This is a genomic window from Streptococcus parasanguinis (assembly GCF_023109675.1).
Taxonomy (GTDB): Bacteria; Bacillota; Bacilli; order Lactobacillales; family Streptococcaceae; genus Streptococcus; species Streptococcus parasanguinis_I.
Genome location: NZ_JALDUR010000005.1, coordinates 57,672 through 115,342, shown reverse-complemented (window position 1 = coordinate 115,342; position 57,671 = coordinate 57,672). Strand labels below are relative to the sequence as shown.

Annotated in this window: 50 protein-coding genes, 1 pseudogene and 2 riboswitches (3 of these 53 running past the window's edge); of the genes and pseudogenes, 26 read left to right on the top strand and 25 right to left on the bottom strand. The window is 43.7% G+C overall.

From position 1 onward, the window contains the following. On the bottom strand, window positions 1–461 hold the 5' portion of the coding sequence (locus M1G14_RS05610) for a DeoR/GlpR family DNA-binding transcription regulator (RefSeq protein WP_061590671.1). It extends 283 nt beyond the left edge of the window; only the first 461 of its 744 coding nucleotides appear in the window; the start codon lies at window positions 459–461; the stop codon falls past the left edge of the window. 177 nt (window positions 462–638) lie between these two features. On the opposite strand from M1G14_RS05610, the gene M1G14_RS05605 reads away from it, so the two are divergent. The 10 genes from M1G14_RS05605 (at window position 639) to M1G14_RS05560 (ending at window position 16,052) form a co-directional block, all read left to right on the top strand. After that, window positions 639–1,208 (top strand): sugar O-acetyltransferase, encoded by a 570-nt coding sequence (locus M1G14_RS05605; protein WP_061590672.1) that lies wholly within the window; start codon window positions 639–641, stop codon window positions 1,206–1,208. Beyond that, window positions 1,205–1,969 (top strand): nucleoside phosphorylase, encoded by a 765-nt coding sequence (locus M1G14_RS05600; RefSeq protein WP_247926379.1) that lies wholly within the window; start codon window positions 1,205–1,207, stop codon window positions 1,967–1,969. The genes M1G14_RS05605 and M1G14_RS05600 overlap by 4 nt, the downstream gene beginning before the upstream one ends. A 31-nt stretch (window positions 1,970–2,000) precedes the next feature. Beyond that, the gene (locus M1G14_RS05595) at window positions 2,001–3,383 is read left to right on the top strand and encodes a TrkH family potassium uptake protein (protein ID WP_024055059.1); all 1,383 of its coding nucleotides are present in this window, start codon (window positions 2,001–2,003) and stop codon (window positions 3,381–3,383) included. Between the two features lie 9 nt (window positions 3,384–3,392). After that, a complete protein-coding gene (locus M1G14_RS05590; protein WP_003008667.1) occupies window positions 3,393–4,058 on the top strand; it encodes a potassium channel family protein in 666 nt (221 codons plus the stop codon). Between the two features lie 122 nt (window positions 4,059–4,180). Beyond that, window positions 4,181–4,939: a CPBP family intramembrane glutamic endopeptidase gene (locus M1G14_RS05585; protein ID WP_024055058.1), complete on the top strand. Its 759-nt coding sequence runs from the start codon at window positions 4,181–4,183 to the stop codon at window positions 4,937–4,939. Between the two features lie 146 nt (window positions 4,940–5,085). Continuing rightward, a complete protein-coding gene (locus M1G14_RS05580; RefSeq protein WP_024055057.1) occupies window positions 5,086–7,317 on the top strand; it encodes a glycoside hydrolase family 31 protein in 2,232 nt (743 codons plus the stop codon). A gap of 68 nt (window positions 7,318–7,385) precedes the next feature. Next, entirely contained in the window at window positions 7,386–8,993 is a 1,608-nt protein-coding gene (locus M1G14_RS05575) for an alpha-glucosidase (protein WP_247926378.1), read from the top strand. A 752-nt stretch (window positions 8,994–9,745) separates the two neighbouring features. Then, the gene (metE, locus tag M1G14_RS05570; protein ID WP_021153812.1) at window positions 9,746–11,995 is read left to right on the top strand and encodes a 5-methyltetrahydropteroyltriglutamate--homocysteine S-methyltransferase; all 2,250 of its coding nucleotides are present in this window, start codon (window positions 9,746–9,748) and stop codon (window positions 11,993–11,995) included. 112 nt (window positions 11,996–12,107) lie between these two features. Beyond that, a complete protein-coding gene (gene metF / locus M1G14_RS05565) occupies window positions 12,108–12,983 on the top strand; it encodes a methylenetetrahydrofolate reductase [NAD(P)H] (protein WP_021153811.1) in 876 nt (291 codons plus the stop codon). Window positions 12,984–13,115: 132 nt separating this feature from the next. Beyond that, entirely contained in the window at window positions 13,116–16,052 is a 2,937-nt protein-coding gene (locus tag M1G14_RS05560; RefSeq protein WP_042766335.1) for an ATP-binding protein, read from the top strand. Window positions 16,053–16,195: 143 nt separating this feature from the next. Here the strand turns inward: M1G14_RS05560 and hutG are convergent, their stop codons facing one another. The 8 genes from hutG to hutU form a co-directional block, all read right to left on the bottom strand. Beyond that, on the bottom strand, window positions 16,196–17,188 hold the full coding sequence (gene hutG / locus M1G14_RS05555; protein WP_003008653.1) for a formimidoylglutamase: 993 nt from the start codon (window positions 17,186–17,188) through the stop codon (window positions 16,196–16,198). Between the two features lie 82 nt (window positions 17,189–17,270). Then, on the bottom strand, window positions 17,271–18,812 hold the full coding sequence (gene hutH, locus M1G14_RS05550; RefSeq protein WP_003008651.1) for a histidine ammonia-lyase: 1,542 nt from the start codon (window positions 18,810–18,812) through the stop codon (window positions 17,271–17,273). 215 nt (window positions 18,813–19,027) lie between these two features. Then, window positions 19,028–20,371 (bottom strand): APC family permease, encoded by a 1,344-nt coding sequence (locus tag M1G14_RS05545; protein WP_021153808.1) that lies wholly within the window; start codon window positions 20,369–20,371, stop codon window positions 19,028–19,030. A 21-nt stretch (window positions 20,372–20,392) separates the two neighbouring features. Further along, entirely contained in the window at window positions 20,393–20,971 is a 579-nt protein-coding gene (locus M1G14_RS05540; RefSeq protein WP_049483794.1) for a HutD/Ves family protein, read from the bottom strand. A gap of 15 nt (window positions 20,972–20,986) precedes the next feature. After that, window positions 20,987–22,660: a formate--tetrahydrofolate ligase gene (locus M1G14_RS05535; RefSeq protein ID WP_049483795.1), complete on the bottom strand. Its 1,674-nt coding sequence runs from the start codon at window positions 22,658–22,660 to the stop codon at window positions 20,987–20,989. A 35-nt stretch (window positions 22,661–22,695) separates the two neighbouring features. Further along, on the bottom strand, window positions 22,696–23,325 hold the full coding sequence (locus tag M1G14_RS05530) for a cyclodeaminase/cyclohydrolase family protein (RefSeq protein ID WP_049471848.1): 630 nt from the start codon (window positions 23,323–23,325) through the stop codon (window positions 22,696–22,698). A gap of 12 nt (window positions 23,326–23,337) precedes the next feature. Beyond that, the gene (gene ftcD, locus M1G14_RS05525) at window positions 23,338–24,237 is read right to left on the bottom strand and encodes a glutamate formimidoyltransferase (protein ID WP_049523350.1); all 900 of its coding nucleotides are present in this window, start codon (window positions 24,235–24,237) and stop codon (window positions 23,338–23,340) included. Between the two features lie 82 nt (window positions 24,238–24,319). Further along, the gene (gene hutU, locus M1G14_RS05520) at window positions 24,320–26,350 is read right to left on the bottom strand and encodes a urocanate hydratase (protein WP_049490357.1); all 2,031 of its coding nucleotides are present in this window, start codon (window positions 26,348–26,350) and stop codon (window positions 24,320–24,322) included. Window positions 26,351–26,549: 199 nt separating this feature from the next. On the opposite strand from hutU, the gene hutI reads away from it, so the two are divergent. The 3 genes from hutI (at window position 26,550) to M1G14_RS05505 (ending at window position 31,400) form a co-directional block, all read left to right on the top strand. Next, a complete protein-coding gene (hutI, locus tag M1G14_RS05515; RefSeq protein WP_070466503.1) occupies window positions 26,550–27,797 on the top strand; it encodes an imidazolonepropionase in 1,248 nt (415 codons plus the stop codon). 291 nt (window positions 27,798–28,088) lie between these two features. After that, window positions 28,089–30,473: a phosphoketolase family protein gene (locus M1G14_RS05510; RefSeq protein WP_049474088.1), complete on the top strand. Its 2,385-nt coding sequence runs from the start codon at window positions 28,089–28,091 to the stop codon at window positions 30,471–30,473. A 387-nt stretch (window positions 30,474–30,860) separates the two neighbouring features. Continuing rightward, complete coding sequence (locus M1G14_RS05505) at window positions 30,861–31,400, top strand: biotin transporter BioY (RefSeq protein ID WP_024054847.1); 540 nt, start codon at window positions 30,861–30,863, stop codon at window positions 31,398–31,400. A gap of 46 nt (window positions 31,401–31,446) precedes the next feature. Here M1G14_RS05505 and M1G14_RS05500 read toward each other — a convergent pair whose 3' ends face one another. Continuing rightward, window positions 31,447–31,785 (bottom strand): CHY zinc finger protein, encoded by a 339-nt coding sequence (locus M1G14_RS05500; RefSeq protein ID WP_080934958.1) that lies wholly within the window; start codon window positions 31,783–31,785, stop codon window positions 31,447–31,449. Window positions 31,786–32,208: 423 nt separating this feature from the next. Between M1G14_RS05500 and M1G14_RS05495 the strand changes: the two genes are divergently transcribed. Continuing rightward, on the top strand, window positions 32,209–34,317 hold the full coding sequence (locus tag M1G14_RS05495) for a surface-anchored 5'-nucleotidase (RefSeq protein ID WP_247926377.1): 2,109 nt from the start codon (window positions 32,209–32,211) through the stop codon (window positions 34,315–34,317). 66 nt (window positions 34,318–34,383) lie between these two features. Here the strand turns inward: M1G14_RS05495 and M1G14_RS05490 are convergent, their stop codons facing one another. The 3 genes and pseudogenes from M1G14_RS05490 to M1G14_RS05480 all read right to left on the bottom strand — a co-directional run bounded on the left by M1G14_RS05490 (window position 34,384) and on the right by M1G14_RS05480 (window position 36,713). Beyond that, the gene (locus M1G14_RS05490; protein ID WP_049490889.1) at window positions 34,384–34,791 is read right to left on the bottom strand and encodes a hypothetical protein; all 408 of its coding nucleotides are present in this window, start codon (window positions 34,789–34,791) and stop codon (window positions 34,384–34,386) included. After that, window positions 34,772–35,674: pseudogene (locus M1G14_RS05485) on the bottom strand (phosphodiester glycosidase family protein). Before M1G14_RS05485 ends, M1G14_RS05490 begins: the two are co-directional and overlap by 20 nt. Further along, window positions 35,661–36,713: a bifunctional glycosyltransferase family 2/GtrA family protein gene (locus M1G14_RS05480; protein WP_049506468.1), complete on the bottom strand. Its 1,053-nt coding sequence runs from the start codon at window positions 36,711–36,713 to the stop codon at window positions 35,661–35,663. Before M1G14_RS05480 ends, M1G14_RS05485 begins: the two are co-directional and overlap by 14 nt. A 303-nt stretch (window positions 36,714–37,016) precedes the next feature. Here M1G14_RS05480 and rpsF point away from each other — a divergent pair, with 303 nt between their 5' ends. The 4 genes from rpsF to M1G14_RS05460 all read left to right on the top strand — a co-directional run bounded on the left by rpsF (window position 37,017) and on the right by M1G14_RS05460 (window position 38,885). Further along, a complete protein-coding gene (gene rpsF / locus M1G14_RS05475) occupies window positions 37,017–37,307 on the top strand; it encodes a 30S ribosomal protein S6 (RefSeq protein WP_003005040.1) in 291 nt (96 codons plus the stop codon). Between the two features lie 20 nt (window positions 37,308–37,327). Continuing rightward, the gene (locus M1G14_RS05470) at window positions 37,328–37,825 is read left to right on the top strand and encodes a single-stranded DNA-binding protein (protein WP_003008622.1); all 498 of its coding nucleotides are present in this window, start codon (window positions 37,328–37,330) and stop codon (window positions 37,823–37,825) included. Window positions 37,826–37,866: 41 nt separating this feature from the next. Further along, window positions 37,867–38,106 (top strand): 30S ribosomal protein S18, encoded by a 240-nt coding sequence (gene rpsR / locus M1G14_RS05465; protein WP_000068664.1) that lies wholly within the window; start codon window positions 37,867–37,869, stop codon window positions 38,104–38,106. A 257-nt stretch (window positions 38,107–38,363) separates the two neighbouring features. After that, window positions 38,364–38,885, top strand: a complete 522-nt coding sequence (locus tag M1G14_RS05460; RefSeq protein WP_070466495.1) for a GNAT family N-acetyltransferase — start codon at window positions 38,364–38,366, stop codon at window positions 38,883–38,885. 34 nt (window positions 38,886–38,919) lie between these two features. On the opposite strand, the gene M1G14_RS05455 is transcribed toward M1G14_RS05460, so the two are convergent. Both M1G14_RS05455 and M1G14_RS05450 read right to left on the bottom strand, forming a co-directional pair. Then, window positions 38,920–39,597: a DUF1129 domain-containing protein gene (locus tag M1G14_RS05455; protein ID WP_013904094.1), complete on the bottom strand. Its 678-nt coding sequence runs from the start codon at window positions 39,595–39,597 to the stop codon at window positions 38,920–38,922. A gap of 28 nt (window positions 39,598–39,625) precedes the next feature. After that, window positions 39,626–40,570, bottom strand: coding sequence for a magnesium transporter CorA family protein (locus M1G14_RS05450; protein ID WP_070466493.1), 945 nt, complete (start codon window positions 40,568–40,570; stop codon window positions 39,626–39,628). Window positions 40,571–40,691: 121 nt separating this feature from the next. Here M1G14_RS05450 and uvrA point away from each other — a divergent pair, with 121 nt between their 5' ends. The 8 genes from uvrA (at window position 40,692) to thiD (ending at window position 49,371) form a co-directional block, all read left to right on the top strand. Further along, window positions 40,692–43,517 (top strand): excinuclease ABC subunit UvrA, encoded by a 2,826-nt coding sequence (uvrA, locus tag M1G14_RS05445; RefSeq protein ID WP_247919924.1) that lies wholly within the window; start codon window positions 40,692–40,694, stop codon window positions 43,515–43,517. Next, on the top strand, window positions 43,514–44,581 hold the full coding sequence (locus M1G14_RS05440) for a M24 family metallopeptidase (RefSeq protein ID WP_070466490.1): 1,068 nt from the start codon (window positions 43,514–43,516) through the stop codon (window positions 44,579–44,581). The genes uvrA and M1G14_RS05440 overlap by 4 nt, the downstream gene beginning before the upstream one ends. Window positions 44,582–44,637: 56 nt before the next feature. Then, window positions 44,638–45,606, top strand: coding sequence for a TIM44-like domain-containing protein (locus tag M1G14_RS05435; RefSeq protein WP_049474082.1), 969 nt, complete (start codon window positions 44,638–44,640; stop codon window positions 45,604–45,606). An 8-nt stretch (window positions 45,607–45,614) separates the two neighbouring features. Further along, window positions 45,615–46,721 carry an SPFH domain-containing protein gene (locus M1G14_RS05430; protein ID WP_049474081.1) on the top strand — a complete coding sequence of 369 codons (1,107 nt, stop codon included), beginning with the start codon at window positions 45,615–45,617 and terminating at the stop codon, window positions 46,719–46,721. 148 nt (window positions 46,722–46,869) lie between these two features. Further along, window positions 46,870–47,430: an elongation factor P gene (gene efp / locus M1G14_RS05425; protein ID WP_049474080.1), complete on the top strand. Its 561-nt coding sequence runs from the start codon at window positions 46,870–46,872 to the stop codon at window positions 47,428–47,430. 36 nt (window positions 47,431–47,466) lie between these two features. After that, a complete protein-coding gene (locus tag M1G14_RS05420; RefSeq protein ID WP_003005404.1) occupies window positions 47,467–47,856 on the top strand; it encodes an Asp23/Gls24 family envelope stress response protein in 390 nt (129 codons plus the stop codon). Next, window positions 47,849–48,280 carry a transcription antitermination factor NusB gene (gene nusB, locus M1G14_RS05415; protein WP_049474079.1) on the top strand — a complete coding sequence of 144 codons (432 nt, stop codon included), beginning with the start codon at window positions 47,849–47,851 and terminating at the stop codon, window positions 48,278–48,280. Before M1G14_RS05420 ends, nusB begins: the two co-directional genes overlap by 8 nt. A 115-nt stretch (window positions 48,281–48,395) precedes the next feature. Next, a riboswitch (TPP riboswitch) is annotated at window positions 48,396–48,493 on the top strand. An 86-nt stretch (window positions 48,494–48,579) separates the two neighbouring features. Continuing rightward, window positions 48,580–49,371, top strand: a complete 792-nt coding sequence (gene thiD, locus M1G14_RS05410) for a bifunctional hydroxymethylpyrimidine kinase/phosphomethylpyrimidine kinase (protein ID WP_049474078.1) — start codon at window positions 48,580–48,582, stop codon at window positions 49,369–49,371. A 42-nt stretch (window positions 49,372–49,413) separates the two neighbouring features. On the opposite strand, the gene thiE is transcribed toward thiD, so the two are convergent. Then, window positions 49,414–50,049 carry a thiamine phosphate synthase gene (gene thiE / locus M1G14_RS05405; protein ID WP_049474077.1) on the bottom strand — a complete coding sequence of 212 codons (636 nt, stop codon included), beginning with the start codon at window positions 50,047–50,049 and terminating at the stop codon, window positions 49,414–49,416. Next, window positions 50,042–50,845, bottom strand: coding sequence for a hydroxyethylthiazole kinase (gene thiM, locus M1G14_RS05400; RefSeq protein ID WP_049474076.1), 804 nt, complete (start codon window positions 50,843–50,845; stop codon window positions 50,042–50,044). The genes thiE and thiM overlap by 8 nt, the downstream gene beginning before the upstream one ends. Further along, on the bottom strand, window positions 50,845–51,369 hold the full coding sequence (thiW, locus tag M1G14_RS05395; protein WP_049474075.1) for an energy coupling factor transporter S component ThiW: 525 nt from the start codon (window positions 51,367–51,369) through the stop codon (window positions 50,845–50,847). Before thiW ends, thiM begins: the two co-directional genes overlap by 1 nt. Window positions 51,370–51,375: 6 nt before the next feature. Next, on the bottom strand, window positions 51,376–52,065 hold the full coding sequence (tenA, locus tag M1G14_RS05390; protein WP_049506470.1) for a thiaminase II: 690 nt from the start codon (window positions 52,063–52,065) through the stop codon (window positions 51,376–51,378). 10 nt (window positions 52,066–52,075) lie between these two features. After that, window positions 52,076–52,726 carry an energy-coupling factor transporter transmembrane component T gene (locus M1G14_RS05385; RefSeq protein ID WP_049474073.1) on the bottom strand — a complete coding sequence of 217 codons (651 nt, stop codon included), beginning with the start codon at window positions 52,724–52,726 and terminating at the stop codon, window positions 52,076–52,078. 1 nt (window position 52,727) lies between these two features. Further along, window positions 52,728–54,113 carry an ATP-binding cassette domain-containing protein gene (locus tag M1G14_RS05380; protein WP_049474072.1) on the bottom strand — a complete coding sequence of 462 codons (1,386 nt, stop codon included), beginning with the start codon at window positions 54,111–54,113 and terminating at the stop codon, window positions 52,728–52,730. Continuing rightward, complete coding sequence (locus M1G14_RS05375; protein WP_049486253.1) at window positions 54,114–54,674, bottom strand: ECF transporter S component; 561 nt, start codon at window positions 54,672–54,674, stop codon at window positions 54,114–54,116. A 151-nt stretch (window positions 54,675–54,825) separates the two neighbouring features. Then, window positions 54,826–54,914, bottom strand: a riboswitch (TPP riboswitch). Window positions 54,915–55,104: 190 nt separating this feature from the next. After that, entirely contained in the window at window positions 55,105–56,241 is a 1,137-nt protein-coding gene (lctO, locus tag M1G14_RS05370) for an L-lactate oxidase (protein WP_049474070.1), read from the bottom strand. 470 nt (window positions 56,242–56,711) lie between these two features. Beyond that, window positions 56,712–57,671, bottom strand: partial view of a LacI family DNA-binding transcriptional regulator gene (locus M1G14_RS05365; RefSeq protein ID WP_049486254.1) — the 3' portion only. It continues 6 nt past the right edge of the window; only the last 960 of its 966 coding nucleotides appear in the window; its start codon lies beyond the right edge, outside the window; it ends in the stop codon at window positions 56,712–56,714. Next, window positions 57,658–57,671, bottom strand: the 3' portion of a protein-coding gene (locus tag M1G14_RS05360) for a sucrose-6-phosphate hydrolase (RefSeq protein WP_247926376.1). It continues 1,441 nt past the right edge of the window; only the last 14 of its 1,455 coding nucleotides appear in the window; its start codon lies off the right edge, out of view; its stop codon occupies window positions 57,658–57,660. Before M1G14_RS05360 ends, M1G14_RS05365 begins: the two co-directional genes overlap by 20 nt.

The window sequence follows — 57,671 nt, the reverse complement described above, 5'->3', positions numbered from 1 at the left end:
TGATTCGCGTCATAGTAGAAGCGGTTTTTAGGGTAGAATTTCCCGCCTAAGAGATGAACGTCAACCTGGGAATGGCTACTGAGCTGGATGGCATTGTCAAGGGAATGCGAATAGACCGTGACTTCCTTATTCAGCATGCCAGCAAGCAGGGTCATCGAGGTGGAAACGTCGAGAAAGATCACTTGTCCATCTTGGATCAATTGCAGGGCCTTTTGAGCCATGGCAGTCTTTTCCTTGTTGGCTCTCTGGCTACGGTCTAGGTAAGAAGGTCCGGGTTCTTTGTTTAAGGGGAGAAGTCCACCATGGGTCCTACGGACTAGCTGGCGTTGGCTCAGAAGGGCAAAGTCTCTGCGGATAGTATCTTTTGAGACCTTGAAATAATCGACCATTTCTTTAGCGGATAGCTGTTTTCGCTCTTCTAAAAGTTCTAGGATTTTTTCGAGCCGTTGTTCCTGGTACATGAATTCGCTCCTTATTGCTGTTCTTGTCTTTATTGTACATCATTTTATAAGCAAGTGCAAGTTTTCTTAAGCGTGTTTAAGTATTTATGATCTTTTTCTTAGAAAACCTTATTACTGACGTTTGTTTTAAAGGGGGAATTCTGCTATAATATGTCAAAATAACGTGGAGGTTTCCTTATGGCCAGTGAATATGAAAAAATGATTGCAGGTGACTATTATAGACCTGCGGACCCTGAATTACGGGCTTTGGCAAAAGCTTCTCGGGAGAAACAAGAAGCCTTTAACCAAGAAGTAGACCCTAAAAAAGGGGCCACCATCATCAAAAAGTGGTTTGGCTCTACCGGTGAAAACCTCTATCTCAACCGTCAGGTTCTTGTGGATTATGGGATCAACATCCATCTGGGAGAGCATTTCTATGCCAATTACAATTTGACTATGTTGGATATATGTCCCATTACGATTGGAAAGAATGCCATGATTGGTCCTAATTGCCAATTTTTGACCCCCTTGCACCCACTGGATCCAGATGAACGCAATTCTGGTCTGGAGTATGGGGCTCCGATTACGATTGGGGACAATTTCTGGGCAGGAGGAGGCGTCACCATCCTTCCTGGTGTCACGCTGGGTGATAATGTGGTCGCTGGCGCTGGGGCAGTCGTGACCAAGTCTTTTGGAAACAATGTAGTCCTTGCAGGAAACCCAGCCCGTGTCATTAAAGAAATACCCGTTAAAAAGGAGAAGGGATGATCCATAAACATGAAATTCCTATTTTAGAGTTTGACGACAATCCGCAGGCAGTCATTATGCCGACCCATGAGGGACTTGATCTGCACCTACCTGAAAAATGTGTGTATGCTTTCTTGGAGGATGAGATTGATCGCTTTGCCAAAACTGTTGGAGCTGAGCAAGTGGCTACCTTTGTCTCAGCTACCAAGGCTTATCCAGTCTATGTTCTGGAGCACCAAGGGGAGAAAGTCTGCTTGGCACAAGCGCCAGTTGGATCTGCACCTGCTGCCCAATTCATGGATTGGTTGATTGGCTATGGGGTGAGGAAAATCATTTCCTCAGGAAGCTGTGGCGTCTTGGTGGACATGGAAGAAAATGCCTTCTTGATCCCGACCAAGGCCTTGCGAGATGAGGGAGCTAGTTACCATTATGTAGCGCCTTCTCGTTATATCGAAGTGGACAGTCGTGCACTGACCGCCATTGAAACTGTCTTGAAAGGAAAAGAAATTCCTTATCAAGAGGTCATGACCTGGTCGACGGACGGTTTTTATAGAGAAACACCTGACAAGGTGGCCTATCGCATTGAAGAAGGGTGTCGTGTTGTGGAGATGGAGTGTGCCTCACTTGCAGCAGTCGCCCAGCTTCGTGATGTAGTTTGGGGCTTGCTCCTATTTACCGCAGATTCTCTTGCAGACCTGGAAAATTATGACCAGCGTGACTGGGGTGCTGAAGCTTTTGAGAAGGCCCTAGAATTGTGCCTAGAGATGGTTCATCACTTGTAGGTCTTTTCACTTTTTATGATACAATGAAGCTATGTTAGTCAAATTATTTTTTAAACAATGGCGGGCCAAGCTGACTCGTCTGTCTCCGGCAAGGCGAATCTTTCTCAGCTTTGCCTTGCTTATCCTGGTGGGCTCGCTCTTATTGAGTCTGCCTTTTGTCCAGCAAGCGAGCTCGAAAGCAGGCTATATCGACCACCTCTTTACAGCGGTCTCCATGGTCTGTGTGACGGGGCTCTTTACCCAGTCGGTGGCTTCGACCTATAATGGTTTGGGGCAATTGATCTGTATGCTCTTGATCCAGATCGGAGGCCTAGGGATCTTGACCTTTATTGGGCTCTTCTTTATGGAAGGTCGCCAAAAACTTAGTTACAAGGACCGGCAGACCATTCGGGACAGTTTTAGTTTTAGCAATAACCAGAGCTTGGCCCGTTTTGTCCGCTCCATCTTTATTACCACCTTTACCATCGAAGGGCTGGGGGCCCTGCTCCTCATGACCCGCTTTATCCCTCGCTTTGGCTGGGGGCATGGGATCTTTAACTCCATCTTTGTTGCGGTCTCGGCCTTTTGTAATGCGGGCTTTGATAATTTTGGAGGCGATAGTATGATGAGCTTCCAGACCGATTGGTTGGTCAATCTGACCTTGTCTGCCCTTATTATTACAGGGGGTTTGGGCTTTATGGTTTGGTTTGACCTGGTCACCAAGGCCCGTAACCAATCCGGACGACGGACTCTTCGCTTTCACACCAAGGTGGTTCTCTGGTTAACAGCTGCGATTCTCCTCTTTGGGACAGTAACCAGCCTCTTGACCGAGTTTAATAATCCGGCAACCATTGGGTCCCTGCCATTGGGAGAGAAGGTCTTGGTCAGCTTTTTCCAAACTGTCAGCATGCGGACGGCCGGTTTTGCCTCCTTAGATTATACAGCAGTTCGGCCAGTGACACTTTTTATCTATCTCTTGCAGATGTTTCTAGGTGGCGCACCTGGTGGGACAGCAGGGGGCATGAAAATTACGACATTCCTGGTCTTAGTTCTTTTGGCTCGCAAGGAATTACTTGGATTACCACATACCAATTTGGGTAAGCGTACCATCGCACCAGACTTGGTGCAACGCTCTTTGGGGACAGCGGTAATCTTCCAGTTGACCTTTCTTCTTGGTCTCTTTGGCCTTTGTCTCGTGACTCCGGATGGCCAACGATTTCTGTATCTGGTCTTTGAGGTGGTGTCGGCTCTAGCGACAGTAGGTGTGACGGCTAATGTGACCTCAACCTTAAATGGAGCGGGACTTGGCATCATCATGGTCCTCATGTTTATCGGTCGGATAGGTCCCCTGACCCTCATGGTCAGCTTGAACAATTACAAAGCCAAGAAGGCAGACGCCTTGCAGTATGCCAAGGCAGACATCATTATCGGATAGGAGAGACTTATGGCAAATCGAACCATTGGAATTCTGGGCTTAGGGATTTTTGGACAGAGTGTCTTAAAAACCCTGCAGGACCAGGATGTGGATATCATTGCAATTGACGATCATGAAGATGTGATCAACCAGTATGAATCTATGATTACAACTGGGATTGTTGGAGACATTACGGAAATGGACCTCTTGGATGCGGCAGATATTGGGAACTGTGACACAGTCGTCATTGCGACGGGAGAAAACTTGGAATCAAGTGTCCTGGCGGTCATGCACTGTAAGGCACTTGGCGTCGAGCACGTCATTGCCAAGGTCAAGAATGAAGTGACCAAGGAAGTCCTTGAGAAGATTGGAGCTGATTTGGTCATCCTACCAGAGGTAGAAGCGGGGATGTCCCTCGCTAAGATGATCCTCTTCCAACACGGGATTGAAGTCTTCCAGTTGGATGAAGCAGTGGTGGTGGCTGAGTTTACGGTTCCAGCTAGCTGGGTAGGAAAAAGCCTTCAGGACTTGGCTGTCAGAGAGGAGTACCATCTCAATATTATCGGCTATCGAGATGCGGAAGACCAACCGCTTCATATTCAGATTGGTCCCGACTTTATCTGGCCTGAAGGGGTGCGCGTGATGGCAGTGACAGACAACCAATATTTAGATAGAATCCAAGATTTGTTAGACTAATAGTGTAATGGAAACGGCCCAAAGGTCGTTTTTTTCTTCTCTAGGTTAACTCTTCTTTAAGCATTGATTGCTAAAGTAAGAGAAACAAAAATACTTCCATTGTGGGAATAGAAGGATGAAAGATGACATTTTTTAACAGAATACGACCCAAACAGCCCTTAAAAGAGCTCAAATGGTTTGATATTGGCATTGTGACGGTCATTCTCTTTGGGCAATTCATTGTCCGCTCGACCCAGCTGTTTTTAGCCAGTTTTCAGCCAGTTGCGCAGACTGCAGTAGCCACAAGCAGTAGCAGTACTGCAAGTGAAGGAGCTGCTTATTCCAGCAATATGACCCTGCAATTGATCTTGCTGGCTCTAGCCCTTCTTTACTTGCTGCTCCGTCGCTTTGATTTTAAACAATTGCCGATCCGCTTCAAGTGGTCCACCTTGATCTGGGTGCCCCTGCTCTTTGCAGCGATGGGACTTTTTGGAGATGTGATCTCAACGGTTTCGGGTGAATACAATTACCTAAGTCCGAGTCTTTGGCCTTTTATCGATCCTATGCAGATCCTCCATAAGTTCATGGCTTTGAGTCCCATGGCAATTGCTTATGGTTTGCTCAATGGATTTTATGAAGAATTTTTCTTTTTGGGCTTAATGACTTCGGTAAGTGAGAAGAACAAATGGAAGGCGCTGGCCTTTTCAACTCTGATCCGTTTTTCTTTCCACACCTATCAGGGGCTTCTCTGGGCCCTTGTGATTGGCGTCATTTATGGACTCTTTTATTACTTCATGTACAAGAAGGTCGTCAAGAATCTCTTGCCATTTTTCCTCATGCATGCCTTGGGAGATATGTTTGGCTCGAGTCTTATGTATCTCTTGATCAATTGGGGAAGTTGATCTTATAAAATTTTAGGAAAGACTCTGTCAAGTGTTGACAGGCCTTTTTTTGAGTGCTATAGTAAAATCGTAAGCGCTTACCTAGTGAAGCGGAGCAGATAAAAAGCGGGCAGTCAGATGCCCTATAAAAAGAGGAGGAAAGACAAATGGCAGGATCAGTGATACAGGGAGATAACTACCGAATCTCCGTATTAACGGAATCTTTGGTTCGCTTAGAATACTCAGAGGATGGTGTTTTTGAAGATGGTCAGACGCAAGTTGTGCAAAATCGTGATTTTGGACCTGTTGCTTATGAGGTCGTAGAGACAGAAGAGGTCCTCGATCTGCATACGGAGCATCTCCACCTTCATTTTGAAAAGGGACCTTTTACACCGGATCGGCTTTTTATTGAGCTCAAGGGTCAGTATGCAGTCTATGGTAGCCGGTGGCACTATGGAGATCAGCCTGAGACCTTGAAAGGTACCAGTCGGACGCTTGACGAGGTCGATGGAGCTATGGAGTTGGAAGATGGGATCTTGAGCAAGGCCGGTTATGCTCTTTTGGACGATTCCAGTTCCTACTTGTATGATGTCGAAAGCGGATTTAGAGCACGGTCATGTTCAGAAGTGGATCTGTATTTCTTCGGTTATGGGCGCGATTATCTAGGGGCCTTGAAAGATTTTTACCATCTGACGGGACAACCACCCCTCTTGCCACGTTATGCTCTGGGAAACTGGTGGAGTCGGTATTGGCCTTATACCAGTCAGGAGTACACAGATTTAATGGATCGTTTCAAAGCTGAAGGGGTGCCTTTGGCTGTCAGTGTGATCGATATGGACTGGCACAAGACAGCAATTCCTGCTCGCTTTGGAAGTGGTTGGACGGGCTATAGTTGGAACCGGGACTTGATTCCTGATCCAGCTGCCTTCTTACATGGTCTGCATGAGCGTGGTTTAAAGGTGACCTTAAATGTCCATCCAGCAGATGGCATTCGCGCCTTCGAAGATGCTTACCCCAAGGTCGCAAAACGCTTGGGATTAGATGCGGAAAAAGAAGAAGCGGCTAGCTTTGACTTTTACAGTCCAGCCTTTCGCGAAGCTTATTTCGAAGATGTCCACCATCCCTTGGAAAATCAAGGAGTCGACTTTTGGTGGATTGATTGGCAACAGGGAAGTCATGGCAAGATGGATCCCCTTTGGTTGTTAAATCACTATCATTATCTAGACAATTGCCGAAAAGGCCAAGCTGGTCTCATCTTATCGCGTTATGGGGGTCCTGGCAGCCACCGGTATCCGATCGGTTTTTCAGGGGATACCATTGTGACTTGGGAATCCCTAGCCTTTCAACCCTATTTTACCAGCACAGCTTCAAATATCGGCTATACGTGGTGGAGTCACGATATTGGTGGCCATATGCGGGGTTACTATGATGAAGACTTGGCTCTTCGCTGGTTGCAGTTTGGGGTCTTTAGTCCGATCAATCGTCTCCATAGTTCTTGTAATGCCTTTAACAGCAAGGAACCGTGGTTTTACTCGCCTGAGACCTGTCGCTGGATGAAGCAGTATTTGCGCCTGCGTCACAGCTTACTGCCTTATCTTTACACCATGAATGTGGCGACGCATGAAGAAGGACTGCCTTTGGTTCAGCCCCTCTATTACCATTACCCAAACGAAGAAGAGGCTTATGAGGCTAAAAATCAATATTTCTTTGGTAGTGAACTCATGGTGGCCCCAATTACCGAATCGCTGGATCCGGTCTTTCATAGTGCTTCTGTGAGTGTTTGGTTCCCAGACGGAGTTTGGTATGATTTCTTCCATGATTGGAAGTACGAAGGAAAAGGCAAGCTTACAGTCTTTAGAGCTAGCCAGGATATTCCGGTCTTTGCGCGTGCAGGAGCCATCATCCCTATGGATGCACAACCGCAGACAGGGGTAGAGCTACCAGAAATGCTGGACTGGCATCTTTTCCCAGGTGACAATCGTTCCTTCGTACTCGTTGAAGGAGAAGGAGATAACAGGGTTGAAACCCGCCTAACTGTCAATTGGGATGAAAGAAAGATTAGGCTGGATTTAACAGGTGATCTAACGCTGCTTCCTGAAAAGAGACAGCACCGGTTCTTCCTCCATACCTTAAAGACAGCCCCTATCTTAGTAGACAATCAAAGTCAAGAAATTGCGATGGGTGAGCTGCAATCGCGTCCTACTGCAAAAGAAGATCGGATGTTTGAGCTCTTGAAATCTGCCAACCTGGCCTACGATAGGAAGAATGAATTATTTGCGGCTTGTTCAACAGCCAAGGATTGGAAACAGTTGATGAAGATCATTACACCTTTAGAGGAAGGTTTGCGTCAACGTCTCTTTGAAGTGATTTATTCCAGTGAAGAGAATGAAGACTTGTAAATTCTTGCAATTTTACCCCTATTTTTGTATGATGAAAGTGATTTCACAATCATAAAGGAGAAGAAAAAATGGAACAAAAATGGTGGCATAATGCCGTAATTTACCAAGTTTATCCAAAGAGTTTCAAGGATAGTAATGGCGATGGCATCGGAGATCTCAAGGGGATCACGAGCAAGCTAGACTACTTGGAAAAATTAGGGGTTACAGCGATCTGGCTCTCACCAGTCTACAAGAGTCCCATGGACGATAACGGCTATGACATCTCGGATTACGAGGATATTGCCTCCATCTTTGGTAGCATGGAAGATATGGAAGAATTGATCGCAGAAGGCCATAAACGCAAGATCAAAATCATCATGGATTTGGTGGTCAACCATACCTCTGATGAGCATGCTTGGTTTATCGAGGCGCGTGAAAACCCAGACAGTCCAAAGCGGGATTTCTATATTTGGCGCGATGAGCCCAATGGCATCATTTCTGCTTTTAGTGGCTCTGCTTGGGAATTTGATGAAGCATCAGTCCAATACTACCTGCATAACTTCAGTAAGAAGCAACCAGACCTCAACTGGGAAAACGAGGAGCTTCGTCATCAGATCTATGACATGATGAATTTCTGGATTGACAAGGGAATTGGTGGCTTCCGTATGGATGTCATCGATATGATCGGTAAGATCCCAGATCAGGAAATCATCAGCAATGGTCCCATGCTCCATCCTTATTTGAAGGAAATGAATCAAGCTACCTTTGGCGATAAGGATCTGCTCACCGTGGGAGAAACTTGGGGAGCGACTCCAGAGATTGCTAAGCAATATTCCAATCCAAAAAATCAAGAATTGTCCATGGTCTTCCAATTTGAACACATTGGTCTTCAATACCAACCGGGTCAACCAAAATGGCACTACGCCAAGGAATTGGATGTGCCAAAATTGAAAGAAATTTTCACCAAGTGGCAGACGGAATTAGGAAAAGACGAAGGCTGGAATTCCCTCTTTTGGAACAACCACGATCTCCCACGGATTGTGTCAACTTGGGGGGATGATGGCGACTACCGTGTCAAATCTGCCAAGGCTTTAGCTATTCTGCTTCACTTGATGAAGGGAACTCCGTATATCTATCAAGGGGAAGAAATTGGGATGACCAATTATCCATTTAAGACCCTCGAGGATGTGGAAGATATCGAGTCAATCAACTATGCCCATGAAGCCTTAGAAAAAGGAGTGCCACTCGAAGTGATCATGGATCAGATCCGCCATATTGGTCGGGACAATGCACGGACACCGATGCAGTGGAATGATGAAGCAGAAGCTGGCTTTACGACAGGTCAACCATGGCTTGCTGTCAACCCAAACTACAAAGAGATCAATGTTGAGGCTGCTCTAGCAGATCCAGACTCCATTTTCTATACCTACCAAGCTCTGGTGGCCTTGAGAAAAGAGCATCCTTGGCTTGTGACGGCTGATTATGAATTGGTGGACGCGGCAGATAAGATTTTTGCTTACAAGCGGGTAGAAAGAGAGCAAGCCTACCTCGTCGTTGTCAATCTCTCAAGTCAAGAGCAAGACTTACCGCTTGTCAATGGAGTTGAAGAGGTTCTCATTGCCAATACCAAGGTGGAGCAAGTCCTCGAATCAGGCAAGTTAGCCCCTTGGGATGCCTTCTGTGTCAAATTAGCCTAATACAAGTAAAAAAATAGAGGAAATTCCTTCCTCGTAGAAGCAGGTCTTTCTCAGTAGAGAAGGCCTGTCAGAATGAGGACGAAGTCATCTAAAAAACTTTCCTTAGGTGAATACGGACGTCAGCGAACTTCGAAGAAGTTCCAAGACTAAATCAAGATACAAAGGGCGACTGCGGATAAAGGCAAAATAGGAAGTTTGACGAAGAATCTTTAGATTCTAGGAGAACTTATCTTTTTGACACAATCCGCAGCCCGTGTTCAATTCGTATTGAGCCCCTTCGCTCTTTAATTTCTGGGCTCAGGCTAAAACAGTTTCCCAAACTGTTTTACTCTCAAAACTCCCGAGTGCTAGAAACAAAAGTGTTTCTAGCACTTTTCTCACGGCGGAAAGTTTCAGTAGTTGATAGAATCATTCTAACGAACACATTTTTATAGAATTTCTTAGATTTGTAAACAGAAGCAGTTTGTTTATGCTTGCACAGGTCTTTCTCGATAGAGAAGGCCTGCTTTACTTTTTAGAGGCCGTCCTTCTAGCGGAATCCGCTCAAAATCTGCTCAAAAATGGTTTAGGGACGCTTGGGCTATAGGAAATATTTATAAGGAGTCCTAGTTTTTGCTTTTGAGCTCTGGTCTCAAGGCCCATTAAATCTGTGTTATAGTTTTTGGCTATATCAAAATTCGTGTAAAAGCAATTATACAAGATGCCTATCTTCTGATATGATAGTGTCAATTAGAATTTTTGGAGGACACAACATGTCAACTACAATTATCGGTTTCCCACGTTTGGGTGAATTCCGTGAATTAAAATTTACAACTGAAAAATACTTTAGAAAAGAAATCTCAGCAGACGAGCTCTTGGCAGCTGCTAAAGACTTGCGTGCTAAACACTGGAACATTGTTAAAGAACAAGGCATCTCAGAGATTCCTTCAAATGACTTCTCACACTACGACAATTTCCTTGATGCAGCCTTCCTTTTCAACGTCGTGCCTGCATCTGTTCAAAACTTGGATTTGACAGACCTTGAACAATACTTCGCTTTGGCGCGTGGTTACCAAGGTGAAAAAGGGGATGTGCGTGCCCTTCCAATGAAAAAATGGTTCAACACCAACTACCATTACATCGTTCCTAAATTTGAAAAAACAACAGAAGTGAAATTGGCTGGTCACAAGATTTTTGATGAGTACCAAGAAGCTAAAGAATTGGGGATCAACACTCGTCCAGTAGTCGTTGGACCATTCACTTTCCTTCAATTATCTGACTTTGAAGATGGTGTGAAAGATGAGGACTTCGTCGACAGCTTGGTTGCTGCTTACCAAGAAGTCTTTGCCAAATTGGCTGAGCTTGGTGCGACTCGTATTCAACTCGATGAGCCAGCTCTTGTCAAAGATTTGTCAGCTGAAGAAAAAGCTCTCTTCTTGAACCTCTACAACAAACTCTTGGCTGACAAGAAAGGTCTTGAAGTCTTGATCCAAACTTACTTTGGTGATGTTCGTGATGTCTACAATGACCTTGTAAACTTGCCAGTAGATGGTATTGGTCTTGACTTTGTTGAAGGCAAGAAAACACTTGAATTGGTGAAAGGTGGCTTCCCAGCTGATAAGACCCTTTATGCAGGTATTGTCAATGGGAAAAACATCTGGCGCAACAACTATGAAAAGAGCTTGGAAATCTTGGATCAAGTTCCAGCTGAAAAGGTTGTCTTGACGACTTCTTGCTCCCTTCTTCATGTGCCATTTACAACGGCTAACGAAGATTTTGAACCAGCTATTTTGAACCACTTCGCCTTTGCAGTTGAAAAATTGGGTGAATTGCGTGACTTGGATGCCATCCGCAATGGTCAAGGGGCAGAAGCTCTTGCTGCCAACAAAGAACTCTTTGCAACAGAACGCGTTGGAGCAAATGCTGAACTTCATGCTCGTATCGCAGCTTTGACAGAAGCAGACTACACTCGTTTGCCAGCTTTCGCAGAACGGGAAGAAATCCAAAAAGAAGCCTTCAAGCTTCCAGCACTTCCAACAACTACCATCGGATCCTTCCCTCAAACTAAGGAAGTACGTGCCAAACGTTTGGCCTTCCGTAAGGGTGAATTGACACAAGAAGAATACGATGCCTTCCTTGCTGAAACGATCGACGAATGGATCAAATGGCAAGAAGAAGTTGGATTTGACGTGCTTGTACACGGTGAATTCGAGCGGAACGATATGGTTGAGTACTTCGGTCAAAACTTGTCTGGTTACCTCTTCTCTAAAAACGGTTGGGTACAATCATACGGTATGCGTGGGGTGAAACCACCAATCATCTGGGGTGATGTGACTCGTCTTAACCCAATCACTGTCAAATGGTCTAGCTACGCACAAAGTCGTACGGATAAACCTGTTAAAGGGATGTTGACTGGACCTGTTACCATTCTTAACTGGTCATTCCCACGCGAAGATATCTCTATCAAGGATTCTACTCTTCAAATCGCTCTTGCTATCAAGGATGAAGTTCTTGACCTTGAAGCTGCAGGCGTGAAAATCATCCAAATCGACGAGGCTGCTCTTCGTGAGAAATTGCCACTTCGTCGTAGCGACTGGTACGAAGATTACCTTGACTGGGCGATTCCAGCCTTCCGTTTGGTACACTCAACTGTAGCGCCAGATACACAAATCCACACTCACATGTGTTACTCAGAATTTACAGATATCATCCCTGCTATCGACAACTTGGATGCAGACGTTATCTCATTTGAGGCAAGCCGTTCAAACCTTGAAATCTTGGATGAGTTGAAAGCGAAAAACTTCCAAACAGAAGTTGGACCTGGGGTTTACGATATCCACTCACCACGTGTCCCACAAGACGGTGAAATTGATCACACCATCGAAGCAATCTTGGCCAAAGTACCAAGTGGCAAAGTTTGGATCAACCCTGACTGTGGTTTGAAGACTCGCGGAATTAAAGAAACAAAAGAAAGCTTGATCAAACTAGTGAATGCCGCTAAAGAAGCGCGTGAACACTTGTAAGAAATGTTTCGAGGACCTTCTATCATCGTGTAGAGGGTTTTCGACTCATCCCTTATCCTAGAAATAGTGGCTCAGAGTTCTTGATCAAAGAAACAAAAGAAAAGGATAGAATATGTCACAACACACACCGTCTCTGTCATTTGAAGTTTTTCCTCCAAATCCTGAAGTAGGCAATGCCAAGCTCTTACGTGCCTTGGCCAATATGCAGGAGCTAGCTCCTCACTTTATTAGTGTGACTGCTAGCAATAATAAATACAATATCAAAGAGACGACGGTTGCTTTAGCCAATTACATTCAAAATGAATTGTCTATTCCGACGATTGCTCACTTGCCAGCCGTCTATTTGAGCAAGGAAAAAGTGGCCGATACTCTTCATGAGTTAGATGAAGTAGGGGTTCATCGGATTTTGGCTCTGCGTGGGGATATTATCCCTGGTGTGGAACCTTTAAAAGACTTTCGTTATGCAACGGATCTGATTGAATTTATTAAAAGAGAAGCTCCTCATTTTGAGGTGATTGGTGCTTGCTATCCTGAGGGACACCCAGATTCTCCAAACCAAATTTCAGATATTCAAAATCTTAAAAAGAAGGTAGATGCAGGGTGCTCTAGCTTGGTCACTCAACTTTTCTTTGACAATGAGCGTTTCTATGATTTTCAGGATAAGTGTACCTTGGCTGGGATCGATGTTCCTATTCATGCAGGAGTGATGCCGATTCTCAACCGTAATCAGGCTCTTCGTCTCCTTAAGACTTGTGAAAATGTTCATATCCCACGGAAGTTTAAAGCCATTCTGGACAAGTACGAGCATGATCCAAAGTCTCTTCGCGCAGCTGGCTTGGCTTATGCAGTCGATCAAATCGTTGATTTGGTTACTCAAGATGTGGCAGGTGTCCATCTTTACACCATGAACAATGAAGATGTCGCTTACCACGTCTACCAAGCGACAAAGGATTTATTTGCTCATCAACCGAATTTTGAAGTGAATTAATCAACACTTTTAGTAGGAAGTGTAGAGATTGAGAAAGAATCGTTCTCAATCTCTTTTTATTTGGATAAATCACTTGCTAAAAGCCAACTTTTTTTTTATAGTATAACTAAGACGATTTTGGAGGCGCTTGCAATGAAGAAAGATCTCACATTAAAGTTATTTGGACCCCCTAAGGTTGTTTTCAATCAGAAAGATATTCGGTTTTCTTTTTCGAAGATGGAGGCCTTGCTTTATTATTTAGCGGTCATGGGCCAAGTTAACCGTGATGAAATAGCCGGTATCCTTTGGGGAGCTAAGGAAAACCAAGTAGCTCGCAAAAACTTACGGAATACGGTTTACCAAGCCAATAAAATCTTTGAAGGAGATATCATTGTCTCTCCAAGTCGGAGCAGTTTGGCCCTTAATCCTGACTTGAATCTTTCGCTGGATGTTCAGCTCTTTGAAAGAGATCCACTAAGTGCCTTGGATCTCTATCGGGGGGATTTTTTGGAGGGCTTCTATGTCAAGGATGATGAAGACTTTGATCAGTGGGCTTCTCGTAAACGAGATGCTTATAGGAAGCTCTATGTCGAAAGTTGCTATCAAAAAATTGAGCAGGTCGGTTTTGCAGATCCTAGTATAGAACTCTTGCTCCATCATTTGGTAGAGCTGGATGAATTTGAAGAGAAAAACTACCAGCTCTTGATGGAGTACTATAGCTTCCATCATCAGCTAGGAAAATTTTTTGAGACCTATTATAAACTAGTCGATTTATTGGATCGCGAGCTTAGTGTGCGTCCCAGTCGAGCAATTGAGGAACTTTATCACTCCGTTTTGGAAGCCAAACGAACTCATAAACTGAGTCATCGCTTAAATATCCATGAACTTCCCTTCTTTGGTCGGAAGCAAGAACTCTCGCAGCTCGAGGAATACCTCTCTTTAGTCGAGAGGGGTGAAGCGGTAGGCCCTTTTCTGGTGATGGGGCAATCTGGAACAGGTAAGAAACGTCTCTTGCGGCAGTTGGTCTTGATGTCCAATCGCAGTTTTAATTTTATCAAGGTGGAAGGAAAAGCTACTAGCCAGCGCTACGAGGGAAGCAACTGGAATGATCTCAGACAAGCGCTAGAGAAACTGGGGGATGAGATGGGGATTTCCCTTCTGGAAGAGGAGGATGATCTCATTTCGGTATGGAATCAGCTTCAGGGCCTTAGCAAAGAAAAACCGCTCCTGATTCTGCTTGAAAACGCCCAGTGGATCGATGCAGTGTCTCTAGAAAAAGTGAAACAACTAGAGGAGCGAAGAAACCAGGAGAAATGGCAACTAATTTTTACAGCTGAAGAGCCTCTGCCAGCCTCCTTCGTCAACTTCTTGGGGAGCTTGAAGGTAGAGAAAAGGCTGTCTCAACTAGAGTTGACCAATTTTGAGCCAAGTGAAAGTCGTGCTCTCTTGAAGGGGGAACTGGGAGCAATAGAGCCGGCAGTGATGGAGCAGATGGTCGAATGGAGTGAAGGCAGTCCGTTCTTACTGTCCAGCTATATCGAAGAGTGGAAAGAAAATGAAAATTTAGAACCCTTGCCTGATATCATTCAAGCTTATCTTACTCAGGAGCTTGGGGATATGAGCAGCGAGGAAGAGGCTCTTCTACACTACCTATCTTGTTTTCATAAGCCGATTTCTCTGTCTATCTTGGCAGAATTGACGGCTACAGAGCTTCCTGTTTTGACTGAATTAATCGAGCCTTTATCTGAAAGAGCGATCGTCTCAATCGTAGAAGAAGGAGAGGCTCTCATGGTTCAATTCTGCAAGCAATTGGTAGCTATGTACTTTTACCATCTTCTTTCGCCAGCTAGACGGCGGCTCTTCCACCAACAAATTGCGCAAAAATTGGAAGAAAGCTTAGAAGATGCGACGGACCTTCTTCTTTATAAGGAAATTGCCTACCAATACAAGCAATCCCAAAATCTTTTGCGTTCCTTATCGTTTGAGTTGACCTATTTAGAAGAAATCCTTCAGCTGGAGCATGAACTGTTTCCGATTTATTCCAAGGCAGATGAGGGCATCCTATCAGATGGTACAAATAGCCGTTTGGACATTTTTGGGGAGTTATCTCGTCTACGCCTAGAATTAGATAACCTCTTTTCAAGGCACCAAAGAGATAGAGAATACAAGCATTTACAACTGCGTTACTTGTACCTAGAAGGTCGCTATTTTATTCGGAGTGGGGAGTATCAAAAGGGGATTCATGATATCCAAAAAGTCATCTCCTATGCGCGGGAACTCAAACAGTTAGACTTCCTCTTAGAGGGTTATCGGCAAATTATTTATTATTGCATTCAAACGGAAAATATCTCTGAGATGGCCTATTATACAGATTTAGCTTTGGAAGATGCCATCCAAGCTAATAATCATGAGGTCATCGCGATCCAGTTGCGTTTGAAGGGCTTGTATCACCTGATGGTTGGGGATGAGGAGCAGGCAACCCGGCATCTGTATCGCTCCATTGATTGCTTTAGTTTGACCAATAGCATGCAGGCTAAGTATGCCATTCAAATTGCGGCTTCTTTGGCCTACCTCGCTGAAATCGAGCAAGTGAGAGGTCATTTCCAAGTAGCCGTCACCCACTTAGAAGAGGTTCTGCGTTTAGTGGGGGATCAAGCTGTTGATTCCGTCCGTGTCGTCTTTGATATTGATCTTGGGATCGCCTATTATTGGAAGGGAGATTTGATCCAAGCTCGCCTCTGTTTTGACAGAGCTCAGAAGATTTTGTCCAGTGTTCGTTTCCCTTGGAAGGAAGAATTGCTCGAATTTTACCAATCCTTGATTGCTTGTCAGCAAGGGGATCAGGAGAAGGTTGCGGCTTATCTGGCTCGAAAAGAAAGGACGATGAATCCATCTGCTAATTCACGGGATAAGGGGATGGTTCATTATCTATTAGCTTACTTATCTGATCAAAAGGAGAGAGGAGAAGAGCTTGCTCCTGCCTTGAGTACCTTCTTGAAAGAAGATAAGAATTACTACAAGAAGGTAGCAGAGCAACACTTGAATCCCTACAGAGATCGTCAGTTTCTTAAGAAATTAAAAGACCTGTAGTGTCTCTTGCCTAAATCATAAGAGAAGGCTAAGTGGCCTGTCCTCCTTTCAGGCAAAGATCATTGTGTCTGAAAACGAAGAAAAAGCATAGAAATACCCTAGCAATGGGTGCTTCTATGCTTTTTATGTGTGTAGAAATCATTTTAGTTCAGTTTTTGTTGCGCCAATATTTGGGTCAAGTAAAAGATAAAGGTCGCAGCAAGGTTTGAAGTATGATTGTCGATGTCATGAGGAGGAGAAACTTCCACGACATCAAATCCGACTAGTTTGCCACTGGCAGCAATGTGTTGGAGAAGCAGGAGGGCTAGTTTAGGATCGACACCAAGTGATTGGATGGCACTAACACCAGGAGCAGAGCCGACCGCAAAGCAATCCATATCAATAGACAGATAGATTGCGGTTTGGTTTTCTAAAAATTGATCGATTCGATCCAGAATGGCTTGGTGGCTCATCTGGAAGAGATCTTGGCCAGTTAAAAAATCAATGCTTGGTGTTTTAGCAACGTAATTAAAGAGGAAGAGGTTATTATTGTGCTCTTGGATCCCCAGGATGAGGTAAGGGAAGTCCTGACCTTTTTCTTTAGCATGATCAGCCATTTGACGAAAACCTGTTCCAGAATTGGGACCGGTTTGGTCGTAAGGTCGCAAATCAAAGTGGGCATCCAAATTGATCACAGCCAGTTGTTCATCTTTTTCTAAACTGGATTGAATCCCTAGATAGTGGCCGTAAGCAGTTCCGTGACCGCCTCCTAGGACAATGGGTTGGATCCCTAATTGGTACATGCGCTGGATCGCTTGTGAGAGACTTTCTTGGAGTTCTTCTAGTGAATGGTTAGGCCCGTCAATATTTCCCACATCATACACTGTCACATTGGTTCCCCAGTGCCATGGAAGTTTAGCGATTTGAGAACGGATGGCTGTAGGACCCTCGACTGCTCCTACACGCCCATTATTGATATAGACTCCTTTGTCGCTCTTAAAGCCGATGATCCCAAAGGTCATCCCCTCAAATGGAGTGAGTGTCTCGTCGTTTAGGTCTAAAAATTTGGTGACCATTCCCCATTTGGCCGTGTAGGGATTGTCCTCGATGCTACCTTGGTAGTAGCTGTAGGTCATTGGATAGTAGTTTGTGAGCAAGCTTGTCGCCTCCCTTATTTTTCTGAAAGCAGGCAGAGGCTGAGAAGATCGCCAGCCTCTGTTTTGCTTTATTCTTACTGTATCAGTATTGAATGCTTAAGTCAACTGCTTTTTCGATGGTTGCTAAGAATTCTTCGCTTTCGACAACAGCAGATGCTTTATTAAGTTCTTCAAAGATTTCGATATCTTTGTCAAATTCAATGAAGTTCAGTTTTTGACGAATCAGCTCATAAGCTGGTTTTGTACCTTTACCAAGTTCATGATTTTCTGGCTTGAGATCCAAAGCTTGGCAAGCTGCCATGATTTCAGTAGCAACGATGCGACGTGAGTTTTTAAGAATTTCTGCTGCTTTACGAGCGGCAGTCGTTCCCATGCTGACGAAATCTTCTTGGTTTTCACAAGATGGAATAGAATCGACACTAGCAGGGTGAGCCAAAATTTTATTTTCCGATGCAAGGGATGCACAAGCATACTGGGTAATCATGAAGCCTGAGTTGAGTCCAGGGTGTTTGACCAAGAAGGATGGTAATTTACTGAGTTGGCTGTTGACCAAGCGTTCCACCCGACGTTCAGATACGTTCCCAATTTCAGAAAGGGCAATGCCTAAGAAGTCAAATGGTTGCGCCATTGGTTCACCGTGGAAGTTACCTCCTGAGATGACGTGTCCTTCTTTAGTAATGATTGGGTTATCTGTGACAGAGTTGATTTCGATTTCAACTTTTTCTTTTACGTAAGCAATAGAATCCTTGCTGGCTCCATGTATTTGAGGGATACAGCGAAGTGTATAAGGATCTTGTACCCGTTGTTGAGTCGCAACAGTGGTATTCTTGCTTCCTTCAAGAAGGTTACGGATGTTGCGAGCAGTTGCCAATTGTCCACTTTGTGGGCGGATGGAATGAAGGTCTTCTTCGAATGGACTGGTAATTCCGTTGTGAACTTCCATTGAGAGAGCACCAGCGATATCAGAGAGTTTGAGCAATTGGATACCATCATAAGTCGCAAGAGCACCGATACCGGTTAGGACAGTCGTACCATTGATCAAGGCAAGCCCTTCTTTGGCAGCTAATTGGATCTTTTCAATTCCAGCACGATCTAAGGCTTCTTGACCACTGAGAAGTTCTCCTTTGTAGTAGGCGCGTCCAAGACCCAACATTGGTAAAACCATATGAGCAAGTGGTGCTAAGTCTCCAGAAGCTCCGAGAGAGCCTTTTTCAGGGATATAAGGAGTGACTCCTTTGTTGAGCAATTCTAACAGTTTTTCAACAGTTGACAGACGAATGCCAGAATAACCTTTCAAGAGTGAGTTGATACGGATCAGCATGATGGCACGAACGGCATCTTCAGGAAGTGGATCACCGAAGCCAGATGAGTGAGTTCGTATCAGGTTTTCTTGCAGTTGAACAGTATCTTCTGGAGAGATGCTGACATTACAGAGGGAACCAAAGCCAGTGGTTACACCATAGACGACTCGTTTTTCCCGGACAATGTCATCAACGATTTTACGGGATGCGATAACGGCTTCTTTGGCTTGTTCATCAAGCTCACATTGGGCACCGTGCCGAGCTACAGCGATGACTTCTTCGAGTGTTAAGCTATTACCATCTAAATGAATCAATTGAGTCATATAAAACCTCCGATTATGAATAGTTGTTCTGTGGAAGTAGTGTTGTTTACTTCGGTTTGAATACCAAACATGGGCCCATTGTCTATTGATCATAAAAATTGAAAAGGGTCATAGAGAAAAGGGCTCAGGTTTGACATTCGTGGAGTCCTAGATGGGTTAGGGAGCAAAACCGAGCTTCGCTCCCGTCTCTGTTCCCATCTACTGTGTAAAGAAAATTAGTGAGGAAGGGCTTTCGATTTATGTAGTTTATCGCCGTGGAAAACAAAGTAAAGTCCACTTGCGATCACGAGACCGATGGCACCCCAAACAAAGTTCATCATGTTGTCCCCTGCAATCATCAAGATACTGACCACAACGGCTAGAACTGGGATAACGGGACCAAATGGTACTCGGAAGGTAACCTTTTTGTCTGGGTACATTTTTCTGAGTTTGATAGCTGCCAAAGCAGTTGGAATGTATTGGAAGAAACGGAAGACAACACTGAAGGTTGCTAATGATTCGAAAGAGCCAGATAACAAGAGTAAGAAAGCGAAGATACCAGAGATGATAATGGCAATGACAGGGGCATTCTTAGAGTTTGTTTTTCCAAGCCCTTCTGGCAAGAGTTTTTCAGTTGCTAATGCGGCACCAAAACGAGGGACCATGATGGATTCACCGATGTTTAGACCGGCGATTGAAATGAGGGCTCCGTAAGAAACGAGTGGAGCTCCGATAGGGCCAATCATTTCGACAAATGCGTCTTGTACCGGTGCACCAGTTTGCATAATGCGACCACCCAGCATGGCGATTGTTCCAGCGATGATCAACATGTAGAGAACAGATACAATACTAATAGAACCTAGAATAGCGCGGGGAACGTTCTTTTCAGGGTTGCGCATTTCCCCTGCAACGATAGACATGGTTTCAAATCCGATGAAACCGTAGAAGATGTAGACGGCTGTACTAGAAATAGAACTGAAGAGACTTGTTCCACTTTCCAATTGAAGGAAAGGTGTGAAGTTGCCCTTGCTCACCCCACCGGAAATGAAGAAGATGGCAAAGAGTGAGAAGAGGACAATTGGAATTAATTTTGCAACAGTAGCTGTCAGAGTAAACATCTTAGAGGTTTTCAGACCGGCAATGTTCATCAGACTCAAGAGAACCAGCATACCGATACTGATCGGAAGGTTGTAGCCTTCAAATGCTGGGAAGGTAATGATGAAGATCTTAGCAAAGCCGGCTAACATGGCAGCCCAGGCGATAACAGTAACGGCCCAACCGAGAATCCCGACGTTAAAGCCAACGAAGTCTCCGAAAGCGGCTTTTGAGTATTGCATGGCTCCACCGTTTTTATCGAAGTAGCCCGCCGTTTCAGCCAGACAGGCTGATAGTAGCATGACGAGAATGGCTACTCCGAACATGACAGCTAGAGAGGCTGGTCCGAGGCCAGAATATATTTTTTGAGGGAGGAGGAAGATACCAGATCCGATTACGGCGTTGATACCGTATAGAGTGGCACCACTAAAGCTGAATTTCGCTTTTTCTTGTTCCTCAATCGACTGTTTATGTGCTCCGTTCATAATGTTTCTCCTTTGTGAACATTATTGTAGTCCAGTCCAGATAGCAATCGGTTGCTCCCCAGACTGATGGGGTAAAAACGTGATTGTCATCTCTTGAAGAGGAGATGCTTGTTCGATCACCAGGAGCTCGTGAGTTTGGAGAGTTTGAGAATGATTGGTTCCCCATTTGAGTGTTAGTGGACAGAGAGCGTAGATCAATTGATAGCGACTCTGACTTTTGACACTCTCTTTTGGGGATATAGCACTCATATGCCCCTGATAAGAAGGTTTGTAAATCAAATTAAAGTCTTGACAAGTCCCTTGGCTAGATACAGGATCTCCCCCATCAAAGAAGTAGCTTTGAAAGGGGTTCAAAACCACTTCTTTATGGTGATGGGTGAGCCTAATGGAGGCATTCAAGGGCATCAAGATTCGGTGGTAGCCCGTGAGATCGGTAAAGTTACTTTTTTCAACCTCTACCGTTGCAGTAGAGAGGCGGAAGTCAAAGGTCCGATCTGGATAGCTTCCTCCCTCTGGGGAGAGAAAGAGTTGGGTGGTTTGGCCACCGGACCAGGTAGAAATTTGATAATCTGCGGGGGTAAGATGAAGGAGAGTCACCATAGGACGCCTTCTTTCTTAAAAGAGACCAGTGATATTGCCGTGGGCATCGATATCAATCTTTTCACTGGCAGGAACTTTAGGTAGGCCAGGCATGGTCATAATGGTACCAGTGAGAGCTACGATGAAGCCAGCTCCGGCAGCTACCTTAAGGTTACTGATTTTAACTGTGAAATCTTTTGGTGCTCCCATTTTCTTCGCATCGTCTGAGAAGGAATATTGGGTTTTGGCCATACAGATTGGGTAGTTCGAGAAGCCAAGAGCTTCTAATTCTTTCAGTTCGCGTTTGGCCGCTGGTGTTAAGCTGATGCCTTTACCACCATAGACTTTTGTGACGATCTTGGTCAATTTTGTTTCAATGCTGTCTTCTTCGTCATAGACATAAGAGAAGTGGTTTTCTTCTTGAGCCAGTTGAATGACTTTTTCAGCCAAGTCACGACCACCAGCTCCACCTTTTGCCCAGACATCTGAAATGACCACATCTACGTGACGTTTCTTACAAGATTCATAGACAGCTTCTAGCTCTGCCTCAGTATCCAGTGGGAATTTGTTAATGGCAACGACCACAGGTAGACCATAGACTTCTTGGATGTTGGCCAAGTGTTTGTCTAGGTTTGGTAGACCATCGATAACGGCTTGGACATTTTCAGTAGCCAAGTCCGCTTTGGCAACCCCACCATGCATTTTGAGGGCACGGATGGTTGCGACGAGGACAACGGCAGCAGGTTTGAGTCCAGCCATACGGCACTTGATGTCGATGAATTTTTCAGCGCCTAAGTCTGCTCCAAAACCAGCTTCTGTCACGACATAGTCTGCATATTTGAGGGCTAGTTTAGTAGCCAGCACACTGTTACAGCCGTGGGCGATATTGGCAAATGGTCCGCCGTGGATGATGGCAGGAGTATGCTCCAAGGTTTGCACCAAGTTCGGATGGATGGCATCTTTGAGGACAGCTGCCATGGCACCTCCAGCCTTGAGGTCTTTAGCTGTCACGGGTTGCCCTTGGTAGTTGTAACCGATAATGATACGATCGAGGCGTTCTTTGAGGTCAAGGATATTTTCTGAGAGACAGAGAATGGCCATGATTTCAGAAGCCACGGTGATGTCAAAGCCATCTTCACGAGGAACCCCGTTTGTTTTTCCTTGAAGGCCATCGACAATATGACGGAGTTGACGGTCGTTCATATCGACCACCCGTTTCCAGGTAATGCGACGAGAATCGATGCCCAACTCATTGCCATGATGGATGTGGTTGTCAATCAAGGCAGCAAGGAGGTTGTTGGCAATCCCAATGGCATGGAAGTCTCCGGTAAAGTGAAGGTTGATATCTTCCATTGGAACCACTTGGGCGTACCCGCCACCGGCAGCTCCACCCTTGATCCCAAAGACAGGGCCAAGTGACGGTTCGCGGAGAGCAATGACGGCTTTTTCACCAATAGCTGAGAGAGCATCGACCAAGCCAACAGAGGTGGTTGTCTTTCCTTCTCCAGCAGGTGTCGGAGAGATAGCTGTCACGAGGATCAGCTTTCCATCTTCCTTATCCTTGAGTTGTTCCAGTTGGTTGCTATCAATTTTTGCCTTGTATTTTCCGTAGAGCGAAATATCGTCTTCGGTCAATCCAAGTTCAGCAGCGATATCGGTGATGGGCTTCATTTGGACAGAATTGGCGATTTCAATATCCGATAAAACCATAGAATCCCCTCTTTCTTTATTTTTATTTGCTAGGTTTAAGATAGACTTTCTAAAATGGTTTGGTAAATATTATCTGCAAGATCAGAACCGGTTTGGAGAAGTTTGAGTCCCTTGCCGTGGTATTCTTGGACGAAGTCTTGGTCCTTGATTCCTGAAATGTTGATCAAGACATTGAGCCAAGCCCCTTGAAGGCCAGCTTTAAGATTCAGAGCAGCTACCCCTAGGTCACTAGCCGCATTGGTGTTGGACTTGCCAACAGCTTCTTTGGTGGTTTCAAGAGCTTCAACGATGAGCTCCATCATAGAGAAAGGAGATACTGTCGCATGTTTCAAAGCTTTTTGCATGGCTTCACGACGAGCAGCTTTCTCTTCTTCCGTTTCTTTTGGAAGATCAAAGACAGCTGATACGATGTTGAAAGCTTCTGTATCTTTATCGATGGCTTCTAGTAATTGGTCTTGGAGTTGAGCGCTTTTTTCATGAACCCCTTTGATGTGGTCTTCAAATTCTGCGTATTTTTTCTTTCCAATGGTCAGTTCACAGACCATTTTTGTAAGGGAAATCCCATTTGCAGCGGATAGGGCAGCAGCAGAACCACCACCTGGAGCTGGAGCATCTGAACCAAGAACCTTGGCAAACTCCGTAATACTTAAGTCAACTAGTTTCATAGAACTCCCTTTCTAACCCAACAAGTGATTTTCCAAGACTTGTTTGCTGTAGTCAAAGTCTTCTAATTGTAAGTAGTATTCAGCAGAGTCGATCAAAGCCTTAGCAGGAGCCAGTCCAATGAGTTCTGTTCCGATGATGCGAACACCATAGCGTTGCGCTTCGAAACGAACGGTTTCCACAACACGATACAATGGGAATTGTTCCAAGTTGACCATGTTGATGGAGACTTGGGCGATGTTGCGATCTTCTAGCATGACACCGATCGCTTTACAGTATTTGTATCCACCGCTTGATCCACGAATGATTTTAGAAATTTTATTGGCAATATCTAGGTCGTCTGTGTCAAGGTTAATATTGAACGCAACGAGTGGCATACGGACACCAACGGCTGTAACCCCTGCAGTTGGGTGAATCTTGCGTTCACCGTAGTCTGGCTTCCAGTCTTCTTCCAACAATTTTTCTGGCATTCCTTCAAATTGTCCTTTACGCACTTTGGCCAAGTTCTTCCGTTCTGGGCGAGTTGCAGCATCTTCGTAAAGGAAGATTGGAATACCTAATTCACGATTGATGCGTTCGGCCACTTTGTTAGCGATCTCAACGCATTCAGCTGTAGTGATATCTTTAACCGGAACGAATGGACAAACGTCTGTTGCCCCCATACGAGGGTGTTCACCTTCGTGCTTGGTCATATCAATGTTTTCAGAAGCGTATTTCACCAATTGGAAAGCCACTTCTTGAATGCTTTCTTCATCCCCAACGAGTGTAAAGACGCTACGGTTGTGACTGGCATCAGACGAGTAGTCTAGTAAAGTGACACCTGGAATACTTTTTGCTGTAGCTGCTAATCCGTCGATCACAGCTTGATTGCGTCCTTCAGAGAAGTTTGGAATACACTCAACAATTTTTGCCATATGATTACCTCTTTTTATAGGAGAAGTTGGGGAGGAGAAGTCTTTGCATTTCCTCCCCTTTCTCAGTTTTTATTTTTTGATGTTAAAACAATTTTTGAACGGCTTCTTTGACCAAATCTTCATCTGCCAGATAAGGAATGGTGATGTGGTCTGTTCCTGCATGGAGACGGTTGTACTCGATCGCTGTTTCAATGGCATGGTTATTCCGTGCCCAGTTCCGACGAGCAACCCCACCCATGGTATCCCATGCAATCGCAGATTTGATGATTTCGTCGATCCGGTGGCTACCGTCTAGGACGAGACCAAATCCACCGTTGATGGCTTTACCGATACCAGTACCACCACCGTTGTGGAGAGCGACGAGACTCATACCGCGAGCAGCGTTACCAGCGTAACATTGAACCGCCATATCGCAAGTAACGTTCGAACCATCTTTGATATTGGAGGTTTCACGGAATGGAGCATCTGTACCAGATACGTCATGGTGGTCACGTCCAATCATGACAGGTCCGATCTTGCCTTGGCGAATGAGTTCATTGAATTTCAAAGCAATGTTGACACGGCCCATGCAATCTTGATAGAGGATACGTGCTTGTGTACCAACGACTAGTTGGTTCTTTTCCGCATCGCGAATCCAGTTGTAGTTGTCGCGGTCTTGGTAGCGACGAGTTGGATCGATCGCTTCCATGGCTGCATGGTCAGTTGCAATCAAGTCTTCATGTTTACCGCTGAGGCAGACCCAACGGAATGGACCGTATCCATAGTCAAAGAGCATAGGTCCCATGATATCTTCTACATAAGATGGCCAAATGAAGCCGTCCTTGTCATCCAAGCCATTCTTAGAAATTTCCTTGATGCCTGAGTCGTAAACAGATTTCATGAAGGCATTACCGTAGTCGAAGAAGTAAGTACCTTTAGCCGTCAAGGCTTTGATCACTGCAAAGTGACGAGCCAAGGTTTCATCAACCAAACGGCGGAAGGTTTCTTTGTCTTCTGCCAGCAAACGTGTACGCTCTTCAAAGCTGATGCCAACTGGGCAATAGCCACCATCATAGACGTTGTGGCAAGAGGTTTGGTCAGACAAGAGATGAACGTGAACTTGGTGTTCATTGACATATTCGAGCAAATCTACGATATTACCATGGTAGGCAATCGAAGTGGATTCACCAGCTTCAAGGGCTGCTTGAGCCAATTTCACAGCTTCTTCGGCACTATCTGTCACTTGGCTAATCCAGCCTTGAGAGTGACGGGTTTCGATCCGAGAGCGGTCCACTTCTGCAACGATGGCAACCGCTTTTGCGATTTCAGCTGCTTTCCCTTGAGCTCCGCTCATTCCACCAAGACCAGATGAAATAAAGAGTTTACCGGTCAAGTCGCCGTCATCAGGCACACCGAGTTTAAGACGACCAGCATTGAGAAGGGTGTTGAAAGTACCGTGAACGATCCCTTGAGGACCGATGTACATCCAGCCACCAGCCGTCATCTGACCGTAGTTGGTTACTCCCATTTCTTCAGCGATTTCCCAGTCGCGCATATTGTCATATTCACCAATCAAGAGACCGTTAGTAATGACGACACGAGGAGCTTCTGGTTTCGATTTGAAGAGGCCTAGAGGGTGACCAGATTCAACCACCAAGGTTTGGTCTTCTGTCATGACTTCCAAGTATTTCTTGATCAAGTTGTACTGCATCCAGTTGGCGCAGACAGATCCTGTTTCCCCATAAGTGACCAATTCATATGGATAAAGGGCAATTTCAAAGCTCAAGTTGTTGTCGATCATGACCTGCATAGCCTTAGCAGCAGTGCATTTTCCTTTGTACTCATCGATTGGTTTTCCGTAGATCCGATCTTTTGGACGGAAGCGATAGCCATAGATCCGACCGCGAGTTCTCAGTTCTTCCAGAAATTCTGGGATCAACTCTTGGTGGAATTTTTTAGGAATGTAACGCAAAGCATTTTTAAGGGCAATTTCAGTCTGAGCTTGCGTTAAGCGGAAGCCTCTATCAGGTGCACGACGGATGCCTTCTTGAAAAGTCGCCTTTTCAGGTAGGACATCAAAGTCAAGTTTGACAGACATAGCAGCTGCAATTTCTTTCTCGTCTATAAATGACATAGCAGAACCCTCCTTATAGTTGGACTGTGAATTTATATTTTCTTTATTGTATCGAAGAAACGTCAATAAAGAGTCAAAAAAAAATATAATTTTTAATAAAGCAAAAAAAAATGAGGGAAAAACTTTTTGACTTTTTTTTGACGCTTTTCCTGTAGAATTGTAAAATGAATAACAATGGAAATAGAAAGGAATGTTTCATATGTCTGCTGATATCCTATTAACCCACTTTAACCAATTGTTTTGTCCGAATGATCTAGGCCATCCTCTCTATGGCAAGGAGATGGCAGAGGCAACAATTCTTTCCGATGCTTATATCGCCATTAAAGATGGAAAGATTCTTGCAGTTGGGACAGGTCAACCAGACCCTGAACTGATCGATGACCATACGGAAGTGAAATCCTGTGAAGGAAAAGTTGCGACTCCTGGCTTGATTGACTGCCACACCCACTTGGTCTATGGAGGCAGTCGGGAGCATGAATTTGCGAAAAAGTTAGCAGGTGTTTCTTACTTAGACATCCTCGCTCAAGGCGGTGGAATTCTGAGCACGGTTCGGGCGACACGGGAAGCTTCTTTTGACAATCTCTATGACAAGTCCAAACGACTGTTGGATTACATGTTGCGTCATGGGGTGACTACTGTCGAAGCCAAGAGTGGCTATGGTTTGGATTGGGAAACTGAAAAACGCCAACTAGATGTAGTAGCTGCCTTGGACCGGGATCATCAAATAGACTTGGTTTCAACCTTTATGGCAGCCCATGCGATCCCAACAGAATACAAGGGCCGTTCCCAAGAATATTTAGATCTCATTGTGGAGCAAATGCTTCCCAAAGTGAAGGAAGAAAAGCTAGCTGAGTTCTGTGATATCTTCTGTGAAAAAGGTGTCTTTACAGCAGATGAATCTCGCTATCTTCTTTCTAAAGCTAAGGAGATGGGCTTCAAGCTACGGATCCATGCCGATGAGATCGAGTCCATTGGTGGTGTTGATGTGGCGGCTGAATTGGAATCTACCAGCGCAGAACACTTGATGGTGATTACCGATGAAGGCATTCAAAAACTAGCCGCAGCAAAAGTGATTGGAAATCTTTTGCCAGCTACAACCTTCAGCCTCATGGAAGATACCTATGCACCGGCTCGTAAGATGTTGGACGCTGGGATGGCCATCACCCTGACAACAGATAGCAACCCAGGGTCTTGTCCGACAGCCAATCTTCAGTTTGCCATGCATCTGGGTTGCTTCATGATGCGCCTAACTCCAGTAGAAATTCTCAATGCAGTGACCATCAATGCAGCCTATTCAGTAGATCGTGCTAAAACAATCGGCTCTTTCGATGTTGGCAAACAGGCTGACATTACCATCTTTGATGCACCAAATCTAGATTATCTCTTCTATTTCTTTGCGACAAATCTAGTGACAGATGTCTACAAGAAAGGTCAAAAAGTCATTTAACCGACTCCATTTCATTTGGGACTTTGCTGGTTTGCAAAAATCAGCAAAGTCTTTTTTTAAAACCTATCCCTGTAGGGAATGGAACCACTTTAGTGGGAAATTAAAATTTGACGTTCAAAGAATATTTTTCTTACTTTCTGATGTACAAAAAGGGAAATTCTTGATAGAATAGAAGTAATATTGAATATTTTCTTCAATATCATCTGTTTGACTTGAAAACAGATTTTTTAAACTATTCATCAAACGAACAGGTTGTCCAACAGACCTGTCTAGAAATTGTGAGGAGACAAGATGACTGTCGATTATAACAGCAAAGCTTACTTGGATAAAGTAGACGCTTGGTGGCGTGCAGCCAACTACATTTCAGCTGCTCAAATGTACTTGAAAGATAACCCATTGTTGAAGCGCGAAGTCGTTGAAAATGACTTGAAGGCTCACCCAATCGGACACTGGGGAACTGTACCAGGGCAAAACTTTATCTATGCTCACTTGAACCGTGCCATCAACAAATATGACTTGGATATGTTCTACATTGAAGGACCAGGTCACGGTGGACAAGTAATGGTATCGAACTCATACTTAGATGGTTCTTATACTGAATTAAATCCAAACATCCCACAAAATGAAGAAGGTTTCAAACACTTGTGTAAGATCTTCTCATTCCCAGGAGGAATTGCTTCTCACGCAGCGCCTGAAACACCAGGATCTATCCACGAAGGTGGGGAACTTGGTTATGCCCTTTCTCACGCTGCAGGTGCTGTATTGGATAATCCAGATGTGATTGCTGCCACAGTTATCGGTGACGGTGAAGGAGAAACAGGTCCATTGATGGCTGGTTGGTTGTCAAATACCTTCTTGAACCCAGTCAACGATGGGGCTATCCTTCCAATCTTCTACCTCAACGGAGGGAAGATCCACAACCCAACCATCTTCGAACGCAAAACAGACGAAGAATTGGCCCTCTTCTTTGAAGGTCTTGGTTGGAAACCAATCTTTGCGAACGTCACTGCGATTTCAGAAGACCACGAAGCTGCACACGCTTTGTTCGCTGAAAAATTGGACGAAGCGATTGAAGAAATCAAGAAAGTCCAAGCAGAAGCTCGTAAAGGTTCTGCTGAAGAAGCAACTCAACCAGTATACCCTGTCTTGATTGCTCGTATTCCTAAAGGTTGGACTGGTCCAAAAGCATGGGAAGGAACACCAATCGAGGGTGGATTCCGTGCTCACCAAGTGCCAATCCCAGTAGATGCTCACCACATGGAGCATGTCGATGCCCTTCTTTCATGGTTGGAATCTTACCGTCCAGCTGAATTGTTCGACGAAACTGGAAAACTAGTTCCGGAAATTGCGGAAATTGCACCAAAAGGTGACCGTCGCATGGCTATGAACCCAATCACAAATGCTGGTGTGATCAAACCAATGAACACAGCTGATTGGAAGAAACATGCCCTTCAATTCAACACACCAGGTGAAATCATGGCTCAAGACATGATCGAATTTGGTAAGTATGCGGCAGACTTAGTAGATGCAAACCCAGATAACTTCCGTATTTTCGGTCCAGACGAAACCAAATCAAACCGTCTTCAAGAAGTCTTCACACGGACAAGCCGTCAATGGTTAGGACGTATGAAACCAGACTACGATGAAGCCTTGAGCCCTGCTGGTCGTGTCATTGACTCTCAATTGTCAGAGCACCAAGCAGAAGGAATGCTTGAGGGATATGTCTTGACAGGTCGTCATGGATTCTTCGCTTCTTACGAATCCTTCCTTCGTGTTGTGGATTCTATGATCACTCAACACTTCAAATGGTTGCGTAAGTCTAAGACACATACAACATGGCGTAAAAACTACCCAGCCTTGAACTTGATTGCAACTTCAACTGTCTTCCAACAAGACCACAATGGTTACACTCACCAAGATCCAGGTATCTTGACTCACTTGGCTGAGAAAACTCCTGAATACATCCGTGAGTACTTGCCGGCAGATACTAATAGTTTGCTTGCAGTGATGGATAAAGCCTTCAAGGCAGAAGACAAGGTAAACTTGATCGTTACTTCAAAACACCCACGTCCTCAATTCTACTCAGCTGATGAGGCAGAAGAATTGGTTCGTGAAGGGTACAAGGTGATCGATTGGGCATCAACTGTGTCAGCAGATGAAGAGCCAGATCTTGTCATTGCAGCTGCAGGTACAGAGCCAAACCTTGAAGCTCTTGCAGCCATCACAATCTTGCACCAAGCCTTCCCAGAATTGAAGATCCGCTTTGTCAATGTTGTGGATATTTTGAAATTGCGTCACCCATCAGTAGATGCACGTGGACTTTCTGACGAAGAGTTCGATAAAGTCTTCACGACTGACAAACCTGTCATCTTTGCCTTCCATGGTTACGAAGGCATGATTCGTGACATCTTCTTCAACCGTCACAACCACAGTCTTCGTGTACATGGTTACCGTGAAAACGGAGATATCACAACACCATTTGATATGCGTGTGATGTCTGAGTTGGACCGCTTCCACTTGGCACAAGATGCTGCTAATGCAGCTCTTGGGGAAGAAGCATCCGCATTTGCAGCTCAAATGGATGAAACAGTTGCCTTCCACAATGCTTATATCCGTGAAAACGGAGATGACATTCCGGAAGTGCACAACTGGAAATGGGAAAATGTAAATAAATAAGAAAAAAAGTCGGAGCATTCCGGCTTTTTTTCTTATTTAGACCGTCTTTTACATTTCCACTTGCTTTTTTTGAAACAGTTAAGCGCTGTTTCATCAGTTTGTGGAAGTCTTCTATCCACAGAGGGTGAAATCACCTTGTGGATTGCATTGATGATGCCAGCGGTAAAAGAATTTGATATTTTTTTAAAAATATTTGATTAGCCCATCAGTAACTAGGTGAATGATTTCATAAAATAAAAAGAGTGCTGGAAAGTGGGATTGCTTGAGAAAGAAAATTACAAACGAATTCCAGTTTCTACAGTCAACCTATTTTTATATTTTGGTTGACCATTGAGGAGTTGTCTGGTATAATAGGTTAACCATATTTGAAAGTGAGGTTAACTAAAAGTGAAACAACATCATACTTTTTCAATTGTTCTTCCAGCCTTCGGAGCTGCTATCATTGCTTCCTTATCACAAATCATCATTCCGATAGGAGCGGTGCCCATCACCTTACAGACCTTTGCTGTAGGACTGGTGGCTGCCATTTTTAAACCGAGAGAAGCTACTCTTGCTGCTCTCCTCTATCTTATTCTCGGTGCAATTGGTCTACCCGTTTTCGCAGGAGGTAGCGGTGGTTTTCAAACCTTCTTTAGTCCAATAGCTGGTTATATACTTGCCTATCCCCTTTTCGCCTTTATCACTTCTAAACTGACCAATGCTGATACACCCATTTGGAAAATCTTTTTGGCTTTTGTTTTAGGAGATGTCCCAGTATTTGTCGGTGGAATTCTCACCCTTCACTTCCTTGGAAATATGGGTTGGTCTACAGCCGTAGCTGTCGGTTTGACACCTTTTATCATTCCTGACCTGTTAAAAGGACTCATCGTCTCTTTGGTGACTAAGCCAGTTTTAAAAGCACTAAAAGATCATAGCTACTTTAACTAAAAAAAGATTGAAGGCTCTGTTCACACGAACAATGTCTTCAATCTTTTTATTTTGCAAAATAAATGTCATAGTGCTTTGAGCAAGCTGGATTAAACCGACTGTGACAGTGAGAGCAAGAGATAGACTTTTGATAGTTTTCAATAGTCATTTCATGTAGACAAACACCACAGATAACTACCTTATCCTGCCTTATGTGGCAAGGATAAGCTCGAAATCTATGATCCTCTATATGATCATGACATTGATAACAGGCATAATATTTTTGACAGTCATAGCATTTTAGAGCAACAATATCTAGTGGAGAATGATAGTGTTGGCACCTACTTTCCTTATCTACCAGGAGACCATGAATTTGTGCTACTGGTAGATAAGGAGTAGAAGCAATTGTCTTGCCCAGGACATCAGGTTCCTGCTTTCTGAGAGTTTTTCTAGTGATTGTACTTTTACTATTTTCCATTAACCACATTATAGCACAAATGATTTGTATTTTTAGGAGAAAAGTATAGTCGATTCACATGATTCATTGTGTCTATCTTATGCTTCTACGTAACAATAGTTTTCAGTTCTTATTTGATGAAACTTTAGGGACTGATTTTTTTAACAATTTATAGATCTAGGAACTAAAGAAAAGACAGCTGGATATAAGTTCGGAAATCAAGCGTTTTCTAGGGAAAGATGGAAGAGTTTTCAAAGAAATATTGAAGAAAAGCCGAAAAAATAGTAAAATGGAATAGCTGATTGCAGCAAATCAACTTTTCTGTTTTCTCCTCTTTGGAGAAGTGCCGTAAATTAGAAAATGGAGTATTTAATGAAGAAAAAAGTGATCTTGAAAAGCAGTATCTTAGCAGTTGCTACTGGTTTCAGTTTCTTTGCCATCAATCGTGTATTTGCAGATGATTTGCAAGTCCAGTTCATGGGGGTCAATGACTTCCACGGTGCCTTGGAACAAACGGGGACAGCTCGTTTAGAAGGTGAGACTGTGAAGAATGCAGGGACAGCCCCACTGCTAGCGACGTACATGAATGATTCGCAAAAGGAATTTGAAACAGAAAATGCAGGAACTCCAAATGCCAGCATTCGTGTGCAAGCTGGTGATATGGTTGGTGCTAGTCCTGCCAATTCTGCCCTCCTTCAAGATGAACCAACTGTAAAAGTCTTCAATGAAATGAACTTTGAATACGGTACACTTGGAAACCATGAGTTTGACGAAGGTCTTGGAGAATTCAACCGGATCATGAAAGGGGAAGCCCCAACACCTGGTCAATTCAACAAGATCGTCGATGAGTATCCTCATGAAGCTTCCAAACAAGAAATTGTGATTGCGAACTTGGTTGACAAGGACACCAACAAAATCCCATTTGATTGGAAACCTTATACCATCAAAGAAATTCCAGTTAATGACAAGACGGTTAAGGTCGGATTCATCGGGGTTGTGACGACAGAATTCCCAAATCTTGTCTTGCGCAAAAATCATGAACAATACCGTGTTTTGGATGAAGCAGAATCGATTGCTAAATATGCGCGTGAATTAAATGACCAAGGGGTTCATGCGATTGCTGTCTTGGCCCACGTTGCTGCCACTAGTAAGAATGGTGTAGCAGAAGGTCCGGCTGCAGAAATGATCAAAAAATTAAACCAAATCTATCCTGAAAACTCAGTGGATATCGTCTTTGCAGGCCACAACCACCAATATACAAACGGGATGGTTGGAAATACCTTGATCGTTCAAGGTACGTCTCAAGGGAAAGCCTACTCGGATGTCCGTGGAGTCCTAGATACAGATACAGCTGACTTTGTTAAAGCTCCAACTGCTAAAATTATTGCAGTAGATCCATCTAAAGGCAAAGCAAAAGATGCCAAGGTTCAAGCGATCATCGATGATGCCAATGCGACGGTTAAAAAAGTAACAGAAGCAAAAATCGGTACAGCAGACAAGGCTGAAAATATTACCCGTGAATTGAATGCACAAAAAGAAAGTGCTGTTGGAGATTTGGTCACAGCAGCGCAACTAGATATTGCCAAAAAATCAGGTTATCCAGATGTTGACTTTGCCTTCACCAACAATGGAGGAATCCGTGCAGACCTCGTGGTGAAACCAGACGGAACAGTAACTTGGGGTGCAGCTCAAGCAGTACAACCATTTGGAAATATCCTCCAAGTAGTAGAAATCACTGGGGACCAAATCTACAAAGCTTTGGACCAACAATATGATGAGAAAGAGCTTTACTTCTTGCAAATGGCAGGGATCAAGTACACCTATACGAAACCAGCTGATGCAACAGAAGAAAATCCATATAAGGTCGTGAAAGCATACAAGGCAGACGGGACCGAAATTGATCGCAACAAGACCTACAAGGCGATTATCAACGACTTCTTGTATGGTGGCGGAGATGGCTTCTCAGTCTTTCGTGATACAAAATTGATCGGTGCGATTAATCCAGATACTGAAGTCTTTATCCAGTACATCGAAGATGTGAATAAGGCAGGGAAGAAATTATCTGCTTCAATCTTGGGCAACAAGACCTTTGTGGAAAAAGTGGAAGAAGAAACACCAACTCCAGAACCACAACCACAACCTCAACCAACTCCAGAACCACAGCCAGCGCCAGTTGATCCAGTAAGTCCTGTAAATCCAGTTCATCCTGTAGCTCCAGTGTCTCCTGTTACCCCAACTCCTCAACCTGAACCCCCAGTAACTCCAGCGCAACCAGCTGCAATTGAAACAAAAGAAGTGGCAACAAACAAACCAGTCGCTGTCACTTATCATACGGGTGGTCAAGCAGAAGTAGCTGCTACACCAGCAACTGGTCTTCCAAAAACAGGTCAAGATGAATTGGCATCAACAGTCCTTAGCCTCTTTGGTATGACCTCATTAGCTTTAGCAGGCTTTGTAGCCAGCAAAAAACGTGAAGGCTAAGTCGTTCATCCGTTAACTTACCCCAAAAAACGTCCGTTCTTTTAAGAAACGGACGTTTTTGATGTCTTAGGCTGTTTTCTCCACCCAGACACTGCGGACAAAGAAGAGGCTGATCAGAGCTAGTGCTAGAAAGGCAACTCCAAGGTAATAATAGGGTTGATCCATTGTGGTAGATCGACCAGAGAGGTTGACAATCCCTCGGTAGAGGGCTCCGGCTGTTAGGGTAGCCACTCCTGAATTCCAAAGATTGAGACTCAGTCGAGAGAAGCCTTTCACCATCAACTGTAGAGCCACTAGTAGGGCGCCACCGATCAAAGGAATCAAGAAGAGGTAGTGCATGAAGGCAGAGGTTTCGCCAAAACTAAAGTGTTCATAGATGCGACTTCCGACAAAGAAGAAAGCTGAAATCAGAGTGTACCAGAGAATCGTTTTTTTCAACCGTTGTTTGATAGGATTAGTAACCGATGTAGACAATGTCACTCACCGCCCTTTCTGAGATAGTACCATTTGTTGTTGGTTTATTAATAACTTGGCCATTGAAGTAAAGTGTAGAAGATCCACCCCCGTCCAGGTTGTAGGCTGTTTTAACGCCATAAGACTTCATCACTTCTGCTAATTGGTAGAGAGATAGCCCTTCACTTTCTGAAGTCCGTCCATCTGACACGACGATAATGTAGTGGTTTTCATCGATGATCCCAATCGCTGTCCGTGGATTTGATGCCATGGATTGTCCGACCTCTGAGTTGGTATCGACAGTAATTTCTCCATTTTCAACTAAGGAAGGACCGAAAGCGAGGAGATTGACGACCCCGTCCTTGACCAATTGATTTGCAGATATCTCATCTTCATAGATAATTTTGAAGGATCCATCCTTGTAAATGGCTAGGTCACCATTGCTTGAATCTTCCCGAACGGTATCGCGGTAGACCACTCCATTTCGGATGACGTATCCTGTACTGTTAGCCCCGTAATAGTCACCATTCACTGCTAGAATGGCACTGTTGTTGGCAGCTGTGACAGAGGTCTTAGCAGTCACGTTGGTTCCGTAAGTATTTTATGCAAAGGCTGTTTTGAGGTAGTCAGATGAGCTGACTGTGATATCTGCAATGTAAACCTGGGTATTTTCAACCGTTTTTTCTGTTAGGCTTACCTGGATATTGTCATCTGAATAGCTAGTATCAGTCGTTGTAGCCGATGCAGCTGCTTTTTTGGCTGCCTTAGTGTCCGTAGTCGTAGCTTTTACGGTTTGGATGGCATCGGATAAGACAAAGGTCTTGAGCATCGAGTAGCTAAAACTGCTGGTCAAAAGAAGGCCAAAGCAGGCAGCATAGGTATAGGATTTTTTAAAGAATTTCATGGTGGGGAGCAGTCCTTTCTTTGAAGATCACTTTTTTCTGGATCACCCATGAGACCAGAAAGAGGAGGAAGCCGACGACAATCTTACTGATCAGGAGATTGAGTCCGAAAGCAGTATAGAAGAGTCGAATTAAGAGCGTATCGAGAATAAAGAGGCCGAGGGCTAGGCCAAAGTAGCCACTTCCAGTTTTAGCGACGCTGTCTTTGTTCTTAAAGACTAGGTGCTTATTGGTCGAGTAGTTAAAGATGGAACTCGTCACACGAGCGATCCCATTCGCTAGGAGAATACGTAGACTAATGGGCACGGCCATCATCACGAAGAGGAAGAAGGCGTAGACCAGATAGTCAACGATAAAACTACTCAGAGAGGAGAGGGCAAACTTGAACATGTCCTTGTAGATCATGAGGCCATCCCGAATAGGTCGGAAATGGGAGCCTTCGTTGTCATTGATGTAGACCGTCTCGATGGGAACTTCCACGATGGGGAAGGAGTTGCTTGCTGCGAGGAGCACATTCATTTCGTACTCATACCGTTGTCCTTCAACCTCAAGCATGAAAGGCAAGAGATTCGTAGTGAAAGCCCGTAAGCCCGTTTGGGTATCGCTGACCGCCACCCCTGTTTGTTGCTTAAACAAGAAGCGGGTCAATTTATTCCCGAAAGCAGAACGCAAAGGAACTTTTCCAGAGAAGGCGCGTGCTCCTAGAATAAGTGTTCCAGGATGCTCTTGAGATTGGTTAACAACCCTGAAAATATCCCAAATTTTGTGCTGACCGTCTGCATCAGCTGTAACAATGCTTCCATAGGTACCTCTTTCTAGGATGTAGGCATAAGCAGTCTTGAGAGATTGTCCTTTTCCTTGGTTGTGCTCGTGGGTCAGGACTGTTGCAAGACCGTCCAATTTGTCAAAAATCGCTTTCTTGTCAGCGTCACTCCCATCGTCGACCACGATGATGTGGAGATCGCTCTTAGCATGGACCAAGCGAACCAGTTTGACAAGATTCAGATCCGGTTGATAGGCGGGGATGATAAGATAATTCATAATCGTTCCTCGTTTCTTGAGATTTGTTGTAGCTAGTATAAAGACTCAAGCTTAAAGCTAACTGATATCAGTTTTCTTTAAGGAAAGAGGAGAAAGAAGGGGAGGGGTTTCTTCTATAAAATGTCATTTTTTAGGACATTTCTTTCTTTTTTCTCGAAGGGGACGTCCAGAATCATTTTTTAAATCCTAAAGATAATTCTTGCCTTTGTTCCAAAAGTCTGGTATAATAGTTTCTTGTGAGTAAACCTCACTTACCCCTTGCAAAGACAGGGGGTCATTAGTCCAAAAGGAGGAACATTATCAATGGCTAAATACGAAATTCTTTATATTATTCGTCCAAACATTGAAGAAGAAGCTAAAAACGCTTTGGTAGCACGTTTCGATTCTATCTTGACTGACAACGGTGCAACTGTTGTTGAATCAAAAGATTGGGAAAAACGTCGTCTTGCATACGAAATCCAAGATTTCCGTGAAGGACTTTACCACATCGTAAACGTTGAAGCGAACGACGCTGTAGCTCTTAACGAGTTCGACCGTCTTTCAAAAATCAACGGTGACATTCTTCGTCACATGATCGTAAAAGTTGACGCGTAAGAAATCATCAGAGGTGACTTATGATTAACAATGTTGTACTTGTCGGTCGTATGACCCGTGATGCTGAACTTCGCTACACTCCAAGCAATCAAGCAGTTGCTACTTTCAGCCTAGCTGTCAACCGCAACTTCAAGAGTCAAAATGGAGAACGCGAAGCCGATTTCATCAACTGTGTGATCTGGCGTCAGCAAGCAGAAAACTTAGCCAACTGGGCTAAGAAAGGTGCTTTGATTGGGATTACCGGTCGCATTCAAACACGTAATTACGAAAACCAGCAAGGTCAACGTGTTTATGTCACTGAAGTCGTAGCAGACAGCTTCCAACTATTGGAAAGCCGTGCAGCACGCGAAGGGCATGCAGGTGGTGGTTATTCATCAGGCAACGGTGGTTTTGCTGGAAATGCAACCCCAAGCTTTGGTGGATCTGAACCAAGCAATGCAGCGCCAAACTTTGGTCGTGAAGAAAATCCATTTGGAGCGAATCCAATGGATATCTCAGACGACGATCTTCCATTCTAAGAATGGGTTTAACGAATTAAAACTATAAAGGAGAATTAAACATGGCTCAACAACGTCGTGGCGGATTCAAACGCCGTAAAAAAGTTGATTACATCGCAGCAAACAAAATCGAATATGTCGATTACAAAGATACTGAGCTTCTTAGCCGTTTCGTTTCAGAACGTGGGAAAATCCTTCCTCGTCGTGTAACTGGAACTTCAGCGAAGAACCAACGTAAAGTAACAACAGCTATCAAACGCGCTCGCGTAATGGCTTTGATGCCTTTCGTAAACGAAGATTAAAAAAAAGACCCTAACGGGTCTTTTTTTCATGAGCTTGAAGACAAGAGAGCGAATTAAGACCCAAACGGGTCTTTTTTTCACGAGCTTGGAAATGTAAGGGCGAGTTGAGGTCCAGTGGACCTCTTTTTCAGACCCATTGGATCTTTTTTTGCGAGCATAGAAATGTGATAGTGTGTTAGGTCCGTGTGAAGCTCTTTGAACTTTCCCAAGCTCTGATTATGCTATAATGAGGGGAGAAAGGTATCAAGGAGGGAACTATGAAGGAAGGTGTAATCATCAGGAGGATGATAAAGGCAGATATTGAGCACATCTCTCAAGCTTTTATCCACCAAGGGTGGCCGGGTAGAGAGGATATCTTGACTAGCTATTTTCAGGAGCAGGAGAATAGAGAGAGGGACGTATTAGTAGCTGAGTCGGATGGATTTGTGGCAGGCTATATCACTATATTGCCTGCTGCCAAGCACGGCCCTTTCGTGGGAGTCTATCCTGAACTATCTGATTTTAATGTTTTTGAACCATTTAGAAATCGAGGGATTGGGAATCAACTCTTAGAGGAGGCAGAAAAAAGAGTCTGGCTACTATCAGAGATTGTTACTTTAGGGGTTGGTTTACACTCGGGTTATGGTCCAGCTCAAAGACTGTATGTCAAACGGGGCTATATCCCAGATGGATCTGGGGTTTGGTTTAGGGATCACTCCTTGGCCCCTTACAGTTCTTGTGAAAACAATGATGACTTAGTCCTCTATTTTTCAAAAAGATTGAACAGGGAAATACAGTAAAACAAAAACGGATGAAAACTTCATCCGTTTCTTTTTAGCGTCGAGTTGCTGGTGCTGTGCTCGAACTTTTAATATTAAAGCGTTTCTTGAGGTAGAAGCGAAGGACAAGTGCTAAAGCTCCTAAAACGATGGCAAGGACATCTGGAATAGTTGGGTTGAGAACCTGTGGGAGTAAGGAAGTAAAGGACAAGACAATGACCCAAAGGAACATGACTCCAACAAGAATCGGCATAGATTTCCAAAGAGAAGGACGCTCGCTACGATCTTTGGTACCATCCATATACTGATAGAAGAAGTAGTACATGAGGTATAAGAGCAGAGCCCCTGTCAAACTTCCAAGGATTAAGGTGATCAAACCATAGCCAGTACGACGAGGTGCAACCAAGTTCATAAAGGCGCTAATCGCAGCAAAGACTCCAAAGATAAAGAGGAAGGAATCCAAAATCATGAGAGAGGGGGCATCGTTTAATTTCGGATGCTCTTTTTCATAGCGTTCTTTCTCGCTGAAAGAGTTCGCCCATACAGTTGGAGCTCCAAAAAGGGTCCGTGCCGGAATTCCTTTTCCTTGGTTTTCATGGATAGCTGGTAGAATTTCCTGGATGAGGCTTTCTGCTTCTTCCTCTGTCTTTCCATTTTCAAGCAATTGGTGTTTGGCGATACGGATAAATTCTTGATTTTTCTTGCTTAGTTGATTCAAATCAAATTGAGACATAAATACTCCTTAGTGTTATTAGTAGGTGTTAGAACCATTTTTTATGGATGAGGTAGACGACGAGAGACCCGGTCAGGGCAAAGGCGATGATAATGATCAGCCAGAAGGCATGGGGTTCGCCATTGAGCGGAAGCTCATTGTCCTTGAAGTTCATCCCGTAGGCCGAAAAGATCATGGTTGGAATGGACATGACAATGGTAACGAGAGCCAGAGTTTTCATGATGTTGTTCTGGTTGTTGGAGATAATCGATGCGAAGGTATCGGTCATGGAGTGCAGGATATTTCCATAAATATCTGCCATCTCGATGGCCTGCTGGGTTTCGATCAAGGTATCTTCCAACAGATCCTCGTCTTCTAAGTATTTCTTGATGTTACTTGTAGCGCTGGTCAATTTCTTGATCACGCGCTCATTGGTTTTCAGAGAGGCTTTAAAGTAGACGATGGTTTTTTCCAGCTCCATCAACTCAATCAGCTCTTCATTACGCGTTGATTTGTGCAATTGACTTTCAATCTGCTCGCTTTTGCGATCCAAGGTACGAAGCGCTGACAAGTAGAGTTCAGCGTTACGATAGAGGATCTGAAAGATAAAGCGTGACCGCATAAAGGTATAGAAATTCCGCAAGCGTCGGTTGATAAAGATATCGAGAAGCGGCAATTTCTCCAAGCAAGTCGTGATAATAGCCTCTTCTGTCAGGATAATCCCTAGCGGAATGGTCACGTAGTAGGTCTGATTGTTCCGCTCTTCCTTGATGGGAACGTCGACGATGATCAAGGTATATTCATCTTCGATGGTCATACGGGACATTTCTTCCGCATCGAGTGGTGCCCGTAAGTCGGCAATATCGATATTAAAAGCAGAGGCGATTTCCATCGATTCACTTTGAGAAGGGTTCACAAGGTTGATCCAGCTACCAGGTTCCAGCGTCTCTATTTCCTTAAATTCAGTCGTTGTCGATAAAAAGACCTGTTTCATGGTGCCTCCCCTTGTTTTTTTACACCTTAACATTATATCAGAAAAAGGACGGTTTTGGATAAAAGAATACTAAAAAATTTGTTATAATGGAGGTTAACAAAAAGGTGATTAGAGTAAGAACATGCAAGATAAAATTGTCATTCATGGGGCACGCGCCCATAATTTAAAAAATATAGATGTGGAAATTCCACGGGACAAATTAGTCGTGGTGACGGGTTTGTCTGGTTCTGGAAAGTCCAGTCTGGCCTTTGATACCCTCTATGCAGAAGGTCAGCGCCGCTACGTGGAGAGCTTATCGGCCTATGCCCGGCAATTCTTGGGAAATATGGAAAAACCAGATGTGGACTCCATTGACGGCTTGAGTCCAGCTATCTCCATCGACCAAAAAACGACCAGCAAAAACCCCCGTTCTACAGTGGGGACGGCAACAGAGATCAATGACTACCTGCGCTTGCTCTATGCGCGTGTAGGGACGCCTTATTGTATCAATGGGCATGGAGCGATTACAGCTTCTTCAGTTGAGCAAATTGTCGATCAAGTCTTGGAATTACCAGAGCGCCAACGCCTGCAAATTCTAGCTCCCATTATCCGCAAGAAAAAAGGCCAGCACAAGAATATCATTGAAAAAGTCCAAAAAGACGGCTATGTTCGGGTCCGAGTTGACGGTGAGATCTATGATGTGACAGAGGTTCCAGAACTATCTAAAAGCAAGCAGCACACGATTGAGGTGGTTGTGGACCGAATCGTGATCAAAGAGGGCATCCGCTCGCGGCTCTTTGATTCGATTGAAGCAGCTCTTCGGATTGCGGATGGTTATGTGGTGATTGATACCATGGATGGCAAGGAGCTACTCTTTTCTGAGCATTATGCTTGCCCAGTCTGTGGCTTTACCGTTCCTGAATTAGAGCCCCGCCTCTTTTCTTTCAATGCGCCTTTCGGATCTTGTCCAGACTGTGATGGGCTGGGCATTAAGCTAGAGGTGGACTTGGATTTGGTGGTGCCAGATGATCGTTTAACCCTTCGGGAAGGAGCACTAGCGCCTTGGAATCCGATCTCTTCCAACTATTATCCACAGATGTTGGAGCAGGCCATGATCCATTTTGGCGTTGATATGGATCAGCCGTTTTCCGATCTTTCTCAAGAAGAAAAGGACTTGGTCCTCTATGGTTCAAATGGCAAGGAATTCCACTTCCACTATGAAAATGAGTTTGGTGGGGTTCGCGATATTGAGATTCCTTTTGAAGGGGTCGTAAACAATATTCACCGTCGTTTCCGTGAGACCAATAGTGATTTCACCCGCAACCAAATGCGCTCTTATATGAACGAATTGACCTGTGCGACCTGCCATGGCTACCGTCTCAATGACCAAGCTCTCTCTGTTCGTGTCGGAGGAGAAAAAGGGATGCATATCGGGGAAGTGTCAGATCTATCAATTGCGGACCACTTAAAAGCTGTGGATCAGTTGGTTTTAACGGACAATGAAGCTACGATTGCAAGACCGATCCTAAAAGAGATTAAGGATCGCTTGACCTTCTTAAACAATGTGGGACTCAATTACTTGACCCTGTCACGATCGGCTGGGACCTTATCAGGTGGAGAAAGCCAGCGCATTCGCTTGGCAACCCAGATCGGTTCCAACCTCTCTGGTGTCCTTTACATCTTGGATGAGCCGTCTATCGGCCTCCATCAAAGGGACAATGACCGCCTGATTGCCAGTCTCAAGAAGATGCGCGATTTAGGCAACACCTTGATCGTCGTCGAACATGATGAAGATACCATGAGAGAGGCAGACTACCTGATCGACGTCGGCCCAGGTGCCGGTGTCTTTGGGGGAGAGATCGTTGCAGCAGGAACTCCAAAGCAGGTGGCTCGCAACAGCAAATCCATCACTGGCCAGTATTTGTCCGGCAAGCGCAAGATTCCGGTTCCAACAGAGCGCCGTTCAGGAAATGGCCGCTATATTGAAATAACAGGAGCAAGTGAGAATAACTTACAAGACATCACAGTACGCTTTCCTCTAGGAAAATTCATCGCAGTCACTGGAGTTTCCGGTTCTGGAAAATCGACCTTGATCAATGGCATCTTGAAAAAAGCCATCGCTCAAAAGCTCAACCGCAATTCGGAAAAACCAGGGAAATACAAGACGATTCAGGGGATTGAGCATATCGATCGCTTGATCGACATTGATCAAAGCCCGATTGGTCGGACTCCTCGTTCCAATCCAGCGACCTATACAGGCGTCTTCGATGATATTCGTGATCTCTTTGCTCAGACCAATGAAGCCAAAATTCGGGGCTATAAAAAAGGCCGCTTTAGTTTCAATGTCAAGGGTGGGCGTTGTGAAGCCTGCTCAGGAGATGGGATCATCAAGATTGAAATGCACTTCTTGCCAGATGTCTTTGTCCCTTGTGAGGTCTGCCATGGACGTCGATACAATAGTGAAACCCTCGAAGTCCACTACAAGGAAAAAAATATCGCAGAAGTTCTGGATATGACGGTCAATAAGGCAGTCGAATTCTTCAAGCACATTCCAAAAATTGAACGCAAACTCAAGACCATCCAAGATGTGGGCTTGGGCTATGTAACGCTGGGGCAACCAGCGACCACCCTTTCAGGTGGGGAAGCGCAGCGAATGAAGTTGGCTTCTGAATTGCACAAGCGCTCTACAGGAAAATCCTTCTATATCTTGGATGAACCAACGACCGGACTCCATACCGAAGACATTTCTCGCTTGATCAAAGTCTTAGAGCGGTTTGTGGATGATGGCAATACAGTCCTTGTGATTGAGCACAATTTAGATGTTATTAAGACAGCAGATCATATCATCGATTTAGGACCAGAAGGCGGTGTCGGTGGTGGAACCATTATTGCGACCGGAACACCAGAAGAAGTAGCAGCAAATCCTGCTAGCTACACAGGACAATATTTGAAAGGAAAATTACAATGAATCAACGGATCAGCTACTTAAGAAACAAAATGAAAGCCCAAAACCTCAAAGCGGTATTGATTAACAATTTGAAAAATGTTTATTATTTAACCAATTTCTGGGGTTCAAACGGGACCGCTTTGGTGACAGAAGAACGCGTGGTACTCTTTACAGATTCGCGCTACACCATCCATGCCCATGCGACTTGTTTCCCCTTTGTAGAGATTGTGGAAACCCGCGATGAGTTGACTGCAGCTGCAGAGATCGTTAAGGACCTTGGAATCAAAGAACTTGGTTTTGAGGATGAAGTGACGGTGGCCTACCATGCCCGCATGGCTTCTGTTTTCAGTGGTATTAGCCTTCAATCCCTAGCGAACTTTGTCATGGAATTGCGCTTGATTAAAGATGAGACCGAGATTGCGGCGATTAAAAAAGCTTGTAGCATCTCTGACCAAGCCTTCCATGATATTTTAGACTATATCAAGGTAGGGAAAACGACAGAGTTGGAAGCAGCGACTTTCCTAGATTTTAGAATGCGGGAGTTAGGAGCTTCTGGTGTATCTTTTGATATTATCTCAGCAGCTGGTGAACGCTCTGCCATGCCTCATGCGACTCCAAGTGATCGGGTCATTTCAGCAGGAGATGCCTTGACCCTTGATTTTGGTTGCTTGTATAATCACTATGTTAGCGATATGACACGGACAATCTATGCAGGACATGTCAGCGACAAGGAAAGAGAGATTTACGAAACCGTTTTGAAAGCCAATCAAGCCTTGATTGATGCTGCTAAAGATGGACTTGGCTTCCGTGATTTTGATAAAATCCCACGTGATGTGATCGAGGCAGCCGGCTATGGTCAATACTTTACTCATGGAATCGGTCATGGAATTGGGCTAGATATCCACGAAGAACCATACTTCAGCCAAACGTCTAAAGAAGCGATTCAAGCAGGTATGGTCTTAACAGATGAGCCAGGTATTTATATCGAAGGTCTCTCTGGCGTGCGGATCGAAGATGACCTCTTGATTACAGAAACTGGCTGTGAAGTCTTGACTCTTGCTCCTAAAGAATTGATTGTCCTATAAAATAGACAGTATTTTCTTAACCCCTGTGTAACAAACAAAGATAAGAAATGAGGCCTATGAAAAAACGAATTTTAGTATTGGGAATTCTTCTAGTAGCCCTTCTATTTGCATTTGCTCCTTCTGCTCATGCTGGTGTCGGCAATACGCATAGTGGTGGTAGTAGCACTATTCATTCTGGCGGTGGTGGTGGTAGTAGCTGGTCTGGAGGGGGAAGTAGCTGGTCTGGTGGCAGTAGCTGGTCTGGTGGATCCAGTAGCTACAGTTCTAGTTCTGGATCAGACTCTGGTGGGGCGGTAGCAGTTGTCGCCATCATTGGATTGATTGGATTTGTCTATAATATTGCAAAAGAGGCTAATGAGAGTGATGATTCGTCCTATTCAAATAGTGGTCCAAAACGGACAACCGAAGAACGGGCTGGTCGACCAATTGAGAACAACTATGAAGCGATTCGTCGCATCCGTAAACTGGATCCAATGTTTGATGAAGACCGCTTCTTGTCGCAAGTTAAGCTGGTTTATCTTCAATTGCAGTCTGCCTGGACAGAAAAAGATTGGAATTCTGTGCGGAACTTAGAAAGTACGAGTCTTTATGAGCAGCACTTGACGCAGTTACAAGAGCATATTCGTGCCAAAACAACCAATGTTCTAGAGCGCGTATGTGTGGAAGATTCGAAGATCAAAGACTTTATCGAAAATCCAGAAGGCAATGACCGCATTGAAGTCATTCTGTCTTCGACGATGAGAGATTACATTCGAAATGATGAAACGGGTCGTGTGATCGAAGGGGATCCAACCAAAGATCTCTTTACCGTTTACCGCATGGTCTTCCTCCGTGAACATGGAGCCCAGACAGAGATCATTAAGAATTCAGAAGTCGTTAGTGATCACTGTCCGAACTGTGGTGCGCCACTAACGATCGATTCAATCGACAAGTGTGAATATTGCCAAGCATCCTTGAAGCACAATCCAAAAGATTGGGTCTTGGATGTCTACGAAGTTGTGGATGAAATTGAATTCTACAGATAGGAGAATGTATGGGATTTATTAAAGCAGCCCTTTCAGCGGGCATTTCAAGTTTTCAAGATAGTAAATTTAAGGAAGCCATTACCTTGCCGGAAGCTGTTCCAGCAACAGCTTTGGCCATTAAGGGACAGCTCTTGACCAAAGATCCAGATGGGCGCTCTCGTCAGAGCAACCAAAATACGGGTCTATTGACAGATGGCTCTGTTGTCATTGTTCCCCAAGGCTATGTTGCTCTCTTGGTCAATAATGGAACGTTTCTAGGAGACCTTCTAGAAGCAGGGAGTCACGAATGGCAAGCCGGTGAAAATGCCTGGTTGTTTGAAAAGGGTGGTGTGAAAGGAACGTGGGATCAGTTCAAGAATCGTTTCTCATTTGGAGGCCAAGTGGTCACCCAACAAGAAATTATTTTTGTGCGGATGCAACCTTTTACAGGAAATAAATTTGGCACTCAAAATCCAGTTGAGTACTTTAGCGACCGTTACCAACAGCTTCTGAGCATTCGCTTTTATGGTCTCTATGATGTCAAAATAGCAGATCCGGTTCTTTTCTATGTCAGTGCAGTCAGTCGCCAAATTACGGCAGATAAACCTTTTACCTTGGAAGATGTAGCTCAGGGAACCTTGCGCCAAAACCTCGCTCCAAAAATTGCCGTCGCCCTTTCAAAATATACGGCTGAAAATAAGGCAGATATCTACAATATCAATGCAGACCAAGACGTCTTCAATGAAGTCGCAAAACGCGAAGTCAACAAAACGTGGTCAGAATTATATGGTATTGAATTAACCAATGTCCTGATCGAAGATCTGAGCTACGATGCTGATAGTATGGCCAAGGTTAATAAACTGGACAGTGAATTGGCAGCCATGAAGTACAATACCATCGAAATTGAAGAGCGTCGCGCCCGCAATGAGGCCTTGGTGGCAGCTGCCAAAAATGAAGGTAGCAATGGCATGAATATGATTATGGGGATGAATCTGGGTCAAGCTCTGGGAAATGATCTGCAACAACAAGCAGCACCAGCTCAAGACAAGCCCAAAACCTTCTACATTGAGGTGGATGGCAAATATGTCCATGTGACCAAAGATGCGGATGGTAATATTGTCCCTGTTGACGAATAGAAGGGAACTAGGCTCAGAGATGTAGAGTCTCCAATCGCTAGTCTCTGCACTCTTTCCTTCCTAAAAAGAAAAGATTGCTGTTTGAGAAAAATCAAATAGTGTGTTACAATAAAGAGTAATCTATTTTTAAAAAAAGAGGTAATAAAACATGATCGAAGCAAGTAAATTAAGAGCTGGTATGACGTTTGTCACAGCAGATGGAAAATTGATTCGCGTTTTGGAAGCAAGTCACCACAAACCAGGTAAAGGAAATACCATCATGCGGATGAAATTACGTGATGTCCGTACTGGTTCTACATTTGACACAAGCTACCGTCCAGAAGAAAAATTTGAACAAGCGATTCTTGAGACTGTCCCAGCCCAATACTTGTACCAAATGGACGACACAGCCTACTTCATGAACACAGAAACTTATGACCAATACGAAATCCCTGTCGTCAATGTTGAAAATGAATTGCTTTACATTCTTGAAAATTCAGAAGTGAAAATTCAATTCTACGGAAATGAAGTGATTGGGGTAACTGTACCAACTACTGTTGAATTGACAGTCACAGAAACTCAACCATCGATCAAAGGTGCTACAGTGACTGGTTCTGGAAAACCAGCAACAATGGAAACAGGACTTGTTGTAAACGTTCCAGACTTCATCGAAGCAGGACAAAAACTCGTTATCAACACTGCAGAAGGAACTTACGTTTCTCGTGCGTAAGAGATCTCTCAGGGTGTCAAATAGAAAGGAACTTCTATGGCAACTGAACAATTTGGTGACATCGTTATTGCACCACGTGTATTAGAAAAAATTATTGCGATTGCAACGGCAAAAGTAGAGGGAGTTTACTCTCTTGAAAATAAGAGCGTGTCAGATAGCCTTTCAAAACGCTCACTTGGTCGTGGCGTCTACCTTCATACAGAAGAAGACGGTCAGGTCTCAGTGGATATTTATCTCTACCTTGAATATGGAGTGGCGGTACCATCTGTAGCAGTAGCGATCCAAAAGGCTGTGAAATCTGCTGTGTATGATATGGCGGATGTCACCTTGGATGCGGTTAATATCCACGTTGTAGGGATTGCAACAGAAAAATCTCCAAAACCAGACTTGAAAGACTTGTTTAATGAGGACTTCCTCAATGACTGATGAAATTTTATTAGAATCACGTCGAGATTTACGCGAGCGTGCTTTCCAAGCCTTGATGGCCTTGGAGTACGATGGAGACATTGTCGAAGCTTGTCGCTTTGCTTATCTGCATGATAAGGACGTGGCAGAAGATGCAACAGTTGATCTTCCGGCCTTTCTCTTGAATATCGTGACCGGCGTTTATCAGTCAAAAGATCAATTAGACCAACAAATCGGTCAACATTTGAAGCCTGGTTGGACAGTAGAACGCTTGACCTTGGTAGAGAAAAATATTCTGCGCCTTGGAATTTTTGAAATGACAGAGTTTGACACTCCACAGATTGTTGCTGTGAATGAGGCAGTCGAATTGGCTAAGGCCTTTTCAGATGAGACTTCATCACGTTTTGTCAATGGTGTTCTCAGTCAATTTGTGACAGAAGCATAGTATAAAAGAGCCCGCGGGCTCTTTTTTGATTGAAGGAAATATCTATTTTGGACCTAATTTTAATCTAATCTTACGATATAAAGTATAAAAATATGCTATACTAAAGAAAAAAGAAAACAACCACTAGGGGTGCGTAAAGCTGAGATTAACGACTGTTAGACCCTTTGACTCGATCTAGGTAATGCTAGTTGATGGAAGTGGACAAAATAACAATGGTTTATAAGCCACTAATTGACTTCTTGATACAGACTTTATCTTGTTTTACCAAATACAAACTTCAGCTGGTTGGGAGGTTTTAGATGACTTATTTACCCGTTGCTCTAACAATTGCTGGAACTGACCCTAGCGGTGGAGCTGGAATAATGGCTGATTTAAAGTCATTCCAAGCTAGAGGTGTCTATGGAATGGCCGTTGTAACTAGTCTTGTCGCTCAAAATACCAGGGGGGTTCAATTAATAGAGCATGTTTCTCCTCAAATGCTGAAAGCTCAATTGGAAAGTGTTTTTTCAGATATTTCCCCTCAAGCTGTAAAAACTGGTATGCTTGCGACTACGAAAATCATGGAGATGATCCAACCCTACTTAAAGCAACTTGATTGTCCCTATGTGCTTGATCCTGTGATGGTAGCTACTAGTGGAGACGCTTTAATTGATACAAGTGCAAGAGACTATCTCAAAACAAATTTGCTGCCTCTTGCAACGATTATTACACCCAATCTTCCTGAAGCAGAAGAAATTGTCGGCTTTTCTATCAAAGACCAAGAAGATATGCAAAAGGCTGGGCGTTTGATCCTAAAAGAATTTGGGCCTCAATCAGTTGTTATCAAAGGAGGACACCTCGAAGGTGGTGCCAAAGATTTCCTCTTCACAAAGGATGAAGAATTTGTCTGGGAAAGTCCACGAATTCAAACTTGCCATACCCATGGTACTGGCTGTACCTTTGCTGCAGTTATCACTGCTGAGCTTGCAAAAGGGAAAAGCCTCTATCAAGCAGTTGATAAGGCCAAGGCTTTTATCACAAGAGCTATCCAAGATGCCCCTGAACTTGGGCATGGTTCTGGTCCTGTTAACCATACAACTTATAAAGATTAAAAAAACTCTCTCATTCCCCATATATTGGGAATGAGAGAGTTTTTATTTAGAGATGATTTGATCTAATTTTGTTAAAAATTCTTGGGTTCTTGCTTCAATATCTCTTGCCTGCATCAAATCACGAACTACTGCGATACCAGCAATACCTGTTCCAGAAAGTTGATGGATATTTTCACAAGTTAAACCGCCAATCGCTACGACTGGAATACCGACTGCTTGGCAGATGTCCTTTAAGGTAGAAATGAGGGTAATAGGGGCATTTTCCTTGGTTGTTGTGGGGAAAATTGCTCCTGTTCCTAAGTAATCCGCCCCAGATTCTTCTGCTTCGAGTGCTCTTTTCACTGTTTTTGCAGTTACACCTAGTATTTTCTCTGTGCCCAAGACTTGTCTGGCTACTGAAACTGGGAGTTCATCATCTCCTATATGAAGTCCTGCAGCATCGACAGCTAGGCACACATCCAAACGATCATCGATAATCAAAGGAACTTGGTAAGTATCGGTAATTTGTTTCACCATTTTTGCAAGTTCATAATACTGATTGGTCGTGAGCTGTTTTTCTCGTAGCTGGATCATGGTAACACCTGACTGACAAGCTTGCTCAACTTTTTTAAGGAAGGTTTCAAGCGGATCTTGGTAGCGATTCGTAACCAGATACAGTCTAAGCGTTTCTTTAAGCATAATAGCCTCCTTTGATTGCATCTAACCAGTTGGCATCCTTTTTTAAGAGAGACAATTGATTAAGAGTCTGTAAACGAAAGTCTTCTAGCCCCATTTCTCGGTCTATAATTTTCTCTGCAGCGATATTCAGATAAGACACTGCGAGACAAGATGCCTCAAAGGCTGTAGTCCCATGACTAAGGAAGACCGCAGCTAGAGCGCCTACAAGATCTCCTGTTCCTGTGATCCAGTCCAGTTCTAGACAACCATTTGTCAAAATGGCAACTTGATTAGATGAAACGATGAGATCTTTAGGACCGGTAACTAAGAATGTACTTGTTGGATAGCCTTGACACCAGTCTTTCAGGACACTCACTAGATCTGCTGTTTCTTGATCTTTCTGGCTGGCGTCCACTCCAACTCCATGGTGCTTCAAACCCACTAGGCTTCGAATTTCAGACATATTTCCCTTAATAATGGTTGGAGAATATTTCAAAATATCCATTGCTAAGGTTTTGCGGATAGGAGAGGCAGAGACGCCAACCACATCTAAAACCATAGGTAGCGAGGATTTAGCTGCAAAGGATGCTACCTTAAGAATTGCTTGCTCCTTGTCAGCTGACAAATGTCCTAAATTCAATAAGATAGCTGCACTTTGCTTGGTAAAATCAAGGACCTCTCTGGAGTCATCTGCCATTACTGGCTTAGATCCCAGAGCCAAAATTGCATTAGCGACCATCTCACAGGAAATTTCGTTAGTGATACAATGGATTAAATGACTTTCAGATAGAGGGAAGGGATTTTGGAAGGTATGCATCATTCAATCCTTTCTTCAAAGAAATAGCTTTGTACCTTTTTAAAGAATTTCTGGGTAATTAAAAATCGAAATGATACAAAAGCTATGGCTGTCCCGATCAAGGTAGCTCCGATAAATCGTGGTGTGTAAATAAACCAACTGAGTTTTGCAGCTGAGCCTGTGAAAAATACCATAACAGGATAAGAGACAATAGAGCCGATGATTCCTGTACCGATGATTTCTCCTAAGGCAGAAAAGTAGAATTTTCTACCATATTTGTAAAAGAGTCCGGCTAGTAGAGCTCCAAAGGTAGCTCCTGTTAGGGCCAAAGGAGGAATTCCTTGTGTTGTCATACGGATAAAAGCAGTCGCAGTTGCCATGACTAAAGCATAGACTGGTCCCATTATGGTTCCTGCTAAAATATTCACAACACTAGACATAGGTGCCATTCCTTCGACACGGAAGATAGGTGTCAGAACCACATCGAGGGCAATCATCATGGATAAGACGGTTAATTTATGAATTTGTAATTGGTTGGTTTTCATTTTTCATTAATCTCCTTTTTCTAAAGCCTGTAAAGTGCTCTTCCATGTTTGATGCTGGTAGGCCATTTCCCAAAACTGTGCTTCCATATAAACGCTAATTCGGAAGGCTTCGAGCATTTTTTTCTTGTCTAGCTCGTCACTTTCACTGTAGAGTTGATTGACTAGTTCCGTCTCTTCTTTTATTTGCTGTTCGAGTTCATCTGTAATGTAAGTTTCAATCCACTTCTGATAAAGGACTTCTGGTGAAGGACGAAGATTAAGTGCCTTACCTAGGTCATGGTACAACCATGGACACGGGAGCAAGCTCGCAAAAGCAATGGCTACGTTCTCTTCTTCAAATTGACGATAAATATGCGAAATATAATGGTAGCAGGTTGGAGCAATCGGCTGCTCTGCCATTTCCTTGTCATCAATCCCCAGCTCCTTGAAAAACTGTTGACGGATAAATAACTCACCTTCGACTAAGCTCTGAGCATTTTGTTTCAAAAGTCTCTTCATTTCTTGTTTTGAAGTTTTTTCAGCTAAGTGATCATAGGCTTTTGAAAAGGCATTTAAGTAGTAGGCATCCTGAATCAAGTAATAGCGAAAAATGGAAGGATCTAAATTTCCCTTTTGTAACTGTAAAATAAAAGGGTGCTGAAAGGAAGCCTGCCAGGCCTCCCTGGATAATTCCATAGCAATATCTGTAAATTCCATAATAACTCCTTTATAAAAACAGACTGATTTGAAGGGTTAAATAGATAAGTAGGTAGATGATTTTTGTCTGTCTGGGAATATAAAAGTTCCGATAGGACTTTTCTATCATGGCATCTTCATCATAGCCATGTGCTGATAAGGCTCTTAAGTATAGATGTCGCCATCTAAAGACGCTAATCAAGACCTTGCTATAAATCAAAGGGGACCAAAAATGCAATTTTTGCCCTCGTAACAAACAGGCCTCCTTTATGGATTTAATTTCTTTCTGAATCAGCGGAAAAGCATTGAAAACCACTAACAAGGCATAGGCCCAAGACCGTGACAATCCCATTTGTGCCAAATACAAGAGTAACTCTTTTAGTGAGATGCTTGAGATAAATACAATCCCTATACAAACTGTCACAAAACCCCTGGTTCCAAGTAAAACTGCTTGGGAAACATCTCCATGTAAATGAACTGCCCAGTAATTGGCAAAGCCTGGTAGGATAGCCAAGAAAACCATCCAAATCATCATATGAAACTTGCGATAAAAGCACATATAGACGATGCAAAAGAAGGCAACCGATAGATTGAGAGGAACCGATGGAACAAAGGAGGTTTCCAAGGATAAAAGTAGTAAAAAGAGGATTGTTACCGGAGTTTGAGTGGGGACTTTAACCATTCTATCTCACCTCCGTTTTATTTCCTATACCACGAGATCTTAGTGGCCTTGTGATAGAAACTTCTTTAAGATATTTTAACCCTGTAGATGTCATTTCAATCCAGTAATCAACTAGTGACACAAGCGGATCTAAACGATGGGAAATAATTAAAAAGCTACGTCCTTTTTGACACTCCTCCCTTATCCACCTACAAACATAATCGCAAGCCCTATCATCTAAACCTGCAAACGGTTCATCTAATAAGACAACAGTGGCTTGACTTGTCATGATCGTTAATAATTGAACCATCTTTTGTTGTCCTCCACTTAACTGATAGGGACTCTTATCTAAGGAATTCTCCAAATCAAACAATTGCAGGACTTCCTTGACTCTTTTATCGTTCTCATTATCTAGGTCATCTAACTGAAGTTCTTTCTTGAGACTGGCTCTGATAAACTGCTTATCCGCCTCTTGTACCACATATGTTATCTCATCATATAGACTTTTTTTCTTTTTTAATAGCCTATTCTTCCAATGAATCTTCCCTTTATACTTCTGAAATTGGAGAATGGAACGAAAGAGGGTTGATTTCCCAACACCATTATCCCCTAGGATACAGGAAACCCCTTCATAAAATGTAAAATCAGGAATGGAAAAGAGAGGAGAATCATTTAGGATACAGGTCATTTGTTTCAGATGGAAAAGATCCTGACAATTGCCGACTTCCTTTGAAAAAACTTCTCTAGTTTCAGAGGAAGGGATTTTGAATATTTTTTTGACTTCGTCATTTCTTAGTTCAACCATATGGTCGATATAGGCTTCGTAGTCAGACAAATCATGATCACAGAGGATAATCGTCTTACCTGCTTCAACCAGTTCCTTCAAAATCCCTAGTATCTCAAGCCGACTTTTACGATCAATTGATGCAAAGGGTTCGTCTAAAAGATAGACACTAGGATTCATGGCAAAGAGTACTGCTAGGGCCGCTTTTTGTTTTTCTCCACCTGACAATTGGTGAATCGGACGGTGGAGAATTTTTTGGCTTCTACATTTCTCCACAACTTCCGCTATTTTAGATTCAATTTCCTGAATTGGATAAGCAATATTTTCTAAGGAAAAGACCAATTCCTCAAACAAGGTCTCCATGGTAAATTGATGGTTGGGGTTTTGAAATAGGATACCGACCAATTGGACACGTTCAGCTACAGAAAGTTGTCTCATGTCAATTCCATCGATAAGGATCTGACCACTATATGGCACTGGACTGAGTTGGGCAATAATTTGAAAAAGGGTTGATTTACCCGAACCGCTTTTTCCAACCAATAAAGTAAAGGCTTGGGATTGAAATGTAAAGTCAATCGGCTTTGTGAAAGAGGGATAGACAACCCCCTTTAATTCCACCCCCATCTATACTTCACTCCCAGCAGAAAACTGATGGTAAAGTTTGACCGTAGTACGAACTAGAATCGCACAGAAGAAAAATACTGATGCAAAACGTACCAAAAGCAAGGATAGTACGAAAGGAAGAGAAAAGGCATAGTAACCTAATTTAATGTATTCATAGACAAAGCTAAAGAGTGTAATTCCAATACTATTAGCTGTCAGTGAAAGCCAACTTTCATAACGATTCTTGGTGATAAGAAAGCCGAATTCACTTCCTAACCCTTGAACCAAACCGGATAATAGAGCTCCTAAACCGAATTGACTACCGTAAAGGACTTCAGCAAGGGCAGCTAAAACTTCTCCAATAGTTGCACTACCGATTCTTGGGATGAAAATAGCCGTAATAGGTGCAGCCATACACCAAAGACCAAATAATATTTCGTTGGCAAAAGCCTGTAAACCTAGAGGTGTTAAGCCAATAGTCAAAATATTATATAGATATCCTGAACCTACAAAAACGCCACCAAAAAAGATAGACAAGAAAGCAAGTAAGATAACATCTTTTAAACGCCATTTTTTAAACATAAAAACTCCTTTTTAAGACAGTCGGGCATTTAAGAAAGACGTACCACAATACTCTACATCTAGTCTATCTGGTAAAAATTAAAAAACTCCAATTACAATCAAGAATTAGAGTTTTGCTTATAAGATTAGACAGTTCTTTTCGACACACGAAAAAAACCTTTTCACATTTCCCTTCGCCAGTATTAACTGTAGCAGGTTCAATGGGTATCATCTCAGCCTAAAGCACCCCAAATGTCTTTATAATATTATTTACTCATCAGTATAACAGAAAATGAAATCTCTAGCAAGATATTTGTTAAAAAATGTATTTACAAAGTTTATGATACCATTTTCCGTGTACATCCTGTTTGTACTCTCTAAAACAAATAGGGAGTGGGACAAGGAACGATTTTTAGTAAACATTCGTTCTGTCCCACTCCCTCTTTTCTTATTAATACAATTTCAGATCACGAGGATCTACTGGGAAAGTTGGATTATATGGATTGTGACGAAGTTTGAAGTGTTTCACATCTTCAATCGTCTGAGTTCCAGATAGTTGCATCACGGTCTTCAATTCTGCATTCAAGTGTTCAAAGACTTGGCGTACACCTACACCACCGCCCAGAGCTAAGCCATAAATAACGGGGCGACCAATAGCTACCAAGTCAGCTCCTGAAGCCAAAGCCTTAAAGACATGTTGCCCACGCCGAATACCAGAGTCAAAGACAATCGGTACACGTTTGTCAACTGCTTCAGCAACTTCTTGAAGTGAGTCAAAGGCAGCTGGGCCACCATCGATTTGACGTCCACCGTGGTTGGTTACCCAGATACCAGATGCACCTGCAGCAAGAGAACGTTCAACATCTTCACGGCATTGAGGACCTTTAACGTAAACGGGTAGGCCTGAGTATTCAGCGATGAATTCTACATCTCGTGGAGAGAGGCGTTGTTTAGCTGATTTGTAGACAAAGTCCATTGACTTACCAGCACCTTCAGGTAGGTATTCTTCTACGATTGGCATTCCAACTGGGAAGACAAAACCATTACGTTTATCAACCTCACGATTCCCCCCAACAGTTGCATCTGCCGTTAAGACGATCGCTTTATAACCTTCTGCCTTCACGCGATCCATAATGTGGCGGTTAATCCCATCATCTTTACTAAAGTAGAACTGGAACCAATGAGGAGTCCCTTGAAGGGCTTGCGTAATTTCTGGAAGATCAACTGTAGAGTAGGAGCTTGTAGTATAGAGGGAACCAAACTCATGTACCCCGCGCGCAGTAGCCACTTCCCCTTGTTCATTGGCTAATTTATGAGCTGCAACTGGAGCCATAATGATGGGTGAAGATAGCTTTTCACCAGCAAATTCAATCTCAGTACTTGGATTTTCCACATCACAAAGCGTATGAGGGACAATCAGCTTATGGTTAAAAGCTCGGATGTTTTCACGCAATGTAAAGGTATCTTCTGCTCCGCTAGCGATATAGCCAAAAGCAGCTTTTGGAATGACTTGTTGAGCCATAGGCTCCAAATCATAAGTGTTAATAAAATCTACAGGTCCTTCTGCATTGCTTGTTTTATATGACATAAAATGTCCTCCTTCATAAGTAAGCGGTTACTCTTTTCTTACCCACCTATCTTAACTTATTTGCAAACGATTTTCAAAAAATTTGTCTGTCATTTTCAATTTAAAGAGAGATGATGAAATAAAAGAATGACTTATGTTCCAAAAGAAAGTGCAGGTTAACACTGATCCATTACACAAAATAGAGAGTGGGACAGAAATCGGTCATTCGTTAGAATTCGATTTCGTCGTCCCACCTCCGCACAGTTGTGTAGGGCTGTAAAAGATGATGAAATCAGCGTAGTAGAGCCCACTCAACCACTGCGTCTTGCTCGACACTCCAAAAACAAGAAGAGGCTAGGACTTTTGTCCCAGCCTCATTTTCCTAAAAATTCTATCAATCTTAATTTGAAAATTTACGATGAAAAATGAAAGACTGGGCAAACGCGTGTCCAGCCTTTGAAAATTGAGAGAAGGAACTATATAGCAAGGAATTAGACGCTGTTGCCGGAATGAAGACTAACCGGCAAGAAATAGCCTGTCGTTGCAACGGTTTGACCGTCGATTTTTTGAAGCAAGAGGTCTACTGTCAAGACTGCGATCTCTTTGATCGGTTGTTGGATGGTTGTGAGCTCTGGAATAAAGGTTTGGACGAACTGGGTGCCATCATAACCAATCACTTTAAGCTGTTGAGGAACTGGAATTTCCAGCTCTTTAGCGACTTTCATAATTAAGATAGCTGTCAAATCATCCGAAGCAAAAATGGCATCTGGTTTTTGGTGGATTAAGATCTGTTTGATTTCCATTTCCTTGCGAATGGGTGAAAAATCACTGGAGACATTAATGATAGAAGCGTTTGGCAAGACTGAAGCAAAACCTGCATGGCGAAGACCTGTTGGGGAGTTGGAATTGTCATTTCCTGTGATCATGATGATGTTTTGAGCCCCAGTCTTGACGAGGGTTTCAGCTGCGAGGATCCCTCCAGCGTAGTTGTCTGAAGAGACAACCGGAATTTCTGGGGAGAGGTTGCGGTCAAAAGCAATGATAGGAGCAGTTACCCGGTTGTAATCTTCAATGCCCAAATTATGACTTCCTGAAATGATGCCATCTACCTGGTTAGCCTCCAACATCTCAATATATTCGCGCTCTTTCTCGGAGTCGTGTTCACTATTGCAGATAATGGTTTTATAGCCGTGTTTGAAGAGTTGGTGCTCTAGTTTGTCGATTAACTCAGCATAGAAAACATTGCTGATGTTGGGAAAGATCAAGCCGACTAACTTGGCTGATTTTCCTTGGAGGCTACGAGCAACATTGTTAGGTTTATATCCCAATTCTCGCATGGCTTCTTGGACTTTTTGGATCGTTTTTTCAGATAGGTATCCTTTTTTATTGATGACCCGTGAGACAGTAGTAGGGCTGACACCGGCGAGTTTGGCGACATCAGTTAGCTTTGC

Bases quoted from the DNA above. Each gene is read 5' to 3' on its own strand.
- M1G14_RS05510 (WP_049474088.1), top strand. From the start codon at position 28,089: ATGACTGTCGATTATAACAGCAAAGCTTACTTGGATAAAGTAGACGCT.
- M1G14_RS05560 (WP_042766335.1), top strand. From the start codon at position 13,116: ATGAAGAAAGATCTCACATTAAAGTTATTTGGACCCCCTAAGGTTGTT.
- thiD (WP_049474078.1), top strand. From the start codon at position 48,580: ATGACTTATTTACCCGTTGCTCTAACAATTGCTGGAACTGACCCTAGC.
- lctO (WP_049474070.1), bottom strand. From the start codon at position 56,241: ATGTCATATAAAACAAGCAATGCAGAAGGACCTGTAGATTTTATTAAC.
- M1G14_RS05585 (WP_024055058.1), top strand. From the start codon at position 4,181: ATGACATTTTTTAACAGAATACGACCCAAACAGCCCTTAAAAGAGCTC.
- metE (WP_021153812.1), top strand. From the start codon at position 9,746: ATGTCAACTACAATTATCGGTTTCCCACGTTTGGGTGAATTCCGTGAA.
- M1G14_RS05545 (WP_021153808.1), bottom strand. From the start codon at position 20,371: ATGAACGGAGCACATAAACAGTCGATTGAGGAACAAGAAAAAGCGAAA.
- M1G14_RS05385 (WP_049474073.1), bottom strand. From the start codon at position 52,726: ATGGTTAAAGTCCCCACTCAAACTCCGGTAACAATCCTCTTTTTACTA.
- M1G14_RS05480 (WP_049506468.1), bottom strand. From the start codon at position 36,713: ATGAATTATCTTATCATCCCCGCCTATCAACCGGATCTGAATCTTGTC.
- hutH (WP_003008651.1), bottom strand. From the start codon at position 18,812: ATGACTCAATTGATTCATTTAGATGGTAATAGCTTAACACTCGAAGAA.
- M1G14_RS05470 (WP_003008622.1), top strand. From the start codon at position 37,328: ATGATTAACAATGTTGTACTTGTCGGTCGTATGACCCGTGATGCTGAA.
- rpsR (WP_000068664.1), top strand. From the start codon at position 37,867: ATGGCTCAACAACGTCGTGGCGGATTCAAACGCCGTAAAAAAGTTGAT.
- M1G14_RS05595 (WP_024055059.1), top strand. From the start codon at position 2,001: ATGTTAGTCAAATTATTTTTTAAACAATGGCGGGCCAAGCTGACTCGT.
- M1G14_RS05380 (WP_049474072.1), bottom strand. From the start codon at position 54,113: ATGGGGGTGGAATTAAAGGGGGTTGTCTATCCCTCTTTCACAAAGCCG.
- M1G14_RS05450 (WP_070466493.1), bottom strand. From the start codon at position 40,570: ATGAAACAGGTCTTTTTATCGACAACGACTGAATTTAAGGAAATAGAG.
- M1G14_RS05435 (WP_049474082.1), top strand. From the start codon at position 44,638: ATGAAAAAACGAATTTTAGTATTGGGAATTCTTCTAGTAGCCCTTCTA.
- thiW (WP_049474075.1), bottom strand. From the start codon at position 51,369: ATGAAAACCAACCAATTACAAATTCATAAATTAACCGTCTTATCCATG.
- M1G14_RS05600 (WP_247926379.1), top strand. From the start codon at position 1,205: ATGATCCATAAACATGAAATTCCTATTTTAGAGTTTGACGACAATCCG.
- M1G14_RS05495 (WP_247926377.1), top strand. From the start codon at position 32,209: ATGAAGAAAAAAGTGATCTTGAAAAGCAGTATCTTAGCAGTTGCTACT.
- thiE (WP_049474077.1), bottom strand. From the start codon at position 50,049: ATGCTTAAAGAAACGCTTAGACTGTATCTGGTTACGAATCGCTACCAA.
- efp (WP_049474080.1), top strand. From the start codon at position 46,870: ATGATCGAAGCAAGTAAATTAAGAGCTGGTATGACGTTTGTCACAGCA.
- M1G14_RS05535 (WP_049483795.1), bottom strand. From the start codon at position 22,660: ATGGTTTTATCGGATATTGAAATCGCCAATTCTGTCCAAATGAAGCCC.
- M1G14_RS05575 (WP_247926378.1), top strand. From the start codon at position 7,386: ATGGAACAAAAATGGTGGCATAATGCCGTAATTTACCAAGTTTATCCA.
- M1G14_RS05590 (WP_003008667.1), top strand. From the start codon at position 3,393: ATGGCAAATCGAACCATTGGAATTCTGGGCTTAGGGATTTTTGGACAG.
- M1G14_RS05420 (WP_003005404.1), top strand. From the start codon at position 47,467: ATGGCAACTGAACAATTTGGTGACATCGTTATTGCACCACGTGTATTA.
- rpsF (WP_003005040.1), top strand. From the start codon at position 37,017: ATGGCTAAATACGAAATTCTTTATATTATTCGTCCAAACATTGAAGAA.
- nusB (WP_049474079.1), top strand. From the start codon at position 47,849: ATGACTGATGAAATTTTATTAGAATCACGTCGAGATTTACGCGAGCGT.
- hutU (WP_049490357.1), bottom strand. From the start codon at position 26,350: ATGTCATTTATAGACGAGAAAGAAATTGCAGCTGCTATGTCTGTCAAA.
- metF (WP_021153811.1), top strand. From the start codon at position 12,108: ATGTCACAACACACACCGTCTCTGTCATTTGAAGTTTTTCCTCCAAAT.
- M1G14_RS05605 (WP_061590672.1), top strand. From the start codon at position 639: ATGGCCAGTGAATATGAAAAAATGATTGCAGGTGACTATTATAGACCT.
- M1G14_RS05430 (WP_049474081.1), top strand. From the start codon at position 45,615: ATGGGATTTATTAAAGCAGCCCTTTCAGCGGGCATTTCAAGTTTTCAA.
- M1G14_RS05375 (WP_049486253.1), bottom strand. From the start codon at position 54,674: ATGTTTAAAAAATGGCGTTTAAAAGATGTTATCTTACTTGCTTTCTTG.
- uvrA (WP_247919924.1), top strand. From the start codon at position 40,692: ATGCAAGATAAAATTGTCATTCATGGGGCACGCGCCCATAATTTAAAA.
- thiM (WP_049474076.1), bottom strand. From the start codon at position 50,845: ATGCATACCTTCCAAAATCCCTTCCCTCTATCTGAAAGTCATTTAATC.
- M1G14_RS05440 (WP_070466490.1), top strand. From the start codon at position 43,514: ATGAATCAACGGATCAGCTACTTAAGAAACAAAATGAAAGCCCAAAAC.
- M1G14_RS05460 (WP_070466495.1), top strand. From the start codon at position 38,364: ATGAAGGAAGGTGTAATCATCAGGAGGATGATAAAGGCAGATATTGAG.
- ftcD (WP_049523350.1), bottom strand. From the start codon at position 24,237: ATGGCAAAAATTGTTGAGTGTATTCCAAACTTCTCTGAAGGACGCAAT.
- M1G14_RS05530 (WP_049471848.1), bottom strand. From the start codon at position 23,325: ATGAAACTAGTTGACTTAAGTATTACGGAGTTTGCCAAGGTTCTTGGT.
- M1G14_RS05455 (WP_013904094.1), bottom strand. From the start codon at position 39,597: ATGTCTCAATTTGATTTGAATCAACTAAGCAAGAAAAATCAAGAATTT.
- M1G14_RS05540 (WP_049483794.1), bottom strand. From the start codon at position 20,971: ATGGTGACTCTCCTTCATCTTACCCCCGCAGATTATCAAATTTCTACC.
- hutI (WP_070466503.1), top strand. From the start codon at position 26,550: ATGTCTGCTGATATCCTATTAACCCACTTTAACCAATTGTTTTGTCCG.
- tenA (WP_049506470.1), bottom strand. From the start codon at position 52,065: ATGGAATTTACAGATATTGCTATGGAATTATCCAGGGAGGCCTGGCAG.
- M1G14_RS05580 (WP_024055057.1), top strand. From the start codon at position 5,086: ATGGCAGGATCAGTGATACAGGGAGATAACTACCGAATCTCCGTATTA.